At 61.7% G+C, this 54,777-nt stretch carries 59 protein-coding genes (1 of these 59 running past the window's edge); 23 read left to right on the forward strand and 36 right to left on the reverse strand.

Annotation, left to right across the window (positions count from 1 at the left end):
• A protein-coding gene (locus SynPROSU1_RS12510) for an oxidoreductase (RefSeq protein ID WP_186570780.1) crosses the window boundary here: on the reverse strand, positions 1–213 show its 5' portion. It extends 417 nt beyond the left edge of the window; the window shows 213 of its 630 coding nt (coding positions 1–213); it begins with the start codon at positions 211–213; its stop codon lies beyond the left edge, outside the window.
• Positions 210–764, reverse strand: coding sequence for a 5-(carboxyamino)imidazole ribonucleotide mutase (gene purE / locus SynPROSU1_RS12515; protein ID WP_186570781.1), 555 nt, complete (start codon positions 762–764; stop codon positions 210–212). Before purE ends, SynPROSU1_RS12510 begins: the two co-directional genes overlap by 4 nt.
• A gap of 11 nt (positions 765–775) precedes the next feature.
• Here purE and SynPROSU1_RS12520 point away from each other — a divergent pair, with 11 nt between their 5' ends.
• Together SynPROSU1_RS12520 and bchM are read left to right on the forward strand one after the other, a co-directional pair.
• Positions 776–1,951: an N-acetylglucosamine-6-phosphate deacetylase gene (locus SynPROSU1_RS12520; RefSeq protein WP_370586230.1), complete on the forward strand. Its 1,176-nt coding sequence runs from the start codon at positions 776–778 to the stop codon at positions 1,949–1,951.
• Positions 1,952–1,978: 27 nt separating this feature from the next.
• Positions 1,979–2,692, forward strand: a complete 714-nt coding sequence (bchM, locus tag SynPROSU1_RS12525; RefSeq protein ID WP_186570782.1) for a magnesium protoporphyrin IX methyltransferase — start codon at positions 1,979–1,981, stop codon at positions 2,690–2,692.
• Here bchM and SynPROSU1_RS12530 read toward each other — a convergent pair.
• Genes SynPROSU1_RS12530 through SynPROSU1_RS12540 form a run of 3 tightly spaced genes read right to left on the reverse strand, consistent with a single transcriptional unit; the run spans position 2,656 to position 4,889 of the window.
• A complete protein-coding gene (locus tag SynPROSU1_RS12530; protein ID WP_186570783.1) occupies positions 2,656–3,603 on the reverse strand; it encodes an RNA pseudouridine synthase in 948 nt (315 codons plus the stop codon). The genes bchM and SynPROSU1_RS12530 overlap by 37 nt on opposite strands.
• Positions 3,600–4,337 (reverse strand): response regulator transcription factor, encoded by a 738-nt coding sequence (locus tag SynPROSU1_RS12535; RefSeq protein WP_186570784.1) that lies wholly within the window; start codon positions 4,335–4,337, stop codon positions 3,600–3,602. Before SynPROSU1_RS12535 ends, SynPROSU1_RS12530 begins: the two co-directional genes overlap by 4 nt.
• A 39-nt stretch (positions 4,338–4,376) precedes the next feature.
• Positions 4,377–4,889 carry a hypothetical protein gene (locus SynPROSU1_RS12540; RefSeq protein WP_186570785.1) on the reverse strand — a complete coding sequence of 171 codons (513 nt, stop codon included), beginning with the start codon at positions 4,887–4,889 and terminating at the stop codon, positions 4,377–4,379.
• 122 nt (positions 4,890–5,011) lie between these two features.
• Here SynPROSU1_RS12540 and SynPROSU1_RS12545 point away from each other — a divergent pair, with 122 nt between their 5' ends.
• Together SynPROSU1_RS12545 and SynPROSU1_RS12550 are read left to right on the forward strand one after the other, a co-directional pair.
• Positions 5,012–6,076 (forward strand): cysteine desulfurase family protein, encoded by a 1,065-nt coding sequence (locus tag SynPROSU1_RS12545; protein WP_370586231.1) that lies wholly within the window; start codon positions 5,012–5,014, stop codon positions 6,074–6,076.
• A 33-nt stretch (positions 6,077–6,109) separates the two neighbouring features.
• The gene (locus SynPROSU1_RS12550; protein ID WP_186570786.1) at positions 6,110–6,919 is read left to right on the forward strand and encodes a hypothetical protein; all 810 of its coding nucleotides are present in this window, start codon (positions 6,110–6,112) and stop codon (positions 6,917–6,919) included.
• On the opposite strand, the gene rsmH is transcribed toward SynPROSU1_RS12550, so the two are convergent.
• A complete protein-coding gene (gene rsmH / locus SynPROSU1_RS12555) occupies positions 6,916–7,800 on the reverse strand; it encodes a 16S rRNA (cytosine(1402)-N(4))-methyltransferase RsmH (RefSeq protein ID WP_186570787.1) in 885 nt (294 codons plus the stop codon). The genes SynPROSU1_RS12550 and rsmH overlap by 4 nt on opposite strands.
• Before the next feature lie 54 nt (positions 7,801–7,854).
• Here rsmH and SynPROSU1_RS12560 point away from each other — a divergent pair, with 54 nt between their 5' ends.
• Positions 7,855–9,039 (forward strand): NAD(P)H-quinone oxidoreductase subunit H, encoded by a 1,185-nt coding sequence (locus tag SynPROSU1_RS12560; protein WP_186570788.1) that lies wholly within the window; start codon positions 7,855–7,857, stop codon positions 9,037–9,039.
• Positions 9,040–9,090: 51 nt separating this feature from the next.
• Positions 9,091–9,426, forward strand: coding sequence for a DUF2752 domain-containing protein (locus tag SynPROSU1_RS12565; RefSeq protein ID WP_370586284.1), 336 nt, complete (start codon positions 9,091–9,093; stop codon positions 9,424–9,426).
• 4 nt (positions 9,427–9,430) lie between these two features.
• On the opposite strand, the gene SynPROSU1_RS12570 is transcribed toward SynPROSU1_RS12565, so the two are convergent.
• Positions 9,431–10,108, reverse strand: coding sequence for a hypothetical protein (locus SynPROSU1_RS12570; protein WP_186570790.1), 678 nt, complete (start codon positions 10,106–10,108; stop codon positions 9,431–9,433).
• A gap of 60 nt (positions 10,109–10,168) precedes the next feature.
• On the opposite strand from SynPROSU1_RS12570, the gene SynPROSU1_RS12575 reads away from it, so the two are divergent.
• Complete coding sequence (locus SynPROSU1_RS12575; protein WP_186570791.1) at positions 10,169–10,618, forward strand: thioesterase family protein; 450 nt, start codon at positions 10,169–10,171, stop codon at positions 10,616–10,618.
• On the opposite strand, the gene SynPROSU1_RS12580 is transcribed toward SynPROSU1_RS12575, so the two are convergent.
• Genes SynPROSU1_RS12580 through menA form a run of 3 tightly spaced genes read right to left on the reverse strand, consistent with a single transcriptional unit; the run spans position 10,589 to position 13,661 of the window.
• Positions 10,589–11,755 carry an AMP-binding protein gene (locus SynPROSU1_RS12580; protein WP_186570792.1) on the reverse strand — a complete coding sequence of 389 codons (1,167 nt, stop codon included), beginning with the start codon at positions 11,753–11,755 and terminating at the stop codon, positions 10,589–10,591. The genes SynPROSU1_RS12575 and SynPROSU1_RS12580 overlap by 30 nt on opposite strands.
• Positions 11,752–12,720: an o-succinylbenzoate synthase gene (gene menC / locus SynPROSU1_RS12585; protein WP_186570793.1), complete on the reverse strand. Its 969-nt coding sequence runs from the start codon at positions 12,718–12,720 to the stop codon at positions 11,752–11,754. Before menC ends, SynPROSU1_RS12580 begins: the two co-directional genes overlap by 4 nt.
• The gene (gene menA, locus SynPROSU1_RS12590) at positions 12,717–13,661 is read right to left on the reverse strand and encodes a 2-carboxy-1,4-naphthoquinone phytyltransferase (protein WP_186570794.1); all 945 of its coding nucleotides are present in this window, start codon (positions 13,659–13,661) and stop codon (positions 12,717–12,719) included. The genes menC and menA overlap by 4 nt, the downstream gene beginning before the upstream one ends.
• A gap of 70 nt (positions 13,662–13,731) precedes the next feature.
• Between menA and SynPROSU1_RS12595 the strand changes: the two genes are divergently transcribed.
• Positions 13,732–15,138 (forward strand): isochorismate synthase MenF, encoded by a 1,407-nt coding sequence (locus SynPROSU1_RS12595; protein WP_186570795.1) that lies wholly within the window; start codon positions 13,732–13,734, stop codon positions 15,136–15,138.
• On the opposite strand, the gene gshB is transcribed toward SynPROSU1_RS12595, so the two are convergent.
• Together gshB and grxC are read right to left on the reverse strand one after the other, a co-directional pair.
• A complete protein-coding gene (gene gshB, locus SynPROSU1_RS12600; protein ID WP_186570796.1) occupies positions 15,105–16,028 on the reverse strand; it encodes a glutathione synthase in 924 nt (307 codons plus the stop codon). The two genes, SynPROSU1_RS12595 and gshB, sit on opposite strands and share 34 nt — an antisense overlap.
• Positions 16,029–16,031: 3 nt before the next feature.
• On the reverse strand, positions 16,032–16,289 hold the full coding sequence (grxC, locus tag SynPROSU1_RS12605; RefSeq protein ID WP_166016408.1) for a glutaredoxin 3: 258 nt from the start codon (positions 16,287–16,289) through the stop codon (positions 16,032–16,034).
• 77 nt (positions 16,290–16,366) lie between these two features.
• On the opposite strand from grxC, the gene prfB reads away from it, so the two are divergent.
• The 6 genes from prfB (at position 16,367) to SynPROSU1_RS12635 (ending at position 20,063) form a co-directional block, all read left to right on the forward strand.
• Positions 16,367–17,495, forward strand: a protein-coding gene (gene prfB / locus SynPROSU1_RS12610; RefSeq protein ID WP_222929885.1) for a peptide chain release factor 2 whose coding sequence is annotated in 2 segments (ribosomal slippage) — positions 16,367–16,441 and positions 16,443–17,495 — 1,128 coding nt in all. Because the reading frame shifts where the segments join, the coding sequence is not laid out codon by codon here.
• Between the two features lie 4 nt (positions 17,496–17,499).
• Positions 17,500–17,664 carry a DUF3285 domain-containing protein gene (locus tag SynPROSU1_RS12615; protein ID WP_186572397.1) on the forward strand — a complete coding sequence of 55 codons (165 nt, stop codon included), beginning with the start codon at positions 17,500–17,502 and terminating at the stop codon, positions 17,662–17,664.
• 2 nt (positions 17,665–17,666) lie between these two features.
• The gene (gene ybeY, locus SynPROSU1_RS12620; protein WP_186570797.1) at positions 17,667–18,167 is read left to right on the forward strand and encodes an rRNA maturation RNase YbeY; all 501 of its coding nucleotides are present in this window, start codon (positions 17,667–17,669) and stop codon (positions 18,165–18,167) included.
• A gap of 122 nt (positions 18,168–18,289) precedes the next feature.
• Positions 18,290–18,697, forward strand: a complete 408-nt coding sequence (locus tag SynPROSU1_RS12625; protein WP_255444915.1) for a diacylglycerol kinase family protein — start codon at positions 18,290–18,292, stop codon at positions 18,695–18,697.
• Between the two features lie 14 nt (positions 18,698–18,711).
• A complete protein-coding gene (locus SynPROSU1_RS12630) occupies positions 18,712–19,305 on the forward strand; it encodes an aminodeoxychorismate/anthranilate synthase component II (protein ID WP_186570798.1) in 594 nt (197 codons plus the stop codon).
• Positions 19,306–19,340: 35 nt separating this feature from the next.
• Positions 19,341–20,063 carry an MBL fold metallo-hydrolase gene (locus SynPROSU1_RS12635; RefSeq protein ID WP_186570799.1) on the forward strand — a complete coding sequence of 241 codons (723 nt, stop codon included), beginning with the start codon at positions 19,341–19,343 and terminating at the stop codon, positions 20,061–20,063.
• Here SynPROSU1_RS12635 and SynPROSU1_RS12640 read toward each other — a convergent pair.
• From SynPROSU1_RS12640 to mnmE, 5 genes are read right to left on the reverse strand one after another with little or no spacing between them, the layout of a single operon-like run.
• Positions 20,047–21,030 carry an asparaginase gene (locus SynPROSU1_RS12640; RefSeq protein ID WP_186570800.1) on the reverse strand — a complete coding sequence of 328 codons (984 nt, stop codon included), beginning with the start codon at positions 21,028–21,030 and terminating at the stop codon, positions 20,047–20,049. The genes SynPROSU1_RS12635 and SynPROSU1_RS12640 overlap by 17 nt on opposite strands.
• Complete coding sequence (locus tag SynPROSU1_RS12645; RefSeq protein ID WP_186570801.1) at positions 21,027–22,145, reverse strand: histidinol-phosphate transaminase; 1,119 nt, start codon at positions 22,143–22,145, stop codon at positions 21,027–21,029. The genes SynPROSU1_RS12640 and SynPROSU1_RS12645 overlap by 4 nt, the downstream gene beginning before the upstream one ends.
• A complete protein-coding gene (argS, locus tag SynPROSU1_RS12650) occupies positions 22,142–23,914 on the reverse strand; it encodes an arginine--tRNA ligase (RefSeq protein WP_186570802.1) in 1,773 nt (590 codons plus the stop codon). Before argS ends, SynPROSU1_RS12645 begins: the two co-directional genes overlap by 4 nt.
• A gap of 43 nt (positions 23,915–23,957) precedes the next feature.
• Complete coding sequence (gene nadC / locus SynPROSU1_RS12655) at positions 23,958–24,797, reverse strand: carboxylating nicotinate-nucleotide diphosphorylase (RefSeq protein ID WP_186570803.1); 840 nt, start codon at positions 24,795–24,797, stop codon at positions 23,958–23,960.
• Between the two features lie 23 nt (positions 24,798–24,820).
• On the reverse strand, positions 24,821–26,179 hold the full coding sequence (gene mnmE, locus SynPROSU1_RS12660) for a tRNA uridine-5-carboxymethylaminomethyl(34) synthesis GTPase MnmE (RefSeq protein ID WP_186570804.1): 1,359 nt from the start codon (positions 26,177–26,179) through the stop codon (positions 24,821–24,823).
• A 48-nt stretch (positions 26,180–26,227) separates the two neighbouring features.
• Here mnmE and SynPROSU1_RS12665 point away from each other — a divergent pair, with 48 nt between their 5' ends.
• Positions 26,228–26,701, forward strand: a complete 474-nt coding sequence (locus tag SynPROSU1_RS12665) for a DUF2062 domain-containing protein (protein ID WP_186570805.1) — start codon at positions 26,228–26,230, stop codon at positions 26,699–26,701.
• Here SynPROSU1_RS12665 and SynPROSU1_RS12670 read toward each other — a convergent pair.
• Positions 26,698–29,031: a bifunctional (p)ppGpp synthetase/guanosine-3',5'-bis(diphosphate) 3'-pyrophosphohydrolase gene (locus SynPROSU1_RS12670; RefSeq protein WP_186570806.1), complete on the reverse strand. Its 2,334-nt coding sequence runs from the start codon at positions 29,029–29,031 to the stop codon at positions 26,698–26,700. The two genes, SynPROSU1_RS12665 and SynPROSU1_RS12670, sit on opposite strands and share 4 nt — an antisense overlap.
• A 20-nt stretch (positions 29,032–29,051) precedes the next feature.
• On the opposite strand from SynPROSU1_RS12670, the gene SynPROSU1_RS12675 reads away from it, so the two are divergent.
• Complete coding sequence (locus SynPROSU1_RS12675) at positions 29,052–30,692, forward strand: ABC transporter ATP-binding protein (protein WP_186570807.1); 1,641 nt, start codon at positions 29,052–29,054, stop codon at positions 30,690–30,692.
• A gap of 2 nt (positions 30,693–30,694) precedes the next feature.
• On the opposite strand, the gene SynPROSU1_RS12680 is transcribed toward SynPROSU1_RS12675, so the two are convergent.
• The 3 genes from SynPROSU1_RS12680 to ylqF all read right to left on the reverse strand — a co-directional run bounded on the left by SynPROSU1_RS12680 (position 30,695) and on the right by ylqF (position 32,904).
• Complete coding sequence (locus tag SynPROSU1_RS12680) at positions 30,695–30,928, reverse strand: hypothetical protein (protein WP_186570808.1); 234 nt, start codon at positions 30,926–30,928, stop codon at positions 30,695–30,697.
• A 111-nt stretch (positions 30,929–31,039) separates the two neighbouring features.
• Positions 31,040–32,041, reverse strand: coding sequence for an RluA family pseudouridine synthase (locus tag SynPROSU1_RS12685; protein ID WP_186570809.1), 1,002 nt, complete (start codon positions 32,039–32,041; stop codon positions 31,040–31,042).
• Positions 32,038–32,904, reverse strand: a complete 867-nt coding sequence (ylqF, locus tag SynPROSU1_RS12690; RefSeq protein ID WP_186570810.1) for a ribosome biogenesis GTPase YlqF — start codon at positions 32,902–32,904, stop codon at positions 32,038–32,040. Before ylqF ends, SynPROSU1_RS12685 begins: the two co-directional genes overlap by 4 nt.
• A 118-nt stretch (positions 32,905–33,022) precedes the next feature.
• On the opposite strand from ylqF, the gene pgk reads away from it, so the two are divergent.
• A complete protein-coding gene (gene pgk, locus SynPROSU1_RS12695) occupies positions 33,023–34,228 on the forward strand; it encodes a phosphoglycerate kinase (protein ID WP_186570811.1) in 1,206 nt (401 codons plus the stop codon).
• 8 nt (positions 34,229–34,236) lie between these two features.
• On the opposite strand, the gene SynPROSU1_RS12700 is transcribed toward pgk, so the two are convergent.
• A complete protein-coding gene (locus SynPROSU1_RS12700) occupies positions 34,237–34,608 on the reverse strand; it encodes a hypothetical protein (protein ID WP_186570812.1) in 372 nt (123 codons plus the stop codon).
• Between the two features lie 72 nt (positions 34,609–34,680).
• On the opposite strand from SynPROSU1_RS12700, the gene SynPROSU1_RS12705 reads away from it, so the two are divergent.
• Positions 34,681–35,568, forward strand: a complete 888-nt coding sequence (locus SynPROSU1_RS12705) for an NAD(P)-dependent oxidoreductase (protein ID WP_186570813.1) — start codon at positions 34,681–34,683, stop codon at positions 35,566–35,568.
• A 10-nt stretch (positions 35,569–35,578) separates the two neighbouring features.
• Here the strand turns inward: SynPROSU1_RS12705 and SynPROSU1_RS12710 are convergent, their stop codons facing one another.
• Positions 35,579–36,316 carry a hypothetical protein gene (locus SynPROSU1_RS12710; RefSeq protein ID WP_255444681.1) on the reverse strand — a complete coding sequence of 246 codons (738 nt, stop codon included), beginning with the start codon at positions 36,314–36,316 and terminating at the stop codon, positions 35,579–35,581.
• 58 nt (positions 36,317–36,374) lie between these two features.
• On the opposite strand from SynPROSU1_RS12710, the gene SynPROSU1_RS12715 reads away from it, so the two are divergent.
• Entirely contained in the window at positions 36,375–37,451 is a 1,077-nt protein-coding gene (locus tag SynPROSU1_RS12715; protein ID WP_186572400.1) for a glycosyltransferase, read from the forward strand.
• Here the strand turns inward: SynPROSU1_RS12715 and SynPROSU1_RS12720 are convergent.
• Positions 37,433–38,500: an aminotransferase class I/II-fold pyridoxal phosphate-dependent enzyme gene (locus tag SynPROSU1_RS12720; RefSeq protein WP_186570814.1), complete on the reverse strand. Its 1,068-nt coding sequence runs from the start codon at positions 38,498–38,500 to the stop codon at positions 37,433–37,435. The genes SynPROSU1_RS12715 and SynPROSU1_RS12720 overlap by 19 nt on opposite strands.
• A gap of 49 nt (positions 38,501–38,549) precedes the next feature.
• Here SynPROSU1_RS12720 and SynPROSU1_RS12725 point away from each other — a divergent pair, with 49 nt between their 5' ends.
• Entirely contained in the window at positions 38,550–39,335 is a 786-nt protein-coding gene (locus SynPROSU1_RS12725; RefSeq protein WP_186570815.1) for a pentapeptide repeat-containing protein, read from the forward strand.
• 1 nt (position 39,336) lies between these two features.
• On the opposite strand, the gene SynPROSU1_RS12730 is transcribed toward SynPROSU1_RS12725, so the two are convergent.
• Positions 39,337–41,193, reverse strand: a complete 1,857-nt coding sequence (locus SynPROSU1_RS12730; RefSeq protein WP_255444683.1) for a type II secretion system protein GspD — start codon at positions 41,191–41,193, stop codon at positions 39,337–39,339.
• 124 nt (positions 41,194–41,317) lie between these two features.
• Here SynPROSU1_RS12730 and SynPROSU1_RS14080 point away from each other — a divergent pair, with 124 nt between their 5' ends.
• Complete coding sequence (locus SynPROSU1_RS14080; protein WP_255444684.1) at positions 41,318–41,509, forward strand: hypothetical protein; 192 nt, start codon at positions 41,318–41,320, stop codon at positions 41,507–41,509.
• Positions 41,510–41,771: 262 nt separating this feature from the next.
• Here SynPROSU1_RS14080 and SynPROSU1_RS12735 read toward each other — a convergent pair whose 3' ends face one another.
• Genes SynPROSU1_RS12735 through SynPROSU1_RS12745 form a run of 3 tightly spaced genes read right to left on the reverse strand, consistent with a single transcriptional unit; the run spans position 41,772 to position 44,097 of the window.
• Positions 41,772–42,500 (reverse strand): hypothetical protein, encoded by a 729-nt coding sequence (locus SynPROSU1_RS12735; RefSeq protein ID WP_186570817.1) that lies wholly within the window; start codon positions 42,498–42,500, stop codon positions 41,772–41,774.
• On the reverse strand, positions 42,497–43,177 hold the full coding sequence (locus SynPROSU1_RS12740) for a hypothetical protein (RefSeq protein ID WP_186570818.1): 681 nt from the start codon (positions 43,175–43,177) through the stop codon (positions 42,497–42,499). The genes SynPROSU1_RS12735 and SynPROSU1_RS12740 overlap by 4 nt, the downstream gene beginning before the upstream one ends.
• On the reverse strand, positions 43,174–44,097 hold the full coding sequence (locus tag SynPROSU1_RS12745; RefSeq protein ID WP_186570819.1) for a hypothetical protein: 924 nt from the start codon (positions 44,095–44,097) through the stop codon (positions 43,174–43,176). Before SynPROSU1_RS12745 ends, SynPROSU1_RS12740 begins: the two co-directional genes overlap by 4 nt.
• Before the next feature lie 168 nt (positions 44,098–44,265).
• Between SynPROSU1_RS12745 and SynPROSU1_RS12750 the strand changes: the two genes are divergently transcribed.
• Entirely contained in the window at positions 44,266–48,258 is a 3,993-nt protein-coding gene (locus tag SynPROSU1_RS12750; protein WP_186570820.1) for an ELWxxDGT repeat protein, read from the forward strand.
• A 7-nt stretch (positions 48,259–48,265) separates the two neighbouring features.
• Here the strand turns inward: SynPROSU1_RS12750 and SynPROSU1_RS12755 are convergent, their stop codons facing one another.
• Positions 48,266–49,447 (reverse strand): quinone-dependent dihydroorotate dehydrogenase, encoded by a 1,182-nt coding sequence (locus SynPROSU1_RS12755; protein ID WP_186570821.1) that lies wholly within the window; start codon positions 49,445–49,447, stop codon positions 48,266–48,268.
• An 8-nt stretch (positions 49,448–49,455) separates the two neighbouring features.
• On the reverse strand, positions 49,456–50,202 hold the full coding sequence (gene rnhA / locus SynPROSU1_RS12760; protein ID WP_186570822.1) for a ribonuclease HI: 747 nt from the start codon (positions 50,200–50,202) through the stop codon (positions 49,456–49,458).
• 51 nt (positions 50,203–50,253) lie between these two features.
• Here rnhA and SynPROSU1_RS12765 point away from each other — a divergent pair, with 51 nt between their 5' ends.
• A complete protein-coding gene (locus SynPROSU1_RS12765) occupies positions 50,254–50,994 on the forward strand; it encodes a DUF3747 domain-containing protein (protein WP_186570823.1) in 741 nt (246 codons plus the stop codon).
• Positions 50,995–51,268: 274 nt separating this feature from the next.
• Here SynPROSU1_RS12765 and rplL read toward each other — a convergent pair whose 3' ends face one another.
• The 6 genes from rplL to secE form a co-directional block, all read right to left on the reverse strand.
• Positions 51,269–51,661, reverse strand: coding sequence for a 50S ribosomal protein L7/L12 (rplL, locus tag SynPROSU1_RS12770; RefSeq protein ID WP_186570824.1), 393 nt, complete (start codon positions 51,659–51,661; stop codon positions 51,269–51,271).
• Between the two features lie 54 nt (positions 51,662–51,715).
• A complete protein-coding gene (gene rplJ, locus SynPROSU1_RS12775; protein WP_006851480.1) occupies positions 51,716–52,243 on the reverse strand; it encodes a 50S ribosomal protein L10 in 528 nt (175 codons plus the stop codon).
• Between the two features lie 238 nt (positions 52,244–52,481).
• The gene (rplA, locus tag SynPROSU1_RS12780; RefSeq protein WP_115024548.1) at positions 52,482–53,189 is read right to left on the reverse strand and encodes a 50S ribosomal protein L1; all 708 of its coding nucleotides are present in this window, start codon (positions 53,187–53,189) and stop codon (positions 52,482–52,484) included.
• Positions 53,190–53,260: 71 nt separating this feature from the next.
• Positions 53,261–53,686 (reverse strand): 50S ribosomal protein L11, encoded by a 426-nt coding sequence (gene rplK / locus SynPROSU1_RS12785; protein WP_006851160.1) that lies wholly within the window; start codon positions 53,684–53,686, stop codon positions 53,261–53,263.
• Positions 53,687–53,796: 110 nt separating this feature from the next.
• Positions 53,797–54,465 (reverse strand): transcription termination/antitermination protein NusG, encoded by a 669-nt coding sequence (gene nusG / locus SynPROSU1_RS12790; RefSeq protein WP_186570825.1) that lies wholly within the window; start codon positions 54,463–54,465, stop codon positions 53,797–53,799.
• Between the two features lie 21 nt (positions 54,466–54,486).
• On the reverse strand, positions 54,487–54,729 hold the full coding sequence (gene secE, locus SynPROSU1_RS12795; RefSeq protein ID WP_186570826.1) for a preprotein translocase subunit SecE: 243 nt from the start codon (positions 54,727–54,729) through the stop codon (positions 54,487–54,489).
• Between the last annotated feature and the right edge of the window lie 48 nt (positions 54,730–54,777).

Consider the following 54,777-nt stretch of genomic DNA (forward strand, 5'->3'; position numbering starts at 1 on the left):
GGCAGCTGCCGCCATCCAGAGCAAGTAGCCCACGCTGGAGAGAAAACCCTCTCCCAGAGGCGCCTTGCAGGACTGGGCCAGATCCTTCAGGACCAATTTGGCGCTGATGCCCTCTGAAGCGCTCCAGACCAACGCGACCGCATAGACAACGATCGCCGGCACCACCGCCCAAAGCAGCGTGGAACGAAGCGTGGAGCGAACGAGAACACTCATGAATCCATCTGAGAGAGGTATTCCGTGCTGCCTAGATCAACCAGGCGCGCATCCTTGGCCACCACAGCATCGTGGAGGCTGCTGCGGTAGGCCTCAAGTTTCTGGGCCAGGCCAGAATCCGCTACCGAGAGGATCTGAGCCGCCAGCAAGCCGGCATTGAGGCCCCCACCGATGGCGACGGTGGCCACCGGAATCCCGCCGGGCATCTGCACGATCGAGTGGAGGGAATCGACCCCGGAGAGCGCCCGACTTTTCACCGGCACGCCGATCACCGGCAGCGTGGTAAGGGCAGCCACCATGCCCGGGAGATGGGCCGCCCCGCCGGCACCGGCGACGATCACACCGAAACTCTGATCACGGGCAGCCTTGGCGAAGCTCACCATCTCCAACGGCGTGCGATGGGCCGACAGCACCCGAACCTCCACCTCCACCCCCAGCTCGCGCAGGATGGCGGCAGCGGGTTCCATGGTGGGCAAGTCAGAGTCACTTCCCATCACAACGGCAACTCGGGGGAGCACTGGCGGCACAACGCAGAGGGGCAAGACTGCCATCGTCTCCCCCCATGGCTGCCGAGGCCAGTGTTGCGTTGATGCACCGGATCACCAACGTTCGTTTGCCTGCCCCCCTGCCTGGTGAGGGGGACCAGCGCTATGCCATCGACCTCAACGACCAGGGGCTGATCTGCCGCATCGGCGCGATGGAGGCCGATGAGCGAACAGCGGATGCGGACTGGAACGGCAACTGGCTCAGCCCCCGGGGTGTTGACCTCCAGATCAATGGCGGATTGGGACTGGCCTTTCCGGAACTGACTCCGGCAGATCTGCCCAGGCTGGAGGAGCTCCTCGACCTGCTGTGGCGTGATGGCGTGGAGGCGATCGCGCCGACCCTGGTGACCTGCGGCATCGCGCCGTTGCGCCAGGCCCTGGCCGTGCTGCAGCAGGCGCGGCAACAGCACCCGCCCGGCCGTTGCCGGCTGCTGGGGGCCCATCTGGAGGGACCATTTCTGGCGGAGGCCCGCCGCGGTGCCCATCCCCGTGAGCACCTCGCGAACCCCAGCCTGGAGGCTCTCGAGGAACGAATCGGTGGGTTCGAAACGGAGATTGCCCTGGTCACCCTGGCCCCTGAACTGGAGGGAGCCGCTGCGGTGATCGAACGGCTGCAGGACCTGGGAATCAACGTGGCCCTCGGCCACAGCGCCGCCAATGACGAACAGGCCCGCGCCGGATTCGATCAGGGGGTGGGCATGCTCACCCATGCCTTCAACGCGATGCCGGGCTTGCACCACCGGGCACCGGGCCCCCTCGGAGAGGCCTGCCGTCGCGGCGGGATTGCCCTGGGGCTGATTGCCGATGGTGTGCACGTGCACCCCACGATGGCCGCACTGCTGCAACGGCTGGCGCCGGAGCAGATTGTGCTGGTGAGCGATGCCTTGGCCCCCTACGGCCTAACCGACGGGAAACACCGCTGGGACGAACGGGTGCTGCTGGTGGAAAAGGGCACCTGCCGTCTCAACGACGGCACCCTGGCGGGGGTGACCCTGCCGCAACTGGAGGGGGTGAAACGGCTGGCCCGCTGGAGCAATGCCCCCAGTGCTGCGATCTGGAGCGCGACAGTGGCGCCGAGACGGGTGATTGGCGATGCAACGCAGTGCATGGACGCCCTGATGGGACGACCTCTGACGCAGCTGCTGCGCTGGCGCGAAGAGGAGGATGATCTGCACTGGGCCTGCGCTGCTTAGGATCCCGCCGACGCAAACCCTTCCGCCATGGCCCCCGATCAGCTGCTGGAGCAGAAACAGGCCGAGAAGAAAGAGGTGAAGGGCTATTTCGAAACCACGGGTTTCGACCGCTGGAACCGCATCTACAGCGACAGCGATGACGTGAACAAGGTGCAGCGCAACATCCGCATCGGTCACCAGAAAACCGTTGATGAAGTGCTGGCCTGGATCCAGGAGAGCGGTGAACTGAGCCAGGCGAGCTTCTGCGACGCCGGCTGCGGCGTGGGCAGCCTGAGCCTGCCGCTGGCGGCCATGGGAGCGGGCTCGATCAGCGCCAGCGACATCTCCGAAGCCATGGCCCAGGAAGCAGAGCGCCGGGCCCGCGAAGCTGGCCTCGACATGGCCAAGCTGAACTTCTTCGCCAGCGACCTAGAAAGCCTGAGCGGCTCGTTCCACACCGTGTGCTGCCTGGATGTGTTCATCCATTACCCCCAGCAGCCGGCCGAGGAGATGGTGAAGCACCTCTGCAGCCTCACCGAGCAGCGTCTGATCGTGAGCTTTGCGCCTTACACCCCGCTGCTGGCGCTGTTGAAGGGCATCGGCCAGCTGTTCCCCGGCCCCAGCAAAACCACCCGGGCTTACACCCTCAAGGAAGACGGCATCGTCAAAGCAGCGGAAGCCTGCGGCTTCAAGCTGGTGCGCCGCAGCCTGAACAAGGCTCCCTTTTACTTCTCGCGCTTGATCGAGTTCCGCAAGGCCTGATCTCCCTCACTTGGGGGATCCACCTGCAGTGTTGTCTCCCCCAAGTGAGGGGGACCCGAAAGCCGCCAGGCATGCAACCGATAGCCCCCATCCCCGGGGGTTGCGGTTGCGGCAATCTCGCGATTGCTGAGATATAGCGGATCCCCCAGCAGCGGACTGCCCAGCTGCGCCAGGTGGATGCGGATCTGATGCGGCCGGCCGGTGCTGATCGTCACCTGCAAGCGATCGCCATCGGCCGTGCGCTCCAAAAGCTTCAGTTCGGAATGAGCTGAGAGCCGATTGCGGATTGGCACCTCCTCCAGCGGCTCCGGCCCCCAGATCCAACCCAGAAGCGGATGCGGCCGTTCCACCACATCACTGCTCACCGTCAAACACTGTCCCAACTCCAACCCCGGCACCCGCTGACTCCAGGCCTGGTACACCTTGCGGCACCCCCCATCCGGCCGGAATTGCTTCGACCAAAGGGCGCGGGTCTGCGGCGTGCGGGCACACACCTGCAGGCCGGAGGTGAAGCGCCCCAAGCGGTGCACCGGCCGCGCGCCGGTGGGTTTCAGCAAGGAGGTGAGCGTATGGCGCAGGAAGCCACCACCGGGCATCACCGGCAACCCCGAGGGCTTGTTGATCACCAGCAGGTCGCCGTCGTCGTGGATCGTCTCCCATTGATCAGGGATCGCCTCCTCCCACCAGGGCGGCCGGTGCCAGCAGAGAGTCTCCCCACCCTGCAGCGCTCGGTCCTCTCTGAGAACCACTCCGTTCCAATCCAGCTCACCCGCCACAATTCGCTGGCGCCACATCACCCCATCGGAGTGGCGGTAGCGATCGGCCAGCCAATCACTCACCAACAGACCGGCATCGGAAGTCGGCACCTGATCGCGGTAGGTCCAGCCGTCGTTCAGAGCAGCCGGCTTCAAGTGACCAGGCGATGCTCCAGGGCATAACGCACCAGTTCCGTGCGACTGGAGGTGCCGGTTTTATTGAACAGCCGGCTCACGTATTTCTCGACATTGCGAATTGACGTCTCCAGCTGGCGGGCAATTTCTTTGTTCATCAGGCCTTCGGCCACCAGCTGCAGCACGCTCGCCTCCCGCGGCGTGAAGCTGTGCACCACCGGCTCAGTGGACGGCAGCGCTTCGGCCTGGGCCAGCAGCGAGCGGATCTCAGTGATCTGCTTGGCCATCTGGCCCATATCGGTATCCGCGAAGCGCGCCGCTTCCTGCAACAGCCGTTGCTGACGCTGGGCCACGTTGCGCACCCTGGCGACCAGCTCATCGGGATCGAACGGCTTGGGAATGTAGTCATCCACCCCAGCCAGATAACCCTGGGTGCGATCGGCGGTCATTCCCTTAGCGGTGAGAAAGATCACTGGTGTACCGCCGAGCCGTTCATCCGCCCGCAGTTTCTTCAGCAGCCCATAACCATCCAGCCGCGGCATCATCACGTCGCTGATCACCACATCCGGCAGCATCTGCTGAGCCTTGGCGAACCCTTCTTCCCCATCCACGGCGGTGGTGACGTCGAAGCCCTCGTCCTCGAGGTAAGCCTGCACCGCCGTGCGCAGGCCCGGCTCATCGTCCACCAACAACAGACGCGGGGGCGGCGCCACGGCCTCGGCGGATTCAGCGGTGGGAGTGGGCGCGTCGCTCATGGCCGGAATCGCTCTGGTCGCAATGTATGGAGACCGGGCTCAACGGGCCAGTGCGGGAAACTGCTCCTGCTGTTCGGGAATCAGGGTTGAAAAGCCCAGATCCAGGGCCTTCTGCCGCAGGGTTGCAGGGTCGGTTCCCGCGACCTCGGGCACGCATGCCGCCCACCAAACAAGGTGATCCTCCCGGTTGACGTCAGTAATCGGGCCGCCGGGGTTCAAAGTGCGCACGTACACCACCAACTGTGTGCGTTTCACCCGCACGGGTTTCGCCGTAGAGCAGTTAACGCTCTCGAAATAGACATTTAGGTCCGAAGCCGACTCCTCCCACAGTTGATAACTGCGGGTATCGGGATTTGACGGTGTTGGTTTGACCCCGTAGATCCCGATCGACATGGTGCCAACGGGGGCCGGTCGTTCGATCAGCACCTGAAGATCGGCCGGCCGCGATTGCCGCATCTGCTCCAGCACCTGCTCACGATCGAAGCCGCAGACGGGCTGCGCGCAGACCAGCCACCCCAAGCCGAGCAAAGCCATCGGCAATCGCAGACTCATGCCCGTGCTGTTCGCAATGCAGCACCATGATCGCAACATCTGCATGACTCATCCTGAGCGGCTCCGCTCTCGCCTTTGACTTCCAGGCCACCACCCCCTGTGCGGCTGAGGTGGTGGAGGCAATGGCGCCCTTCTGGAGTGCGGAATGGGGCAATGCGTCCAGCCGTCAGCATCGGCTCGGCCTCAGCGCCTCTGCAGCTGTGAAGTTGGCGCGGCGGCAGCTGGCGGAGGCTCTGGGGGTGACCCCGGAACGGCTGGTGTTCACCAGCGGTGCCACGGAAGCCAACAACCTGGCCCTGCTGGGCCATGCCCGCGCCCTGGGCAGCGGCCATCTGATCAGCGTGGCCACCGAGCACCACGCTGTGCTCGATCCCCTGAAGCAACTACAGCGGGAAGGGTTCAGCGTCACCCTGCTGAACCCAGGTCCCGATGGTCTGATCACCCCTGCGCAACTGGAGGCGGCGATCACCCTCAAGACGCGGCTGGTGAGCGTGATGGCGGCCAACAACGAAATCGGCGTGCTCCAGCCGCTGGAGCAGCTGGGAGCTGTCTGCCGGGCCCATGGCATCACCCTGCACAGCGATGGGGCCCAGGCCTTCGGGACGCTGCCGCTGAACCCCGACGCCCTTGGGGTTGACCTGCTCAGCCTCAGTGCCCACAAGCTCTATGGGCCCAAGGGGATCGGCGCCCTGGTGCTGCGGGAGGGCATCGCCATCGAACCGCTGCAGTGGGGAGGCGGCCAGGAGGCGGGACTGCGTGCCGGCACCCTGCCCACCGCCTTGATCGTGGGCTTTGCCGCAGCAGCCCGCCTGGCAATGCAGGAGCAGGAGCAGCGCAACGACCGGCTTGAGCACTTACGCAATCAGCTTTGGGAGGGCCTGCAGCAGGGCCTCCCCGGCGTGCTGCTCAATGGAGCCCTTCAGCCGCGTCTGCCCCACAACCTCAATATCAGCCTGCCCGGGGTGAACGGCAGCCGCCTGCACCGGGCCCTGCGCCCACAACTGGCCTGCAGCAGTGGCTCCGCTTGCAGCAACGGAGCGCCATCCCACGTACTCCAGGCGATCGGTCGCTCGCGCGCTGAAGCCGAAGCCTCCCTGCGCCTCAGCCTGGGACGCGACACCAGAGACGCCGAGGTGGAACAGGCCATCGGCGTGATCTCCGACGCCGTTGCTGCCGCCAAGGGTTGAGCTCCCTAACGTCCGCGCAGCTGCCTTGATGCCATGGCCACCACCCCCTCACCAACAGGTATCTCCATAGGACAAGCCCTGCAGGACGGCTGGCAGGTGTTTCGGCGCACCCCCTGGCCATTTGTGAGCTTTGTGCTGCTCAGCTTCGGATGCAGCCTGGCGCTGGACTGGCTGCCCACGCCCGCCGACAACCTGGCCAGCGGTTTGGTCAATCTCTGGGTCTCGATCGGCCTGATGCGCGGGGTCTGGCTGGGCTTGCAAGGGAAACAACCGACCTTTGGCGACCTGATCAAGCTCAATCCAGGGGCCACATGGCGCTTGTTCAGCCGTCAATTTGTTTTGGGCCTGCTGCTGACGCTGATCAGCGGCGGAGCGTTCGCCTTAGCGGTGAACGCTGCGCAGGCCAGCCCCATGGTGGAGGAACTGGTCAGCCTGAGCGTGGGACCGGATGGGTCAGACCCCAGCCAACTGCCTGTGTTGCTGGCTGCGCTCCAGGCTTTGGGCTTGCAGCTGCTGAGCAGCCCCATCGCGATGCTGCTCCTGGTGCTGGGCAGTGCCTTAAGCCTGTACGTGCAGGTGAACCAGGCCTTTCTGGGTTACCTGGCGGTGCTGAAAGGCCTTGGCCCCATCCAGGCCCTGCAGGCGGGCTTCACCACGGTGCAACAGCACTGGTGGACGGTGTTTGGCCTGCTGGTGCTGCAACTGGGCATTTTGGTGCTTGGCTTTGTGGCCTGCGGCTTTGGCCTCCTGGCGGCCGTTCCCGTAGTGTCTGGCCTCACCGCTTCCGCCTACCTGCAGTTGTTCGGGGATGACGATGCCGCCGGGTTCCTCAGCGGCCGCTAAGCAGCAGCCAGGCGCTGGGCCACGCGCCATTTGGCACTGCGGCTGCGGGGATTGGCCTCTTCCTCCTGCTCGGTGGCCACCACCGGCTTGCGGGTGATCCGCTGCAGGCGCTCATCCCGCAAAAAAGCCGTTTTGACGCGGCGGTCTTCCAGCGAATGGAAGCTGATGATCCCCAGCAGGCCCTCGGGCTCCAGCCAGTCGGGGGCCTGCTGCAGCAAGCGATCCAGCACGCCCAGCTCATCGTTGACCGCAATCCTCAGGGCCTGAAAGGTGCGGGTGGCGGGGTGGATCCGTCCCCGCCGCGCCTTGGGGGGGTAACAACCGGCCACGGCGTAGGCCAAGGCCGCCGTGCCGTCATAGGCGCCTCTCTCCTTGAGGTCGGCTTTGATCCGTCGGGCGATGCGGCGGGAGAGCCGCTCCTCCCCATAGCCATAGATCAGATCCGCCAGCTCGTTCTCTTCCAGGCGGTCGATCAGCTCAGCAGCGGTCTCTCCCTCACCGCCGGAATTCATGCGCATGTCCAAGGGACCATCCAGACGAAAACTGAAGCCGCGCTCCGCCACATCCAACTGGGGGCTGCTCACCCCAAGATCGGCCAGCACCATCACAGCGGGCTCCGGCGGCACGTAGTCGGCAAAGTTGGTGGCCACGATCGAGATGCGCTCGCCAAAGGGGGCCAAACGCACCGCTGCCGCTGCCCGGGCCGTGGGGTCCTGGTCCAGACCGATCAGGCGCAGGCCGGGATGCTGTTCCAGCAACAGGGCGCTATGGCCGCCGCCACCGAGGGTGGCGTCGATCAACAGGCCCTCCGAACGCGGGATCTGCCGGGCCGCATCCAGCACCGCATCGGCCAGTACCGGCACATGGCTGAAGGGGGACACAAGCCACAGGCGAAGACTCCTTAAGATCTACTCATCGATCGGACCACCGCTCCCATGACGCAGCTGGAAACGCGCACGGAGCCCATGGTGGTGAACTTCGGGCCACACCACCCCTCGATGCACGGGGTGCTGCGGCTTGTGGTCACCCTTGATGGTGAGGATGTGGTCGACTGCGAACCGGTGATCGGTTACCTCCATCGCGGCATGGAGAAGATTGCGGAGAACCGCACGAACGTGATGTTCGTGCCCTACGTGAGCCGCATGGACTACGCGGCGGGGATGTTCTACGAGGCGATCGTGGTCAACGCCCCGGAGAAACTGGCGGACATCCCGGTGCCCAAACGGGCCAGCTACATCCGGGTGCTGATGTTGGAGCTCAACCGCATCGCCAACCATCTGCTCTGGCTTGGACCCTTCCTCGCAGACGTGGGGGCCCAGACACCGTTCTTCTACATCTTCCGCGAACGGGAGATGATTTATGACCTCTGGGAAGCCGCCACCGGCCAGCGGCTGATTAACAACAACTATTTCCGCATCGGAGGAGTTGCCGCTGACCTGCCCTGGGGCTGGCTGGAAAAATGCCGCGATTTCTGCGACTGGTTCGGCCCCAAGATCGATGAATACGAAAAGCTGATTACCAACAACCCGATTTTCCGGCGCCGGATTGAAGGCCTGGGAACGATCGAGAAGCAGGACGCTATCAACTGGAGCCTCTCCGGCCCGATGCTGCGCGCGTCCGGCGTGCCCTGGGATCTGCGTAAGGTCGATCACTACGAGTGCTACGACGACTTCGACTGGCAGGTGGCCTGGGAAAAAGAGGGCGACTGCTTTGCCCGCTACCGCGTGCGCATCGAAGAAATGCGCCAGTCGCTCAAGATCCTGCGCCAGGCCTGCGACATGATTCCAGGAGGCCCCACCGAAAACCTCGAGGCCAAGCGCCTCAACGAAGGCAAGGGAAGCGACGCCGCAGGTTTCGATTTCCAGTACGTGGCCAAGAAGGTGGCCCCCACCTTCAAGATCCCCAACGGCGAGCTCTACACCCGGCTGGAATCAGGCAAGGGCGAGATCGGCGTGTTCATCCAGGGCAACAACGACGTCACTCCCTGGCGCTTCAAGATCCGCGCTGCCGACAGCAATAACCTGCAGATCCTTCCCCACATCCTCAAGGGACACAAGGTGGCCGACATCATGGCCATCCTCGGTTCCATCGACGTGATCATGGGATCGGTCGATCGCTGATCCCTGAACCGTTTTCTGCGGCGGTTGCAACGCACGGGCTTTCTGTTGCCCGTGTCCCTGACCGGTGCGTTGTGGCTCAAGGGAGTGCATCCAGGCCTTCCTGGCCTGAGCTGCCCGCTCCGTGCCCTCACGGGCGTGCCCTGCCCCACCTGCTTTCTGACCCGAGCGACAGGAGCAGCTCTTTCGGGTGATCTGAGCGGATCACTGCAATGGCATCTCTTCGGCCCCATCACTGCCCTGGGGCTGGTGCTCTGGTGCGCTCTAGCCCTCCACCAACGCCGTCTGATCCCGAAGGGGGTGCCCCTCTGGCCCATTCCCTGGATTGGTGGAGGGTTGATCGGCTATTGGCTGTTGCGGCTGGGCACCAACAGCTGGCCCAGCGGCTGAGCCCTCAACGCAACAGACCGCGCTCATAGGCAACGTTCTGCAGGAAAAAACTGGCCATGGGAATCACCACAAAGCCACCCAAACCACAGGTGATCAGGGCCAAAAATGCCACGACGAGGCCCGTCAACACTTCAAGGCCCACAAAGCTCAGGCCGTTCTCAGAGCGGTAGACCACTTGAAACGACTGGGCGAACGCTTCACCAATGCCCATGTCGGTGACGAAGATGCGATTCACAAACACGGGCGTGACCAGAGCAATAGCAATGCCCGGAAGAATGCAAAGCAGAAAACCGATGGTCGTGGCCAGCGAAAAGAACAGTCCAGCCAGGAGATAACGCCACAAACGGCGTGTCAGCAGCTGACAGGCCGCCTCAATCGTCACGACCTCACCACCCTCGTAATACAGAGCAGGTACAGCCACCAGCAACACCGACAACAGGCTGGCGAGGAGTGTGAAGGGCAATTGAACCAGTTGGGCCAGAACAGCCCCGAGCCCCAGCGCCGCATCGCTGCTGCCGATGCCCGCGGACACCACAACGATGATCAGGGCATAAGCAAGAACACCAAGCAGCGACAGAACAATGGAGCCCACCCAGATCACCAACACCACGGGAATGTGGTGCAGAAAGGCCTGCCATGCCTTTTGGATGGACGGGGGCTCGAAGGCGATCGGCGCTGCCATGGTTCAGGCTGAACGTTCTGTCAGGGTGACAGTCGGCACCGGCTTCGACAACACAACGCCATGACCTCTGCCCCCTGGCTGGAGCTGAGCCGGACGGTGCGCTTTAGCGACACCGACGCTGCAGGCGTGATGCACTTCCAGCAGCTGCTGGGCTGGTGCCACCAGGCCTGGGAAGAAAGCCTGGAATGCTTTGGCCTCCCGGCTGGTTCGATCTTCCCCGGCGGCCGCGGGGAGCAACCCAGCGTGGCCTTGCCGGTCGTGCACTGCCATGTCGATTTCCGCGCCCCGGTGCAGGTGGGCGACAAGCTGCTGATCCGCCTGGCACCGGAACGGCTCGATCCCAGCAGTTTTGAGGTAACCAGCCAGGTGCTGCTGGAGGAGCAGCTGGTCGCCTGCGGTTGCCTGCGGCATGTGGCCATCGACGCCAACACGCGTCGCCGCTGTGCCCTCCCCGATGGCGTGGACCGTTGGCTGGAAGCGTCAAGCCTTGGCCGAATCCAACCGCTCTAACCAATTCCGCCAGCGCTGACGCTGCCATTTCCCCAGCACCGAGGGGGCCAAGGCGGGGCACAACACCCAGCGCCGGGGTGTCTCCGCCGGCGACCAGGAGCGCGTCAGGGCCATAAGGCGCGGAAGCACCGCAGCGTCAGCACTGCCCACCAGCGCTACCAGCCGCTGCCCCCACTCGGAATCATCAACACCCAGCAACAGCACGGCGCTCACCGGAACAGATACCGCCTGCGCCGCCGCCATCAAACGCTGCTCGAGCGGCTCAGGAAAAACGGTTTCACCTCCGGAATGAATCGCCCCATCCATTCGGCCCATGATCTGAAGGCCTGGGGTAAAAGCGGCCCGATCCCCGGAGCGCCACCAGCCGTCCGCATCCTTGAGCTGTTCAAACCGATCCGGCTGATCCGCACTCCAACGGCCCAGGGCCAACCGATCGGTGCGCACCTCCAGGGCCCCATCAGCCGCCAGTCGCAGCTCCACATCCACCAGCGGATCCCCACAACCCGGCTCACCTGCCAGGAACCGATCCGGCGGCATGGCCGCCACCATCGCCGCCGTCTCCGTCGACCCATAACAGGGCGCCAGCGGCAGCCGCAAGGCACGAGCCTGCTCCTCCACTGGAGACGGAAGGGCAGCGCCACCGATCCAGATCAGCTCCAACTGCTGCAGGAACGCCACCCCGTCGGGATCGGCCAGCAGACGCGCCAGCTGCGTGGGCACCAACGACAGCAGCACAGGCTTGATTCCCCACGCGGGCATGCTCCGGCAAAACGCGAGCAATTCGGTGGGGGTTTTCATCAACCCCGGCGCCAGTTGCTGATGCCCCGCGCCCCAGCAGCGGGCGCGCCACCAAGGCATCAGACCACTCACATGGGCCAGCGGCAGTGGGTTGAGCAACAGGGTGGCGGCGGGGTCAAGACCGATCCCCGTCAACCAATGGGCGGTGGCTGCTGCCGAACGGTCCAGATGAAGCGACGGCTGGGCGCAGTAACTGCTGCCGCCACTGCTGCCACCACTCCGCACGACAACCCCTGGGCCCGGCGGCAATTGAGCGATGGGGGCCGCTTCCGCCTCGGGCGACAGGGACACCCACTGCCCCGTTGCCAGCCCCTGCCCCAGCCGCTCGAACTCACTCATGCCGCCGCCGCCCAGACCTGCTCTGGATCCGTGGAGAACAAAACCCCCGATGGCGTCCAGCCGGGGGCCAAGCCCGGTGCCGCCGGCGTGGGCCCCTGGGCCTGAAGCCCGGCCAGATGCTCCAGCCAACGCCGACCAATGCCTGTTTCAAACGCTGTGCTCAGCATCCGTTGGGGCACCCCAACCTGCAGCTCCTGCAACAGCAGGCGGGGATCGCCCTCCAGCGCAGGCCGCCTGACCTGCCAGCCGCTCCAGCTGCGGCGAAGCTCCGGGCGCTGGTCGAGGGATTCATCGAGGGCCACCGGACCCAGCGCCGCCAACTGCTCCAAACCAGCTTGATCGTCCACCGCCAATGGCTGCTCCAACCAAGCCAGACGCGGGTCAGCACGCAACCGGTGCATCCAGGCCTGCGCCGTGCTGCGGTCCCAGCCGCCGTTGGCATCCAGACGCAACCGGGCCGTGGGAGGCAGCCGTTGGAGCAGCTGCTCGAGCAGCTGGCGCTCCAGGGGATCCGCCTCCGTTGCCACCTTCCACTTGAACGTGCGCCCCTCAAGGCCACCTGCCGATGCCGCCGCAGCCTCCAGGGCCGTGAGCATGGCCTCACCAGCCGGCAACAACAGTGCCGGCACAGGCGCCTTCAGCCATCCCTGGGTACCAGCAGCCCCCACCACACCCTGCAGCTCCGCCAGCGCCGCACCAAGACCAAAGCCAAGTGCCCCTGGCACATCCCGCAGCAGGGTCTCCAACTGAGCCTTGGAGACCACATCCGACAGCGAGGTGAGGGCGTCTTCACAGGAGAACCACTGCTGTTGCTCGAGTGGGGCCACTTCGCCCCAGCCCACCGCCCCTTGATCGTCGTCCAGACGCAGCAACCAGCCACAGCGCTCAGTCAGCACGCCTGCTGCCGTGCGCAGCGGCTGCAGCAGGGCAAAGCGGAAGCGGCGACGCTGCAACCGGAGCGTCATCCGCCGGTCCAGACGCGAGCCAAAGCCAAGCCCACACTCAGCCCCAGACCATTCCAGCCCTGAAAGCGCAAGGCCAGAAACTTGCTGCCGCTGATCCGCTCCGGCTGGTCGTGGTGGCGCTGGAGCAGACGCATCAACTGCACCCCCGCAGGAAGACCGAGAGCGCTCAATAAAACCGTCGGAGGCCAGTCCCCGTGCAGCACGGGCACCCACTCCAAAGCGAGCGTCAAGGCCACAAACCAGGGCACCAGTGCCGCCGCCCGGCGCGTGCCAAGACGCACCACCGGCGAGCGTTTGCCGTGGGCCGCATCCTCTTCCACCTGATGGAAATGGGAACAGAACAACACCAGGGTGGTCGCCAGGGCAGGGCCTGCCCCCAACATCCAAGCGGTACCCCATGGGATCGACTCAGCCCCCCTGGGCTGCAACACCAACAGGGCCGCAGCGGTGGCGAACGGACCAAACGCCAGCCAGCACAGGGGCTCACCCAAGCCGCGGTAGCCCAAGCGAAACGGAGGACCCTGGTACACGTAGCCCAGGCCGCAACACACCAACACCAGGCCCAACACCGCCCAGGTGCTGTTCCAGGCCAGCAACGCCATCAACAGCAACCCCACCACCAAGGCGGCGGACGCCCCCTGGGCAACGCGATCCCTGCGGCCGGTGAGGTTCACCACCGAATGGGGCTTACCGGAGGCATCAACACCCGTCGCCGCATCAAAAACATCGTTGCTGAGGTTTTCCCAGAGCAACAACAAGATGGCCGCCAGCCAAAAGCCGCCGAGCTGCAGCCATCTCAGGGACCCTTCAACACCGAAATGCCATCCAGCCGCGACCAGCACTGGCATCACAGCGACGGAATACATCGGCCACTTGATGGCTGCCTTCCACAAACGGCGCCGATCGGCGTAACGGGATGCGACAGCCTGCGGCTCAGACATGGAAAGGTTCGGTTCCCGCAGGGCGAAGACCCATACATTTGAGCAGTAACCCTGGCCAGAAACGCCGCGGATGTCGGCTGATTGTTGTTTCAGCTCCCTCCTCTCCGCAGCCCAGCGGGGATGGATGGCCTGTGACGGCGATGAAGCGCTGCTGAGCCTTGCCCTACCGATCGCAGGGGTCGACCCGCTTCTGGCCTTGCCGCAGCTGGCGGAGCAGGAAAACTTGCAGGTGCTGTGGGACAGCGCCCCTGGCCTCTGCCTGGCTGCAGCAGGGCCCTGCCAGGAACTGGAGCTGGCTGGCAGTCGTCGCTTTGAACAGGCCCAGCGCTTCGCTGACCTCTGCCTCAGCCGCCTGCACGACACCGCACCGGAGAGCCCGGCCCATGCACGCCCCCGGGTGCTGCTGCGCTTCCGCTTCTTCGATCAGGTGAGTGAACGCCGCCGAAGTGAAGCGGTGGTTCCTTCAGTGCATGCGGTGCTGCCCCGCTGGCAGCTCAGCCGTCAGGGACGCCGCGGCTGGCTGCGGCTGAACGGGATCGTGAGCAGTGCAGCGGACTGCAGGGAGCTAGCGGAACAGCTCTGGCTCAAGCAGGAACAGCTGCTCAAGACGCCAACCACGCCAACAGCGCTTAAACCCCAGGCGCTGGTGGCGGCAACGGAACCGGAAACCTGGCGGCAGCGTTACGCCGCAGCACTCACCCACGGGATTGATCTGGTCAACAACGGCGACCTGCACAAACTGGTGCTGGCCGTGCAGCACCGCATCGTTTTGGCCGAAACGTTCGACCCCTTACCGCTGTTGAAACGGCTCCGGCGACAACAGGCCGGCAGCTGCCGGTTCCTCTGGCAGCGCCATGCGGGGGATGCCTTCTTCGGTGCGTCGCCGGAGCGGCTGCTCAGCCTTCGCGCCGGTTGGCTGCGCAGTGATGCCCTGGCCGGTACGGCTGGGCAGGGGGATTCCGGCGCTCAGCTGCTGCGCTCCGACAAGGACCGCCGCGAACACGAACTCGTTGTGGAAACCATCACCGACCAACTGCGCCGCAACGGACTCTCACCACGACGCCGTTGGCAACCCCAACTGGCCCGCCACGGCAACCTGACCCATCTGCACACCCCAATCACGGCGGAAACCCACGGTCAGCCCGTGTTGTCACTTGCCGAACAACTGCACCCCACACCCGCCGTTGCCGGGTTACCCCGCCGAGACGCCATGGCCTGGTTGCGCACCCTGGAACCCTTTGAACGGGGAAGTTATGCGGCACCGATCGGTTGGATCGACAGCGCCGGTGATGCTGAACTGCGGGTGGCCATCCGCTGTGGTCATGCCAGGGGCTGCGACCTGGACCTCACGGCCGGAGCTGGCCTGGTGCGGGGATCCATTGCTGAGCGGGAGCTGCAGGAAGTGGGGCTGAAACTGGCCGTACTGGCCGACCAGCTGGAACTTCAGACCAGCGCGCGCAACCGCTCGATCGTCTGATCGGCCAAGGGCTGGTTCATCAGCCGCTCCACTTCCCGCACCCCGGTTGGGCTGGTGACGTTGATTTCGCTGAGCATGCCGCCGATTACATCGATGCCGACAAAGAAGAGCCCCTCCGCCCGCAGCGCCGGTGCCAGGGCGGCGCAGATCTGACGTTCCCTGTCGGTGAGTTCCGTAGCCTCCGCCTGGCCACCGACGGCCAGATTGCTGCGGAATTCCCCCGCTGAAGGCCGTCGATTGATCGCTCCCAGGGGATCGCCATCCACCAACAGGATGCGCTTATCGCCTTCGCTCACGGATGGAAGAAACGCCTGGGCCATGACCGGCAACCGTTCCTGCTCCGTCACCAGCTCCAGCAGGGCCTTCAAGCCTGGCGACTGCCCATTGACCCGAATCACCCCGAGGCCCGCGCGCCCCCCCAGCGGTTTGAGCACAATTTCCTGCTGTTCCTGGGCAAACGAGAGCAATTCAGACACCCGCCCCGCCACCAGCGTTGGAGCCATCCAGCGGCTGAAGCGCAACGCCCCCAGCTTTTCGTTCCAGCTGCGCAGCGCACTGGGGCGATTGAGCACACGAACCCCAGCCCGCTCGGCCACCTCCAACAGATGGGTGGCGTAGAGATACGCCTCATCCACGGGCGGATCCTTGCGCATCCAGATCACATCAAAGCCATTCAGGGCCTGACGTTCCGCCACCCCAACCGTGATCCAGGGCACTGGCGTCACCGGCAGGGCGAGCGCGAGGGGTTCATCCCCCCGGGCAATCAAATCGGAGGGCGTGCAGGCCCACACTTCATCGCCGGCACGATGGGCGGCCTGCATCAGCGCAGCGGAAGAATCCTTGGCTGGATTGATCTGCCCCAGCGGATCCAGAACAAACAGCTGGCGCATCGATCAGGCCTTCAACAGCGCATCGAGCTCACCGGAGCGATCCAGGGCGTGGAGGTCATCGCACCCGCCGATGTGGCGATCATCGATGTACACCTGCGGAACACTGCGGCGACCATCACCCCGCGCCGCCATGGCATCACGGCCGGGCTCATCCCCATCGACGCTGTGTTCGGTGTAGCTCACCCCCTTGCGATCCAAGAGTCCCTTGGCGCGGACACAGAACGGACAGGTGCGCCAGGTGTAGATCTCAACCTTGGCCATTGCGTTGTACATACCAGTGGTCGGATCCTATGCAGCAACTGCGCTGATAGCGTCAGAAGCTGATCAGGACCGAGTCCTTGCTGGATCTCACCGACTTCAAACGCGATCTCTCCGAGCTCACTGACCGCCTGGGCAATGCCCAGGACTGTCTTTGACGTTCCTGCTCTGAACGCAAGGCAACAGGATCTCGAGCAACTCGCCGCCCAGCCTGATTTCTGGGATGACCAGAAGAACGCCCAGAAGCAGATGCGGCGCCTGGACGAGGTGAAGGCACAGCTGAGTCAGCTGGCCGGATGGAGCGGCGCTGTGGACGATGCCAAGGCCACCCTTGAGCTCTACGAGCTGGAACCCGACGAAGACCTGCTGCAGGAAGCCCAGAACGGCCTGAACCAGCTGCGCCAAGGGCTGGACCGTTGGGAGCTGGAGCGCCTGCTCAGCGGCGAATACGACAAAGAGGGCGCTGTCCTCAGCATCAATGCAGGGGCCGGTGGAACGGATGCCCAGGACTGGGCGCAGATGCTGTTGCGCATGTACACCCGCTGGGCCGAAGACCACGGCATGAAGGTGACCGTGGACGAACTCTCCGAAGGGGAAGAAGCCGGGATCAAGAGCTGCACGATCGAAATCGAAGGGCGCTACGCCTACGGCTACCTGCGCAATGAGAAAGGTACCCATCGCCTGGTGCGCATCTCACCGTTCAACGCCAACGACAAGCGCCAGACCAGCTTTGCCGGTGTGGAGGTGATGCCCAAGATCGAGGAGGACGTCAAGCTCGACATTCCTGAAAAGGACCTGGAGATCACCACCAGCCGCTCGGGCGGCGCGGGTGGCCAGAACGTGAACAAGGTGGAAACGGCTGTGCGCATCCTGCACATCCCCACCGGGCTGTTTGTGCGCTGCACCCAGGAGCGATCCCAGCTTCAGAACAAGGAGAAGGCGATGGCGTTGCTGATGGCCAAATTGCTGGTGATCGCCCAGGAGCAACGGGCGGCCGAAATCGCCGACATCCGCGGCGACATTGTTGAAGCGGCCTGGGGCAACCAGATCCGCAACTATGTGTTTCAGCCATACCAAATGGTGAAAGACCTGCGCACGAATGAAGAAACCAACGATGTGCAAGCGGTGATGGATGGAGCCCTCGACCCGTTCATCGACGCCTCTTTGCGCCAGGGTGTCGACAGCCCCGGCGCCGACGCCGATTCCTGACCCCATGGCCACCGACAGCACCCCACCCCCGAGCTTCGTCAAACAGGCGATGCGCAACATGGTGCGCAAGGGCAGCAAGAGCCTGTTTCACTTCGGCCTCACCGCCATGGGATTCCTCGGCTTCATCACCCTCGTGGCATGGCTGGGGCGTCCGACCCTGCCGGGGTAGGCATGGAGCTCGACCTCGCACTGGATCGGGAGGGGGTGACGCTGCAACACTCCGACAGCACCGATCTGCTTGATGAAACGGCCTGGCTCCAGCAGTTGAAGCATTGGCTGAACAGCATCTGTGGGGATGAGAGCCTCGACTGCCCAACCCTGGTGCGCGCGGCGGAAGAGCTAAGCCTGGGGCTGCGCTTCACCGATGACGCCAACATCGCGGATTTGAACAGCTCCTGGCGCCAGAAAACAGGCCCTACGGATGTGTTGTCTTTTGCGGCTCTCGACGACGCTGGCGACTGGATGGAGGGACCCAGCATCGAACTGGGGGACATCGTGGTTTCTCTTGAAACGGCCCGGCGGCAGGCCCATGAGCAGGGCCACAGCCTGCAGCGCGAATTGGGCTGGCTGGTGAGCCATGGCCTGCTCCACCTGCTGGGCTGGGACCATCCCGATGACGACAGCCTGGCCGCGATGCTCGCTCTACAGGAGAGGCTTCTTGACGAGGAGTGATCTGGACAACCCGGGTAGGCTTCGGTGAGCGGGCATGTGCCCTGCGGATGCCGAATTCCGTTCCGATGACCACCGAATCGCCCCGGAGACCATCCGCAGACGCAGCATCGGAGGAGGTGACGATGATCCCCAACTCGATGCGACGACGGGGTAGCTGGCGCATCGCTGGTGATCTCCCAGCGAGCTTTCGCTATGCCGCCCAGGGCCTTGGCTACGCCTTCCTCACCCAGCGAAACTTCCGCATCCATGTGGTGACGGGGCTGGTGGTGTTTGGTCTCGCCGCCTGGCTTCAACTCGACCTCATCCGCCTGGCCGTGCTGGTGCTTACGGTGGCTGCCGTTCTCGTGTTGGAGCTGCTGAACACAGCGATGGAAGCGGTAGTGGATCTGGCCATTGGCCGTCGCTATCACCCATTGGCCCGCATCGCCAAAGACTGTGCTGCCGCCGCCGTGCTGACAGCGGCCATCAGCTCCTTGTTGATCGCTCTGTTTCTCCTTCTTCCGCCCTTGTTGCTCCGCCTGGGGCTCTGACTCCCGATTCGCAGATGCTGCTGGTCATCGACAACTACGACAGCTTCACCTTCAACCTGGTGCAGTATTTCGGTGAGCTCGCCGCCCAGCATCCGTTGGCGGCAGACCTGGAGGTGCATCGCAATGACGCCATCAGCCTCGAGCAGATCCGTGCCCTAAAGCCCGACGCCATTTTGTTGTCGCCAGGTCCTGGCGACCCCGATCAATCGGGCGTCTGCCTGGACATCCTCAAAGAACTCTCAGCAACGGTGCCCACGCTTGGCGTGTGTTTGGGCCATCAGGCCATCGCCCAGGTGCACGGCGGCCGGGTGGTGCGCGCCCAGCAGCAGATGCATGGCAAGACCTCGCCTGTGCTGCACAAAGGCGACGGCGTGTTTGCAGGCCTGCCCCAACCGCTGACGGCCACCCGCTATCACTCCCTGATCGCCGAACGCGACACCCTGCCGGACTGCCTCGAAGTGACCGCCTGGCTCGACGACGGCACGATCATGGGCCTGCGGCATCGCGAGCATCACCACCTGCAGGGGGTGCAGTTCCACCCTGAAAGCGTGCTCACCGATCAAGGCCATCAACTGCTGGCCAACTTCCTGCGGGAAGCTGAGGGATAACGCTGTTAGCGTCCAGAGCAAGTTCATTCCCGCCCATGTCCGTCCTGCGTTCCGCTGTGACCGCCGCTGCAGGCCTGGCACTGAGCCTGACGTCTCCGGCCTTGGCGGGGGGTGGGGTGTCGATCAGCAGCTACGGGCAACGGGCCCTGCTGATCCAAGGCGGCGGGCAGACGGTCCTGCTCAATCCCTACAAGGCAGTGGGTTGTGCCGCAGGCCTCCCGGAACCTCGGCTGACGGCCGGCGTCGTTCTGGCCAACTCCGAACTCGCCGATGAAGGGGCCCGCGGTGTTGGCGGAGGTCGCTTTCTGGCGCAACCGGGGTCTTATCGCATTGGTGGCCTAAACCTGGAGGGCTTTGCGAGCCCCCACGACCGGATGGGCGGGCGCCGCTTTGGCAACGCCACCCTCTGGCGCTGGCAGCAAGGGGGCCTCAGCTTTGCCCATCTCGGTGCCACAGCTGGAGAACTCACCGCCGCCGACAGGGTGCTGCTGGGCAACCCAGATGTGCTGATCATCGGCGTTGGCGGTGGCAGCAAGATTTACAACGCCGAGGAAGCCGCGGCAGTGGTGAATCAGTTGAATCCCAAACGCGTGATTCCGGTGCAGTACGTCAACGGCGATGCCCCTGAAGGGTGTGATCAAGAGGGTGTACAACCCTTCCTCGATGCCATGGGTGGAACCGCAGTGCGCCGTGTTGGCCGATCGCAAGCCCTGCCGGGCAACCTCGACGACACCACCGTGATCACGGTGATGCAGTGATCAGTGCAACCAGCTGATCTCTGTGCCAGCCGTCCAGCAGAGCCAACAACACCAACACCCGTGCTTTCTGGGGGTTGAGGCTTCCTGCTGGCAGCAGCCCAAGTTGTTCATCTTCAGGATGGAGGTGCACGGGTCCAGACCCACAGCGGTTGGCCCGGAGCATCAACGGCCGCGTTCCTTGGCACGCCTGAAGAGCTGAACGCTCAGCCTCCGACAATTGACCCGCTCCAGTGCCAGTGAACACGAGGCCCTCAACACCAGCGTTGATGCATGCGGTGAGCATGAGCGGCTCGGGCTCCACACACCCGTAAAGGATCGGCACCTGGGGCCATTGCTCCGGTAAAGCGAGCCCAGCGAAGGGCACCTGCCGGGATCCGCTCGCCGTTGGCAGGTGAACGCCGACGTCATCCACCCAGCCCAACGGCCCGCTGCCGGGACTGGCAAAGGCACCGACCCCCTGGGTGGCCACCTTGGTGACCCGCTCGGCGCCATGGATCTGGCCATCCATCACCACCAGCACGCCATGGCCGCGGGCTTCAAGGCTCAAGGCCACCTGCACCGCCTGCAACAGATTCAATGGCCCATCGGCGCTGAGGGCTGTGGCCGGCCGCATTGCTCCCACCAACACCACCGGCCGGGGATCGTCGATCAACAGCTGCAACAACCAGGCGGTTTCCTCCAACGTGTTGGTGCCATGGGTGATCACCACCCCGGCCAGCTCGGGGTCCGCCGCAAAGGCATCACGAATGCGCCCCACCAAAGCGCGCCAGTGCTCAAAGCGCAGGTCGGCACTGTCGACATTGGCGACCTGCTCAACGCTGATCGCCGCCAGGCCCTGCAGCTGCGGCACCGCCGCGAGCAGGGCATCTCCCTCCAGCACGCCCGCGGTGTAGTCGTTCAGCGTTGAACTGTCGTCGGCACAGCCGGCGATGGTGCCGCCGGTGGCCAGCAGCAGCAGGCGGTTCATTGCTCCAGGGGGAGGAACGCTTCCAAGAAGCGCTGCATCTGGCTGGTGGTGCCGATGCTCACCCGAAAACAACCATCAATCAGCGGCTTGCCGGCCATCGAACGCACCAGGATTCCGGCCTGCCGCAGCACCGCATCCACCTCCGCCACCGGGCGTTGGGGCCAGATCAGCAGATAGTTTCCGCCATCGCAGTGGTGGCGCACGCCAGCGTCCCGCAGCCCCTGCAAGGTCCACTCACGAGCCCGGAGCACCTCGGCCACATAGGCGTCCACATACGACTGATCCGCCAGAGCCGCGAACGCCGCGGCCACGGCCACGCTATTGACGTCGTAGGGCCCCGTGACACGGCTCACCCGATCGACCACATCGGCATGGCCAATGGCAAAGCCAATACGCAAGCCCGCCAGACCGGCCGTTTTGGCCAGGGAGCGGAACACCAGCAGGTTCGGTGTGGCCGTGAAATCAGCGCTCGGCAGCACGCTGTCCCCGGTGAAGGCCTCGTAGAGCTCATCCACCACCACCAACGTGCTTGGAGCAGCAGCCGCCAGGGCAATCACCTCTTCTGCCGCCAAGCGCGTGCCGGTGGGATTGTTCGGATTACAGATCAGCAGCAACCGCGGCGCTTGGGCCTCCAACGCTTGCTGAATGGCGGCCAGGGGAAAGTCGAACGTCTCGCCTTGGTAGGGGATCGCCTCGATCGTCATGCCCTGCATCCCAGCGCAGGGGCTGTAGTAACCAAAGGTGGGCGCTGTCGTCAGCAACGTCTCACCGGCATCGCCATAAGCCTGAAACACGGCATGAATGGCAGCATCCACACCGTTGAACAGGCCCACCTGATCAGCCTTCAACTCCGGCCGGCATCCGGTCTCCACCAGGTTCTGGAGCAGCGCCTCCCGGAGGCCGTCGTACTCCGGATAAACAGCAATCTCCTCGGTGCTGAAGTGACGCAGCGCCTGGGCCACCAGAGGGCTGGGGCCGATCGTGTTCTCGTTGAAGTCCAGCCGCAGCATCTTGCGGCGGCCCTCCAACGGAGCGCTGTAGGCCTTGAGCTGCTCAACTGGAGCGCGGGCCGATGGAGCGCCACCGGGCGTGAACGGTTGGATGTTGTCGTTCACATGCGGTCCAGGGTGGCGATGCCCAGCAGTCCGAGCCCCAGTCTGAGGGTGTCAGCTGTCAAACGGCAGAGGGCGAGGCGGGATGCCAAAGCTTCAGGATCGGCCTTAAGCACCGGCACCTGGTCGTAGAAGCGGTTGAACACCTGGCTGAGCTCGAACAGGTAGCTGCACAAACGGTTGGGCAGCAGCTCCTCCTCCACCTCAGCGATCACGGCATCGAACTTGAGCAGCTCCCGCACCAGGGACCATTCCTGAGGCTCACTGAACTGCAGCTGCGCGGTGGTGGCCGCAAGGTCTCCCCCCTTGCGGGCGATGCCGGCAATGCGCACGACGGCATACAGGAGATAGGGCGCCGTGTTGCCCTGCAACGCCAGCATCCGATCGAAGGAGAACTGGTAGTTGGTGATTCGGTTCTGGCTCAGGTCGGCGTATTTCACTGCCGCCAAGCCAACAGTCCCTGCCACATGCTGGATGAACTCCTCCGACTCGCCGCGCTCCTCCTCCTTCAGGCGTGAGCGCAGATCAGTCTCGGCGCGCTCGACGGCTTCGTCGAGCAGATCCCGCAGACGCACCGTGTCGCCCGCGCGGGTTTTGAGTTTTTTGCCATCTTCCCCCTGCACCAGACCGAAGGGCACGTGCTCGAGGCGAGCGTCTTCAGGGATCCAGCCGGCCCGCTCGGCCACCTGGAACACCCCGGCAAAATGATTGGCCTGACCGGCATCGGTGACATACACCACGCGGCGTGCACCATCCCCCTCCGGAGCCGCACCAAAGCGGTAGCGGATCGCCGCCAGATCAGTGGTGGCGTAGTTGAAGCCGCCATCACTCTTCTGCACGATCACCGGGAGGGGCTTGCCGTCCTTGCCCTGAACACCCTCAAGGAACACACACTGAGCACCGTCATCGGTGACCAGCAGCTCAGCGTCCTTCAAGCCATCAATCACCGCAGCCAAAAATGGGTTGTAGAACGATTCGCCGCGCTCGGTCAGGCGAATGTCGAGCCTGTCGTAGATCTTCTGGAACTCACGCCGCGACTGATCGCAGAGCAAGCCCCAGGCCTTGAGCGACACCGGATCGCCCCCCTGCAGCTTCACCACCTCATCGCGGGAGGTGGACTGGAAGGCTTCATCGTCATCGAAGCGCTTCTTGGCCTCTCGGTAGAAGGCCACCAGGTCTCCCAGATCCACCGCATCGGCGGTCTCCAGTGCTTCCGGCGCCACCTGCTTGAGATGGGTAATCAACATGCCGAACTGGGTGCCCCAGTCGCCCACATGATTGAGGCGCAGCACGGGATGGCCACGGAACTCCAGCACCCGCGCCAGCGAATCGCCAATGATCGTGGAGCGCAGATGCCCCACATGCATCTCCTTGGCAATGTTGGGGCTCGAGAAGTCGACCACCACCGGCGCCTTGTTCGTCACCGCCGGTACGCCGAGCCGCTCGTCCCCCAGCCGCGCCGACACCTCCGCCGCCAGCCGCTCCGGGCGAATCGTGAGGTTGATGAAGCCAGGCCCGGCGATCTGAGGCTCCAGGCACAGTTCCGTAAAGGCCGTATCAGCCTGCAGCTGATCCACAATCGCCGTAGCTATCTGCCGTGGGGCCTGCTTCAGCGGCTTGGCCAGGGGCAGCGCACCGTTGGCTTGAAAGTCGCCAAATTCCGGCTTGCTCGCCGGTGCCAGCTGGGGATCCAGCACCGCGTCTGCCTCAGGGAAGGCCCGTTGCATCGCCGCCCGCAACTGGGCATCCAGGGACTGGGACAGGCTGAGCATGGGCGGTGCGTGGCCGGGGGAATCCGGCTCTGATCATCCCTCTTCAGGTGAAACGCATGCTCAGATCCAGCCAGCGGCTGCGGGTGACCGGCGCACTGGTGGAGATCAAATCAATACCGGTGGCGGCGTAGGCCTGCAGCTGTTCGGGCTGAATGCCCGAGGCCTCAAGCACCACCACACGGGTGCTGGAATCCCGCAGGCGCGGCACCAGGGCCGCGAGCTGCTCGGGGGTGAACTCATCAAGGAGCACTCCATTGGCGCCCGCCTGCACCGCTTCCAGCGCCTGGGCCTCCGTCTCCGCTTCCACAATCACAGCCGTGGGCCAGGGAGCCTGCTCACGCACGGCCGCGATGGCCGCCGTGATGCCCCCCGCCCAAGCGATGTGGTTCTCCTTGAGCATGGCCGCGTCATCGAGCCCCATGCGGTGGTTGATGCCACCACCGCAGCGCACGGCGTATTTCTCCAGCACGCGAAGCCCAGGGGTGGTCTTGCGGGTGTCGGCAAGACGCACACCCGTGCCCTGAAGTTGGGCCACCAGCTCAGCGGTGGCCGTGGCAATGCCCGACAACCGCATGGCCAGATTCAAGGCGGTGCGTTCTCCTGCCACCAAAGCCGTTGCAGGCCCCTGCAGCTCGAGCAGGCATTCGCCCTCAGCGACGGCGGCGCCGTCCTCCCGCAGCAAACGCACCCTCACCCCAGGATCAAGGCGCTGGAACAAGCGCTGCACCAACGGGCCACCGCAGAACCGCCCCGCCTGTTTGGCGACCCAATGGGCTTGACCCTGCTGGCCCTTCAACGCAGCAGCCGTCAGATCACCGCGACCGATGTCTTCCTCCAGCCAGGTCTCCAACGCAGCGATGAGTGCCGGGGATTGCCAGTCCAAACGGTTCCTGAAGTCCGATCCGTCTATTTTCCGATGCAGAAGCGCGAAAACACCCGATCCAGCACCGCTTCGGTGAGCTCTTCCCCGGTGATTTCCCCCAGGGATCGGATCGCCTCCCGCAGGTCGATGGTCCAGAAGTCCCAGGGCAGCTGCTGCGCTGCCACCTCTTGGCTGCGGGCCAGGGCCTCAGCCGCCCGCGCTGCCAGATCACGCTGACGTTGGTTCAGCGCCACCAACATGCCGTCGGTTCCTGCAGCACCACAACGATCGAGCAGGGCCTGCACCAGGGCCGCTTCACCCGTGCCCTCCAACGCGGACAGGTGAACATCCACCGGCTGGGGGAACGACCCGGCAGAGAGATCCGCCTTGTTGGCGACAAGAATCCTGGGAATCTGCTCCGGGATGCGCGCCAGCAAGGCTGCATCTTCGGCGGTCCAGCCCGCATGGCCATCCAGCACCAACAGCACCACATCAGCCGTGGCCAACGCTTCCTCGCTGCGGGCAATCCCCAGCTGCTCCACCGCATCATCGGTGCTGCGGATGCCGGCGGTGTCGAGCAGGGTGATCGGCACCCCCTCCAGAACGATCTCGCTCTCCAGCAGATCCCGGGTGGTGCCAGGCAGATCGGTCACGATGGCCCGCTCGCGGCGGCTCAGACGGTTGAGGAGGGAACTCTTGCCCACGTTGGGGCGACCCACCAGCGCCACCCGCAGGCCCTGGCGCAGGGCATCGCCCCGCTCTCCATCGCGCACTAGCTGCTCAAGCTCGACACGCACAGCTTGCAGCTGCTGCAGCAATGCATCGCCATCCAAGGGTGGCAGGTCCTCCTCGAAATCCACCCGAGCCTCCAGCTCGGTGAGCTGGTCCAACAGCCGTTCCCGCAGACCTGTGATCTGGACTTGGATCCCGCCATCAAGGCCAGCCATCGCCAACTCGGCCGCCCGGCGGCTGCGGGCCGCCACCAGCTCACTCACCGCCTCGGCGCGGGTGAGGTCGAGCCGACCGTTGAGCACCGCCCGTTGGCTGAACTCGCCAGGCAAGGCCCGACGGACTCCCGGCTGCCCCAGCACCTGTTCGAGCACCCGCTGAACAGCGATCACCCCGCCGTGGCAATGGATCTCCACCACGTCTTCGCCGGTGAAACTGCGGGGCCCACGCATCAGCACCAGCAGCACTTCATCGAGACGTTGGCCCTCTGCATTAATCACATGGCCGTAAAGCACCCGGTGAGAGCCCCACTCCTGCCGGCCCGGGCAGTGCACAACGTTGCGCCCCGCCGTTTCCGCAGCAGGCCCGGATAGACGAATCACGGCGATGCCGCCCTGGCCTGGAGCCACTGCAGTGGCCACCGCCGCAATCGTGTCGGTGCTGGGCACAGCCATCGCTGCTGGTGATCCATACCTAGGATCCAGCCGTCTTTCGCTGGGTTCATGCGCCGGTTGTTGCGCTTCAGTCGCATCCGGATGCGCCGCGGGGTCCTCTGGTTGTGGAGACAGGAAGGAACCCCGGGGCAAAGGGCCCGTGGCCTTGCCGCCGGCATGTTCTGCGGTTGCTACCCCTTTTTCGGGCTGCAGATCTTTCTCAGCGTGGGCGTTGCAACCCTGGTGCGTGGCAATCACCTGCTCGCCGCAGCTGGCACCTTGGTGAGCAACCCCCTCACCTATCTGCCCCTCTACTGGTTCAACTACCTGGTGGGCTGTCAGCTGCTGGGCCCTGGTCAGGCAGCCACGAACCTGGCGGAGCTCAATCGCAGCACCCTGTGGGCCCAGGGATGGGACTTCACCCAGCGCATCCTGCTCGGCTCCACCGTTGTGGGGATGGTGCTGGCGATCGCCAGCGGCTGGATGGCCTATCGACTGTTTCTGCGGCGTGAGGCACTTGCAGTCGTGAACAGGGGCCGCTAGCTCGTGCCCACCCGGGCAATCCCGATCACATCCGCCATCGAGCGGATCTGGTCCATGGTGCGGCTGAGCTGATCCGCACCATCCAACTCAACCCGCAGATCAATGCGGGCTGGCCGGCCCGATGCCGTGGTCACCCTGGCATCACTGACGTTGATAGCGCCATCGGAGAGGCGCATCAGGATGTCCTTGAGGATGCCAACGCGATCGATCACCTCGATCCGCAGCTGCACCGGGAAGCGCTGTTTCTCCCGTTCGGCGTGGGTGGTGTTCCAGCGCACAGGCAGACGCCGTTCCCGAGGAATCGTCTCCACGTTGGAGCAGTCCTGCCGGTGGATGGTGATGCCGTGATTGCCGAGGGCCACCGTGCCCACGATCAACTCGCCCGGCAGCGGGCTGCAACATCCACCGAGCCGGTAGTCCAAGCCCTCCAGCCCCAGGATCGCGCCTTCGCCTCCGGAACGGTCCTGCTCCACATCCCGCGATGGCACCAGAGCCATCGCCACCTCTTCGTTGCTGGGTGGGGCCTGCTGCTGTTCCGCCAGCAGACGCATCTCCTCCCGCAAACGGTTGAGCGCCTGCTGCAGCGTGACATCACCGAACCCCAGTGATGCCAGCAGATCCTCGGTGGTGGGCACATTGCAGCGTTGCGCCACCCGCTGCATTGCCTCACTGTTCAGCAGGGCATCGAAGCCATCACGCCCTAGCTCCCGCTCCAGCAGATCCTTGCCCCGTTCGATCGTTTCATCGCGGTGGCTGCGCTTGTACCACTGGCGAATACGGTTGCGCGCCGTCGGCGTGGCCACAAAGTTCAGCCAATCCAGGCTCGGGTGAGCTGTCTTGCTGGTGAGCACCTGAACGAAATCACCGTTCTGCAGCGGTGTGGCCAGAGGGCAGAGCCGATCATTGATTCGAGCGCCATGGCAGTGGTCGCCGACCTCGGAGTGGATGCGATAAGCGAAATCGACAGCCGTTGCCCCCTTGCGCAAACCGAGCAGATCACCCTTCGGGGTGAACACAAACACCTCTTCGTCAAACAGGTCTTCCTTGATTGATGAGAGGTAGTCGTTGTGATCGTCATTCCCGCCTTCCTGTTGCCAATCCACCAGCTGACGCAGCCAGTTGAAGCGCTCCGCATCACTGCTGCTGCTGGCCGGCGATCCTCCTTCCTTGTACTTCCAATGGGCCGCAATCCCGAATTCGGCCACATGGTGCATCTCAAGGGTGCGGATCTGCACTTCGATCGGGCGATGCCGACCGATCACCGCCGTATGGAGGGATTGGTAACCGTTGGGTTTCGGCAACCCGATGTAGTCCTTGAACCGGCCTGGAATCGGACGGAACGTGTCGTGAACCACCGCAAGCGCGCGGTAACAGCTCTCGACATTGGTGGTGAGAATCCGCAACGCCGCCACGTCGAAGATCTCGTTAAACTCTTTCTGCTGACGTTGCATCTTGCTCCAGATGCCATAGAGATGCTTGGGGCGACCCGTCACCTCGCAGTGCTCTAGGCCGGCCCGTTCCAGCCGTTCATTCAGCAGCCCCACCGTGACGCCGAGCCGTTCCTCCCTCTCGCTGCGCTTGGTCGCCACCTCCTCTTGAATCTCGCGGAAGGCCTCCGGTTCCAGCAATTTGAACGCCAGGTCCTCCAGCTCCCACTTGAAGCGGCCGATGCCGAGCCGGTTGGCGAGGGATGCATAGATCTCGCGTGTTTCGCGAGCGATCCGCTGGCGCTTCTCCTCCTTCAGGGCACCAAGGGTGCGCATGTTGTGCAACCGGTCCGCCAGCTTTACCAGCACCACGCGGATGTCACTGGCCATCGCCAGGAACATCCGCCGCAGATTCTCCGCCTGGGCTTCCGTGCGGTCGTTGAAATGAATTCCGCCGAGCTTGGTGACACCTTCCACCAGTTCACGCACCTCGGAACCGAAGTACTGCTCGATCTGATCCGGGGTGACGTCGGTGTCCTCGACCACGTCATGGAGGAACCCAGCGGCGATCACGGGGGCACTGGCGCCGATATCCCGCAACAGATCCGCTACGGCCACCGGATGAACGATGTAGGGGTCACCACTGGCCCGGAACTGTCCCTCGTGGAGCTGAAAACCGAAATCGAAGGCCGACACCAACAGTGCCTCGGCATCTCTTGGGCAGCTCTGGCCAATGCCCGGCAGCACATTGGCGATGCACTCCCTCAACCAGTCGGGCAGAGAGATGTCGTAGTCATCGGGATGGCGGATGGGATGGCGCCGGACTTCTGGCAACACACAAGCCACCGCAGCCGAACCAGTGCTGGTTCGAGGCTCGTTGGGTGTTGAGGCGGCGTTGAGCATCCGACCCAGAGGATTAATCCATGGTATTCAGTGCTGGACCCCCCGTCGTTCCTGCCGCACTGTTCATGGGCCGGCCTGTTCTGGAACTCGAACAACTGCGACTGCGCTATCCCGGCAGTGAGCACTGGACGCTGGATGGGCTGAACTTGAGGCTCGAGCCTGGGGAGACGCTGGCCTTGGTGGGGTCCTCAGGCTGCGGCAAAAGCACTGTGGCCCGGGCCGTGATGCAGCTGCTGCCGCGGGGAACCGTCTGTGAAGGACGGCTGGACTTAACCGGCCAGGATCCACGCCAGCTCAGGCGACCGCAGTTACGACAGCTGCGGGGCGAGGCCGTGGGTCTGGTGTTCCAGGACCCGATGACGCGGATGAATCCGCTGATGAGCGTGGGGGGACATCTGATCGACACCCTCAGGGCCCACCGCCCTGACACCAGTAACGCCGCCCACCATGAACGGGCCCGACAACTGCTGGAGCGGGTGGGCATCAGTGCCAACCGCTTCCGGGCCTACCCCCATGAGCTCAGCGGCGGCATGCGACAACGCCTGGCGATTGCTCTGGCGATTGCCCTGGAACCGCCGCTGCTGATCGCCGATGAACCCACCACCAGCCTGGATGTGGCTGTAGCAGGGCAGGTGATGGCCCAGCTCAGCGGTCTCTGCAAAGAGCTGGGCAGTGCCTTGCTGCTGATCAGCCATGACCTGGCCATGGCCGCCCGCTGGTGCGACCGCATGGCGATGCTCGACGGCGGACGCAAGGTGGAGGACGGCCCCAGCCGTCAGCTGCTCACCCGGCCGCAGTCGTCCGTGGGGCAACGCCTGGTCGCCTCAGCTCAGGCCCGAGAAGGTGGGAGGTCGCCGGCACGTCCTGACAACAGCAGCGTGCTGCAGGTGGAGGAACTGCGCTGCTGGCATGCCGTGGGTGGCACGCCCTGGTCTCCCATCTGGCTGAAAGCGGTGGATGGGGTGAGTTTCGAGCTCAGAGCCGGGGAAAGCCTTGGGGTTGTCGGAGCATCCGGCTGTGGCAAAAGCACCCTCTGCCGGGCCCTGATGGGACTCAATCCCATCCGCGGCGGACGGGTCGACTTGCTGGGCCAGGATCTGCTGAACCTGCGCGGAGAAGCGCTGCGGTTCGCCCGTCGAGCCCTCCAGATGGTGTTTCAGGACCCTCTGGCCTGCCTGAATCCCGCTCTACAGGTGGCGGATGCGATCGCCGATCCATTGTTGATCCATCGCCTCTGCTCGAAAGCTGCCGCCCGGGAGGAAGCCAGACGCCTGTTGGAACGGGTCGGGCTCAGCCCGGCAGAGCAGTTTCAGGAGCGCCTGCCGAAGCAGCTCTCCGGCGGTCAACAGCAGCGGGTGGCCATTGCGCGCGCCCTGGCGTTGCAACCCAAGGTGCTGATCTGCGACGAGAGCGTCAGCATGCTCGATGCGGAGGTGCAGGCAGATGTTCTCGCTCTGCTGCGGGAGCTGCAGCAAGAGCTAGGCCTCGCGATCATTTTCATCACCCATGACCTCTCCGTGGCCAGTGGCTTCTGTCACCGGGTGATGGTGCTGGATCAAGGAAAGGTTGTTGAAGAAGGGCCTGGGGACCGCATCTTCAGCGCCCCTCAGGCACAGATCAGCCAAACCCTCGTTGAAGCCTGTCCGCGGCTGCCCCGTTGAGCTCAGACGCCCTTCGGAAGGTCAACCACAATCAGTCTTCGACGCAGGGCATCAGGAAGAACCTCACGGCGCACCGAACGGATCAGTGCGGACAGCCAAGTCCTGCGGCAAAGAACCCGTATGACCATCGATCGGCCCATGGATGATGAGTCATCAAAGGGCGAATTCAGGCCTTGTCCAGCAGGCCACGGATCCGGTGGCCAGAGTTCACGCCGCACACCAACAAGCTTCTCCATCACCGGTCAACGCCGAGCCCTCACATCCGTTTCAATCACTGGCCTCTCAGCGCTGACGCTGATCTCAGCCGCTGAACGACTGCCAGGGAATGCTGACCCGGATCGTTGCCATCAGCCCGATGAAGCGCGCCGCCGCAACACACCCAGCAACTTCTCCATCACGGGGGGAAGGGGTGCCTCAAACACCATCCGCTCGCGGCTGATCGGATGATCCAGCCCCAGCTGCACAGCATGCAGCGCTTGGCCGGGCAATTCGATCGGCAATTTGCGACAGCGGCTGTAAGTGGGATCCCCCACAACGGGGTGATTCATATGGGCGCAGTGGACACGAATCTGATGCGTCCGTCCGGTGTCGAGCTTGAACCGCAACAAGGAGTAGTCCCCGAGACGCTCTACAAGAGTCCAGTGGGTGCAGGCGTAACGACCGTTTTCGGTACTGACCACGGCGTATTTCTTGCGATCCACCGGATGACGACCGATGGCCCCGACGATCGAGCCGGAGTCGCCGTCGGGCACACCATGAACAACGGCGAAGTACTCGCGGGACGCGATCCGTTTCTGGATCTGAACCTGCAGTCGCACCAGGGCCTCCTGGCTCTTGGCGATCACGATGCAGCCGGTGGTGTCTTTGTCGAGACGGTGCACAATCCCCGGGCGCAGCTTGCCGCTGATCCCAGGCAGATCCGGGCAGTGATGCAGCAGACCGTTCACCAGGGTGCCGTCCTTGTTGCCCGGTGCTGGGTGAACCGTCAGACCTGCGGGCTTGTTGAGCACGATCAGATGATCGTCTTCAAACAGCACATCCAGATCCATCGGCTCCGGCTTGAGATAAGGCAGCGGCTCTGGAGGCGGCATCCACAGCTGCACTTCGTCGCCGAGACGCAGGGGTGTTTTGGCCTTGCCGGTCTTGCCGTTCACGCGCACATACCCCGCGTCGATGAACTTCTGAATCCGGGCCCGACTCTGCTCCGTGCGCTGGCTAACCAGCCAACGGTCCAGCCGCATCGGCAGCGGCTTGGGGTACGTCAGATTGACCAGCTCTCCCTCCCCCTGTCCGAAACGGTCGGTGAAGGTCTCTTCCGGCAGCGGAGGACGCTTCCACTGCGGACTCATGCCGGCAGCTCCAGGGCGATGCTGCCGAGGGCCGATTTACGGAAATCGTCCAGCAGACGCTGGGCCATGCGCCCTGTCTCACCGGATGTGTGGCGGGAGGCTGCAGCCTCCAGCCAAAGGGCGGGGTCCGCCGTTTCACCGCTCAGGGGAATGCCATACCGCTCCTGCAGGAGCGGGATCGTCACACCAGCCGCGGCCTGCGATTCGGCATCAATCAACAACTGCAAAAACGCCTGAGCCACCAATTCGCCGTCGTAGGCAGCCTGGCCGATGTCGTCACACAAGGCGAGCCGTAAGGCCGCCTGCTGGTCATCGAGTCGAGGGGGCAGGACTCCAGGTGCATCGAGGAGATCCAGGTCTTGCCCCAGCCGCACCCAGCGCAAGGTTCGCGTCACCCCGGCCCGCCGGGCACTGGCCACCACCTTCTGCCTGACCAAACGATTGATCAATGCGGACTTGCCCACGTTGGGAAATCCCAGCGTGAGAGCCCGCACCGGCCGGGGCCGCATCCCCCGGTTACGCCGTCGTTCGTTGAGCTGATCGCCGGCACGGATCGCTGCCTGCTGCACCTGCTTCACCCCGGTACCGGCCTTGGCATCACACCAAACAGTGCGCTGACCCTGGGCCTTGAACCAGGCCTCCCAGGCCTCCTTGGCGGCCGCTGTGACCATGTCACGCCGATTGATCACCAAAAGGTGCTGCTTGCCCTTCAGCCAGCGGTTGAGATGGGGATGACCTGTGGCGAGGGGAATGCGGGCATCGCGGACCTCGATCACCAGATCCACCTTGTCGAGATGGCGTTTGAGCTGTTGCTCCGCCTTCGCGATGTGGCCGGGATACCACTGAATCGTTGGGGTGCTCACAAACGCAAACGCACAGAACAGGTGGCCCGCTGAAACACATTCAGATTGAACTGGCCGGCGCTATCGCCGTTCACACGGGTTAATCTCACCCCGTTTTCTTACCGCACGAGACAACCCTATGGCGAAGCGTTCCCTGGCCAGCCTCCAAGCCGGCGACCTGAGCGGCAAACGCGTTCTCGTGCGGGTTGACTTCAACGTGCCCCTGAACGATGCCGGTGCGATCACCGACGACACCCGTATCCGTGCTGCCCTGCCCACGATCAACGACCTGATCAGCAAGGGCGCCAAGGTGATCCTCTCTGCTCACTTCGGCCGTCCCAAGGGCCAGGTCAACGACGCCATGCGCCTGACCCCTGTGGCTGCTCGCCTGAGCGAACTGCTGAGCAAGCCCGTGACCAAGACCGACAGCTGCATCGGTCCTGATGCCGAAGCCAAGGTGGGCGCCATGGCCAACGGTGACGTTGTGCTGCTGGAAAACGTTCGCTTCTTCGCTGAGGAAGAGAAGAACGAAGCAGGCTTCGCCGAGAAACTGGCAAGCCTGGCTGACGTGTACGTGAACGACGCCTTCGGCGCCGCCCACCGTGCCCACGCCTCCACCGAAGGCGTGACCAAGTTCCTCAAGCCCTCCGTCGCCGGCTTCCTGATGGAGAAGGAGCTTCAGTACCTGCAGGGTGCTGTGGATGAGCCCAAGCGTCCCTTGGCCGCCATCGTCGGTGGCTCCAAGGTGAGCTCCAAGATCGGCGTGCTCGAGGCCCTGATCGACAAGTGCGACAAGGTGCTGATCGGCGGCGGCATGATCTTCACCTTCTACAAGGCCCGCGGCCTCGCAGTGGGCAAGAGCCTGGTGGAAGAGGACAAGCTGGAACTGGCCAAGGAGCTGGAAGCCAAGGCCAAAGCCAAGGGCGTGCAGCTGCTGCTCCCCACCGATGTGATGCTGGCCGACAACTTCGCCCCCGACGCCAACAGTCAGATCGCTGACATCAACGCCATTCCTGATGGCTGGATGGGCCTCGACATCGGCCCCGACTCGATCAAGGTGTTCCAGGACGCCCTGGCCGACTGTCAAACCGTGATCTGGAACGGCCCCATGGGCGTGTTCGAGTTCGACAAATTCGCGGCCGGCACCAACGCCATCGCCACCACCCTGGCAGACCTGAGCGGCAAGGGCTGCTGCACGATCATCGGCGGCGGTGACTCCGTTGCAGCTGTTGAGAAGGCAGGCCTCGCCGAGAAGATGTCTCACATCTCCACCGGTGGCGGCGCCAGCCTTGAGCTGCTGGAAGGCAAGGTTCTGCCTGGTGTGGCTGCCCTGGACGCCGCCTGATCAACGGTTCAAGCCTGGAGCTTCCGGCGCTTTGCATCGCGCTTCTTGCCGGTGCGTTCCGGAAGCCCCAGCTGATTCCGCACCTTGTTCATGTACGCCCGGTAGTCCTGCTTGAGGGATTTCCGGGTTTTTTTCATCTGCTGACGGCACTGCTTCAGCGCGTCCGCAGATGCTGCTGCATCGATGCAGCGCTGATGGCTCTGCAGCAGATCCAGACGACGCTGGTAATTGTCTTTCGACCAGGTCTTGCGGGCCTGGAACAGAGCGTTGACCTGTTCAGGCGAACGTTCCCCCCGTCCCGCCAGTGCCGATGGGGCCATCGTCATCACCGGTGCCGCCAACACGGCAGCCAAGGCGAGGGTGGTGGTGGAGATGCGCATGGATAAGGCCTTCAAAGTGCATCCAATCTGGCGACATACATCGATCAGGATCTGAATGATTTCCCTTGAGTCATGACCAGATATGACCTGAACCTGGGCTTTGTGGGGCTGGGGGCTCTTGGCTTGCCGATGGCGATTAATTTGCACCGTGCCGGCTTTCGGCTGCGGGTGCACACCCGCAGCCGGAGAGCCGAAACCAGGCCTGAGCTCCGAAATACACAGCGGTGTTCCAGCCCCGCCGACGCCAGCGTCGGCGTTGACGTTCTACTGCTTTGCATCAGCGACGATGCAGCCGTTGAGGACGTGCTGTTCGGACCAAACGGAGCAGCATCACAACTGACCGCCGACAGCGTGGTGCTGGATTGCTCCACCATTGCTCCCGCCACTGCCCAACGTTGTGCTGAGCGCCTGGCACGCCAGAACGTCCACTACCTGGATGCCCCGGTTACCGGCGGCACGGAAGGTGCCAGCCGCGGCAGTCTCACCGTTCTGGTTGGAGGAGCCAAAGAGCCGCTGGAGCGTGTTCGGCCGATCCTCGAGGTGATCGGAACAGCCATCCACCACTTCGGCGCCGTGGGGCGGGGACAGCAGGTCAAAGCGGTGAACCAAGTCCTCGTTGCTGGCAGCTATGCCGCCGTCGCTGAGGCGGTGGCGCTGGGCCAGCGTCTGGATCTTCCGATGGCACGCGTGATCGACGCCCTCAAAAGCGGTGCAGCCGGATCATGGGCCCTCGAACATCGCAGCAACGCCATGCTCGAAGGCACGTATCCCCTCGGGTTCCGCCTCAGCCTGCATCGGAAAGATCTAGGCATCGCCCTCGATGCGGCCCGGGCCGTTCAGCTGGATCTACCCGTCACAACCCTAGTGGAACAGCTGGAACTCGATCTAATCAACGGCGGCCATGGCGATGAAGACGTGTCTGCTCTGCATCGCTGGCACGATCCGAAGGATGCGACTTAATTGCTGCTGGTCAGTTGCTGCTGACCACCCGCACCCGTTTGGTTGCCGTCACCACCCCATCGGGATGCACCAGCATCACAGCCCAAGTCTGTGAACCAGGTTGCTGCGGGGCCTGGACACTCTTGAACAACCCACCGCCACCAAGGGGGGCCAGCGGCACATTCGGCCGAATCTGAGCCGTCAGCTGCTCATCAGTGAGGTCGATCAAGCCGCCAGCGACCAGTGCTTTACCAAGCGGCTCCTCGACCACCAGATCGACGTCATAGCGACTTCCCGTAAGCACGACATCAGGGATGACGAGGTTGACCGCCAGGGGGCGTTCACCGCTGCGCAGCAACGACTGCTGCGCCAACAGCTCCTGTTCAACCAGTTGCCCGCCCTCCAGACGAATGGCGATCTGCTCGGTGGCCTGCAGGTCATAGATCAGTCCCTCTGATTCAGCGGCACCACGCACCCGCAGGGTCAAGGTCGAACGACCATCCGCTGTCGGCGCTGCAGTCTCCACTCGCCAGGTGACCTCGGGAAAATCCTGACGAAATCGCTGATAACGCTGGGCCAAAACAGGCTGCAGGTCGACGCTGGCAACGGTCTCAAAGGCTGATGCACTTCCGCTGTTCAACACCGTTTGCAGACGATGACTGAAGGTGTCCTCAGCACTGCCCACACGTCCAGGCTGCTCGATGGCATGGACCGGCGACAGCGCCAACGCCATGGCCGACACGAGCGTGGCTCCCAGAAAACGACGCACGGGCCGGAACGCAACAACCCAATTAAGTTAGGCCTGGTGATCGGAGATGGCCGACGCGATGACCCGGCTTCTGATCGCTGCCAGCGGCACCGGCGGCCATCTCTTCCCAGCTCTGGCTGTTGCAGAAGCCGTAGAAGACCAATGGCCCGTGCGTTGGGTGGGAGTTCCCGATCGACTCGAAACGCGCCTGGTGCCGGAACGCTTTGGTTTGGTGTGCGTGAACGCCGGCGGACTGCAGGGACGTGGACTCACCAAGCTGCTGCAGCTGCTGCGCCTGTTGGTCGCCAGCGTCAGCGTTCGGCGGGTGATCCGCCGGAGCGCGATCAATATCGTTTTCACCACCGGCGGCTACATCGCCGCTCCCGCGATCCTTGGGGCGCGCTGGTGCGGCATTCCTGTGGTGCTGCATGAATCCAATGCCATCCCTGGTCGCGTCACCCGATTGCTGGGTCGCTTCTGCAGCGCTGTGGCCGTTGGTCTCCCGGCTGCTGCCGCACGGATCCCCGGCAGCCAGCCAGTGCTGACGGGCACGCCGGTGCGTTCGAGCTTCCTCGCGGAGCAACCCCTGCCAACTTGGGTGCCCTCCGGCGAAGGCCCGCTGCTGGTGGTGATGGGCGGCAGTCAGGGCGCCGTCGGTCTCAACCGCATGGTGCGAGCCGTTCTACCGACCCTGCTGGGACAGGGCTGCCGGGTGGTGCACCTCACCGGCGACAACGATCCCGACATCCAGCAGCTGCAGCACCCACAGCTGGTGGAACGCTGCTTCAGCGATGAAATTCCCGGGCTGTTGCAACATGCCGACCTGGCCATCAGCCGCGCAGGAGCCGGCAGCCTCAGTGAATTGGCGGTTTGCGGAACTCCCAGCGTGCTGGTGCCGTTTCCGCAGGCGGCAGACCGGCACCAGGAGGCCAATGCCGCCTGTGCCGCATCCCTCGGTGCTGCCGTAATCGTGCATCAGCACGATCCTGATCAGCCCATGTTGTTGAACACCGTTCAACGGCTCCTGGGAGCAAAGCTGGGGCACACGACTGCTGAATCCGATCCACTCATCCAGATGCGTGAGGGCATGAATGCCTTGGCGGAGCGTGATGCAGAGGGTCAACTGGCCGCGTTGCTTCAGACCTTGGTGGACTGAAGCCGCTGCAGAGCTCCAACGATCCGACGGTTGTTGGCGCGGGTCTGCAGACCGATTCGCAACCAGGACTCACCCAGCCCCTCAAAGCTGCGGCAGTCGCGCAGCAGGATGCGATAGCTCCTTTCCAGGGCTTCCCGCAGCGGAACCAGCGAACCCACACCGGAGATCAGCAGGAAATTGGCGCTGGAGGGCATGGGGCACAGGCCGGGGACGCTGGCCAGGTGGCGTTGCATCCAGGCCCCTTCGGTCGCCGTCCAATGCTGCACCCGGCGGCACCAACGCTGATACCGCCGCCGTGGCACCAACAGCTGCTCAGTCAGCGCTGCAGCGATGCCATTCACCGGCCAGGGGTCGCGCCACCCCGACCAGCGCTTCAGGCGATCCGGGTGCGCAACGGCGTACCCAATGCGTAAACCCGCCACCCCAAACAACTTGGTAAGACTGCGAATCACCACCAGGTTGGGGTGGTGCTCAACCAGCGGAATCATCGATTGCTGCTCCCCCTCAGACACCAAAGGCAGGAAGGCCTCATCGCAGATGACCAAGTCATGGGAGGCCAGCAGAGGCTCCAACGACGCACGGCTCCACAGTTGTCCTGTGGGGTTGTGGGGATTGCAGATCCAGGCCACCGACGCCTGCAAGGGGGGATGCGCCAGAGGGCCGGGGTGATCCCAACGCAAGACCAAAGGAACGTCGATCCAGGGGGCGTTCCAGCACGCCAGAGCCCTCCTGTAGTCAGCAAACCCAGGCGCCAGCAGTCCACTGACGCCCGCAGTCGCAGCGTCGCGCGCCGCCCAAGTGAACAACTCTGCCGCCCCGTTCCCAGGCAACACCGCTTCAGGGTCGAGGCCGTGCAGGCCGGCCATCACTCGGCGCAGGGAGATCTGACCCCGATCGGGATAGTCGCGGATGGCAGAGAGGGAGATGCGGGAGCAGCGCGGACTCCAGGGGGCCAGAGAGGCACTGGCATCCAGCAGCTGGGATGGCCGACAGTTCAACCTTGCCGCGACTGCTTCGCGGTTGCCGCCATGGCGCAGGTCGACGCCCATCCCGACTCCAGATAAAACGCAGAGACATCACCAGCGTGGCCCACTGCCGATGCCAGCCCGAGTGCTGCTACTCACACTGCTCCTCGCCTCGCCTCTGGCAGCACGGGCAGACGACTTGATCTTGTTGCTGCAGCAACGGAATTGCCCGGACTGTCGCCTTGCGGATGTGGATCTTGTCCACGCCGACCTGCGGGACGCCGATCTACAGCGAGCCCAACTGCAACGCGCCAACCTCGGACAGGCGAGGCTCGATGGCGCTGACCTGCGAAAGAGCAACCTTCAATTCACCAACCTGCGGGGGGCCTCCCTGCGCGGCGCCGATCTGCGCGGCAGCACGCTCTACGGCACCGACCTGCGCCAGGCCGATCTCAGTGGCGCACGGCTCGACGACGGAGCTCTCGAACAGGCGCACTGGCAAGGAGCCCACGGCATCAACCAAGGCGTCCGCAGCCATGCTGCACTGCACAACGCCGGAGTGACAGCAGCCGAAAACGGCCAATGGAAACAGGCTGAGACCTTGTTCAGTGCCGCCATTACGGCGGAACCAAGCGAACCGCTGAGCTGGGTGGCGCGGGGGTTATGTCGGGGTGAACTGGGGAACATCAACGGCGCCTCACGGGATCTGGCCCACGCCGGAGAACTGTTCGGCAATCAGGGCGACGAAGAGAAAGCCCAACAACTTCAGGAAGCCAGCCAAAAAGCCACAGCAACCATTGACAACCCAGCATCGAAGGGTGGAAATGGTGTCGGATCACGGCTCCTCAGCGGGGCGCTCTCTACCGCTCACGCCCTGGCACCCATCGCTCTGCGGGCTTTGTCTCCGATGCTGCCCTGACCTAAAACCCGTTCTGCATCAGCTGGGTCGCTTGCTGGGTTGAGGGGCGATAGCCATAGCCAAAGACACCCCCCTGGTCGTCGTCGAGAACCCGAGGGGTGACCAGAATCACCAGCTCATCCTTGGATCGCGTCGATTCACTGCTGCGGAACATGCTGCCAATCAGAGGCAGATCGCCCAGGATCGGCCACTTCTTCACCTCCTCAATCTGCTGCTCAGAGACCACACCTGTGAGGATCAATGTCTGACCATCTCTTAGGCGGATAGATCCAGATTGCAGATCACGCTTATTGAGATTGAAGATCTGCGCACCACCAGTTTCGGTGCCAGGGGCCTGCTGGGCTGGCACAGGAACTGAGACAGAAGGATTCACATTCATAGTGATGAATCCGTTGTCGTCAATTTTATCGACATCCACCTCAAGCGTAAGCCCAGCCGTTTCCTTTTCGTAGGTATACGTCGTCGTACCGGTATCACCATTTTCATCCCTCTCAACATTCACCACCACATCTGTGCCCGTCTCTACAGTGGCCTTCTCACCCTCTTGAACCAGCAACGTTGGCTGAGCCAATGTTTTTGCATTTCTTGCAATTATTTGTGCCTCAATGTAGGCATAGAACGAATTGCCGGGTTGACGGTACTGCTCTGAACTGGGGACATACTTAACGCGCCCTTTGTTGTCATACACAGGCTTCAATGTTTGCTCCGCAGCCGGATTGGCATCAGGCACATAAATCGGCTGACCATTGCTGTCGTAGACGGGCTTAAGCGTTTGGGATGCGGCGGGATCGGAGCTGGGCACATAAATCGGACGACCCATCGAATCCAGCTTCGGCACAAAAATCGGATCCCCGCCGGGCTCTTGCGGTGGAAACACGGCTTGTTCCTGAACCACGGGATTCACGACCGACTGAGACGCAACCATGGGTTGAACGACACGCTGTTGCGGAACCTGCCCGTAGCTTGAGTAGGTTCCAGGAACACCGGAGACACCCTGACCATAGATTCCTGAGCCAGAAGGCCCTCCCGGCTTGTACTGACCGAAGTTGAGATGACCCTTGCCGCTTTCACTAACAATAAAAGTATCGCCCATCCGCGCCGAAAAGCTTGCATCCACGAAACGGTCATTCGCGAGATTCACATTCAGAATCTGCACCTTCACTGCCACCTGACGTCGACGCAGATCGAGCTGCTTGAGATAACTTTCCGCAGAGGAAATCAATTGTGGATCACCAACCAGGGTGACGGTGCCAAGTCGCGTATCGGTTGTTCCCGTTAAACCAAGCAATGGGCCAACAGATGCGCCATAGGTTTCGACCTGCGTTGATTTCTGAGTGGTCTGACTGGTCTGATTGCTGAGCTGATTGGTACCTGCAGATGAAGCCTCGCCCGTCGTCGTCGTGATCGTATTGATGACATTCATTGATGCCCCGAGGCTGGCCAAATAGTTAGCAGCCTTATCAACTTTGACCTGATTCAAACGAAACACCTTCGACATCTGCGGCCCAAATGTCTTCGATGAAATCGCTGTACCTACCATCAGCGTGCGGCCATCCAATTTGGCTTGCAGACCCGACGCCAAAAGCACACTGTTTAGAGCCCGATCAAAACGCTCATTTCGAAACGCCATCGTCACCCCGACGGGAGTCGTCTTGGTCGGGTCCGACTCAGGATCGCCGACATAAACGAAGCCATACCCACCCAATCGAGCCAAAGACATCAGGGCGTCCTTGGCTGGAGCATTGTTCAAGGTCAGGGAGACCGACGGTCCTGTGGCCTGCACATAGCTGCGGTTGTTGAGCAGCATGGAGCCGACAGCGATATCCCCCAGCGGCGGTGCAGCGGCGCGGGCTCGCATGGGGGGAACCATCACAGGCTGCTGAACCCGACCCGGCCGGCTCAGATCCAGCCGCCCGGCTTGAACTGCTGTCGAACGCATCGGCAGCGGGCGGAACGACACGATCAAGCTGGAGCCAGTGCTGTTGAGAACAGGCTGTGGCAAAACCATCCCCTCCACGGTTTTGACCGTCAATTCGAAGGACGCATCCGTTCCGGCCTTGAGTCCAACGGACAACAAGCCAAGGGACGGCATCGCAACTTCCTGCGGAACGGTCGATGCCGATGACGTCGTCCCGCGCAAACGACCGAACCAACCCGATGCCGAACTGCGCTGACTGATCAGACGTGGATTGTCTCCGAGGCCGGAGACCACCAAATCGACGCGGTCTCCTAACCGTCGCAGTTTCAAGGCCACCGTCGATCGGGCCACGGCGGGAGCAGAAGCCATGACAACGACGATCTCGGCACTGAGGCAGCCGAAACCAATCAGGAGAGCGAGGGGAAGCGAATGACGAAAAATTGATCTCCTCACTTCCGTTGTCGCACTCAGAAGACGTCCGGCCTGATGGTATCGATCAGAACAGGCAATCACCAGACTCAACTGGGCGACTCTTCCTTGGAGTTGTCTGAATCCAACTTGCCTTCCGACGGCGGGTCATAAAAGCTCAGTTGAACCGTCAACTGCGTTCGCGATTCAACCGGTGGCGTGGCGCCTTCTTGATCGTTGCCCTGCACTGCTGCCTTGATCTCAAGGTCGCTGCTTTCAACCAACAGTTCCAGAGCTTCCATCCGTTGGAGAAACTCCTGTAAACCGGCGTAGGGACCGCTGACCTCCAACGCAACCGATGACTTCTGATACCCCAACACCAGCAGAGGGTCCGTCGGTTCTGTGGGCTCGTCACCCGGCTTCGACGTCGATCGAGATGATTGCCGTTGCGATGCCGAAGACGGCGTTGGCGTCTTGATCGGCTCATAGCGCTGAATGGTCACACCCGATAACAGGGCTTGTTGGTTCAGAAGAGCCAGGAAGGTTTGCACTTTTTCCCGCCCAGCCAGCAAGCCAATCAACAACGCCTGTTGCCTCTGAGCCTGTTCGAGCGCAGAACTCTCCTTTTTCAACTGCCGCTCAACCTCTGGCAGGTTGGCTTGCAGCGTCAGCAAGGAATCACGTCGTCGCTCAAGCTCCTGGATCTCCTCCCAGGCGGGACGCAACACCAAAAGGAGCAAGGGCAAGCTGAGCAGCAGCCCAAATGCGATGGGCAAACCCACCACCACACGACCACGGGTGATCCATTGACGACGACCCGAGGGAATCAGATTGGTCACAACCCAATACCCCGGGTCTTCAACAACTCATACCGTCGTGCCAACCCCTCCGAACCCAGCTCACGAAGCCGCTCCGGTGTGGCCCTGGCCGAAGGATCAATGGCTGATTCGAGGCTGAAATCAATCAGACCAGTGTCATTCGCCGACGCCTTCACGATCAATGTTCCGTCAACGCGCAGTTCAGCCTGGGCCTCGAGATTGAGGGCTAACGCATTAATTCGCTCGAAGGCATCCATGCCTTCTGCTTCTCCTTTGATGATCAGCTTGGACGGAAGCGCTGCAACCGAGAGCAAGCGAACACCCTGCGGCGTCACCTCTCGCATCTGCTCCAACAGAGCTGATCCAGACCGCAAGGCCACCAGCTGGGAAGCAATCCGATTGGTTTGTTGATTCAGAGCAGCGCGCTGTTTAGCCATGGTGTTGAGCCTGGCCTCGGCATCCCCAACACGCGCCTCCACAGGAGCAAGCTCAACCACGTCCGCCTCGAGGCGTCCCTGCTGATTCTCCAAAAAAAGCATCAGCGCAAAGGGCGCCAAAATCAAACCAAGGCCAGGAAGACCCCCTTTCAACAGCAATCGGGGGAGGGACTGATGAACAACAGGCTCTTGAGGCAAACCAAGCTCAAGCCGACGCTCCCGCAGCCAATCCGACAAGCCCAGCTGCCCCGAAGACTTCACCAGGACTCCTCCTCGTGAAGTGCCATCAAAGCAAGATGCGCCAGTGGACACAAAGCATTCTCCTCAGCTGAATCAGCCCAGGGATCAGGAGTCCATGGCAGTGGTTTGTTCACAACCTGCTCACCGGCAGCAGCATCAACAATCTGATTCCAATCACAGTCATGGGCATCGTCCAGGGTTAACCACCAGCCCAGGGGGGTGGGGGCGTCCAGCGTTTGTTGCCACGCCAGAAGACAAGCGCGGGCCTCAGCGCGACAGGCGTCGAAATCAATTGTGGCAAAAGTGTGATCGATCTCTGGAGTGCGATCCCGCATGAGAACCAAACGGACCCTTCTGTCGTGAACCAGAAGCCAGGCAAGGTCACCGCTCCAATCCTGAGTGAGCGTTGCCAATGCCCGTAGAGCATCGGTCAATGACCAACTGATCCGACGCAAAGGCAGGTCCGCGATCTCAGCCACTTCAATCCAAGCCTGCAACGATGAACGCGGTATTCCGGCAACAGCAATGCTGTCTTGAATTGATGTGGTCAACAGATAGCTCTGCTCGAGATCGAACGGGAGATCCACGGAACCAAGGCAGTCGCGACGCAAACCTTCGGTGGTGAAAGCATCTGCACTCAAACCGTCAATGACACGCCAATGGGCCGCTGCAGGAGGAAGGCAAAGCACCAGTTCAGCACCGGGAAGATCCAGATCAAATAGAAGATCAGCGATCAACTCACCAATTGCTTCTCGGTTTTGAGGTGAACCATCACGACAGGCACCATTGGGCCAGGAAGCAGAACGGAAATTCCAACGGCGACCATGTCTCCAACAGAAGGTCGCTCCCGCATCAGAGATCGTCACCAGCACCGGACGGGGATGAATCAAGCGGGACCACGCCAAGCGGCTGGCTTGCCACTGCGGCAGTGTGGAAAACATGAATGGCGGCACTGGACTCGTGACCAGTCACCAAAAACTATCAAAACTTGGTAGTAATTAGTAGGAAAGACAGACAACTAAGCAAACCATGAGGAGCGCATGAGAATCTGCAAAAAAAACGACAGCCTGAACGGCTAACACTAAAGTGAAAGGATCTAAAGGCTAGTCATGGCAGGACTGATCGTTAAGGATATCAACCCCAATGGGAGCTCGTCCCCAAATGAGCTCATTGATATTGAAGGAATTCTATATTTTGTGGCTGATTCTGGATCAGCGGATGACAGCTCTACACCACCCAGTGACGGCGACAACAATGATGAAAGCGAAGAAGGCAACGAAGAAGGCAGCCAAAACACAGGCGCTAACACTGGAATTGGTCTTTGGAAAAGCGATGGGAGTGATGGCGGAACACGGCTGATACGGTCATTTGATGGCATCAGCAATCTGACGGAAGCAAATGGAAAGCTTTATTTCATAGCCCAAGATTCTGATCAATATGAAATCTGGAGCAGTGATGGAACATCAGCCGGAACAACAAAAGTCGACACTCTCTATCCAGGATCAGATAATTTTGCAGCATACAATTTATTTGCAGAAGATGACACACTCTTTTTCAGCTCAAGTGGCCCGCAAGGAAGCCGCAATGGCTATGAGTTATGGCGCTGGGAAGGAGATGATGTAGGGACCAAGCTGTTTAAAAACTTATTTCCTGATCGATACATTACAAATCAATCGATCGAAGTCGACGATACAACAGGCGAACAGACATTAACAATTGAAACAGCTGAATTCAGCACCAATAACCCTGAGTTTTCCACAGATTCTTTCCCAGGAAGTTTCACAAGTGCCGGTGGGGGAAACTTTTTCTTTACCGCTTATTCAACGCAAACTGTTGACGCCGTCATTGACGGCTTTGCCGATACCATTCAACTTGGGGGAATCGAACTCTGGTTCAGCAACGGCACCGAAAATGGCACATATCCCATACCAATCAATAATGAAAGCTACAGAATATACAACCCAATCGATGGCACGGCTTCGCCACCTAACCTCTACGACGAATATTACACTGCAACAGGCAGTTCATTTCCCAAAAGCTTAACGGCATTCAAAAAAAATCTCTACTTCACTGCCAATGACGGGAGCAATGGATTTGAACTCTGGTCGATCAGCAACCAAGGGGTTGGTGAAAAACTTGTCAAGGATATCCATCCAGATGGGAGTTCAACACCAGAAGAGCTCACCGTTGTTGGCAATCGGCTGTTTTTCACAGCAGATGACGGAAGCGGAAGGCAGCTTTGGGTCATAACCGAGAAGAACAAAGTTCAAAAGATTGAAAAGAGTGGAGAAGATCCGCGCCATCTCACAGAAATCGACGGCAAGCTTTACTACTCCGCAAAATCAAGCAAAGGGCGAGAGCCGTGGGTGATCAAGAATGGAAAATCTGCGCAACAATTGCAGGATATCAATCCAGGAATCAGATCTTCCAATCCTCAGAACTTCCAGCTGATTGAAACTAAAACAAAAAAAGGCAATCAAAAATTTCTTTATTTTTCTGCTAACGGCGGAGAACGAGGGATTGAGCTTTGGAGCCAAAATATCAGCAAAAATAATAGTGATGTCGAGCTATTTGCGGATATTTATAGTGGCCCTTCCAGCAGCGATCCTCGTCAACTTATCAATACTGACCAGCAACTTTTATTCACAGCAAATGATGGTAAGCGTGGCCGAGAACTCTGGACAATTGGACCAAGCATTGAAGGACCAAGTGGAAATATCGGCGCAAAAGAGTCGACCATAGAAGTCTATGAAAATCAAACTTTTGTCTACACCTTCTCCAGCACCATTGAAGATCCAGATTCAGTAATTTGGAGCATCAATGGCGGTGTTGACAGCAAGCGGTTCAAGATTGATAAAAAAACAGGCGCACTGAATTTCAAGTCGTCTCCAAATTACGAAAAACCCAACGACTTCAGCCGCGACAACAACTATGAGGTCGTTATCAGAGCTACAGATGATGATTTGGGGCTGAAGGCCGATCAATTCGTCACCGTGACGGTTCTCGATGTAGCCACATCAGCTGGATGCACAGATGATGATCAAGACAATTGCGAGTCAAATCCTCCAGTCACAGTCGAAAGTAGCCTCGTCAAAAACATAAGGGCAAGTGCGCAAAGCTCAAATCCGGAAGAACTCTATAATCATCGCGGACAATTATTTTTTAGTGCAAATAACGGTCGTAATGGTCAGGAGCCTTGGGTCAGCCAGGGATCCACAGAATCGACAAAACTGTTTCTAGATATCAATAAAGGCAAAAAAAATTCTTCCCCAGCATCATTCACAAGCTACAAGCAATCACTTTTCTTTGCGGCAAATGATGGTCGCAACGGCGCCGAACTATGGATCACCGATGGAAAGCAAAAAGGGACAGAATTGGTAGCTGATATCCAGCCTGGAGAAGGCAGCTCGTCTCCATCTGATTTGTTGGTTCAGAACAACAGCCTTTATATGGCAGCCGATGACGGTTTACGCGGACGCGAACTCTGGCGCTACGACTTGAAAACAGACCAAGCTGCATTAGTGCATGACATCCGCTCAGGCTCAAGAATAGGATCCAATCCCAGCGAGCTGACGGCACTGAACGGCAATATCATTTTTGCCGCTGAAGGCAATAGCTATGGCCGTGAATTATGGAGCAGTGATGGTACCAAAAGCGGCACCAAGATGATGCTGGATATTAATCCGGGCACATTGGATTCTGATCCAGAAGATTTTAGCCTTCTCCAAGGCGATCTTTATTTTACTGGAAACACCTACCTCTACGGACGTCAAATCTTAAAACTGGACGGCAGTGGTCTGAACGTCACTGAAATACGAGGAAGCCTGGGAGAGGCAAAAGCAACTGAGCCAGATGATTTGCACGCTTCCCGCGATCAACTTTTCTTTAGTGCCGTCACAAGGATTGATCCTTCGGACGACAGCGACAACACAACACCGTCCACAGGGGGAACATCCGATTCGGGATCAGATCCCGGTGGATTCATGGTTGCTGCTGACGGGATCGAAACAAAAGCACTTGATTATATAGAAGATTACAACAGGAATATTGACTCCTACAGAGAGTTCGACAACCCTGAGTTTCTTAATTTCGCAAGATTTTGGGCAGATGCACTGGCAACCTCAATCCTTGTCGAAAACAATGATGCTTCACTCGCTGAAGACTGGAATCAATACTATCAACCTCTCTCCGATCAATCCTTATCTACATCTCTACCCATTCGGATCCCCGAAGGAATCCCCTCCACTGCTGCATCTCGAAGCACAGACTCCTCCCCTGATGGAAGCACCAGCATTCCCAGCGAGGACGACAACCAAAACAGCCTTGGCCGAGAGCTCTGGATTTCCAATGGCAAAGCAAAAGGCAACACACTGCTGAAAGACATCAATCCAGGGGAAGGCAGCTCAGATCCGAAGGGATTCGTAACGGTGGGCACGAAAACTTACTTCAGTGCCAATGATGGAGAATTTGGAGAAGAGCTGTGGATCAGCGATGGAACCCAGAGCGGAACATATATGCTCAGCGACATCAATAAAGGATCCAAAGATTCATCCCCCAGATCAATCACTGAAGTGGATGGCGTGGTTTATTTCTCCGCCAAAAGCGAAAATCATGGTCGCGAACTCTGGAGAATCGGCACACCGAATCTCAGCACACAGTCATCCAAAAGGTCCAAACAAAATAATCTCAGCGCAAAAGAGCTGAACTTAACAAGATTGGTTAATGACAAACGTGGCAGAGGACGACTTGTCGGCAAAAAAAACACTGCCGATGAATTCATCTTCTCAAAAGACAATCAATTTGGAACCAAGAAGGCAGATCAGATCACGCGATTCTCAAGGAATGAAGGAGACACCATTCAGCTGAACCCGAATTCATTCGCGGGGATCAAAAAGCGACACTTCAAGACCACCAATACATTGCAGAAGTTCAACCGTGAGCTTGAACGCAAGAGCAACATTATCTATTTCGAGCCCACTGGAGAACTCTATTTCGATCAGAACGGACGCAAAGCCGGCTTCGGAGATCCCAACGAGTCAGGGCTGTTTGCCATTCTCAAGGGTGCTCCAGATCTCAACCCGACAGACATTGGCCTGATTTGATCTGATTTCAGTCCTGCCAGGGCAAACCAGTGCCGGACGCCTCAGCAATCGTGCGGAGACCATGGCGATCCAGCTGGAGCAGCAGACCCTCCAAGATCCGCGGCACCAGATCCGGCCCTTGAAAAATCCAACCGGTGTAGAGCTGCACCAGCGATGCACCCGCCGTAATCCGCTCCCAGGCGGCTTCCGCAGAATCAATGCCACCCACTCCGATCAAAGGCAACGCAGGGCCAGCACTGGCCCGTAGCCGACGAATCACCTCCTGAGCCCTGTGGCGCAGCGGCGCACCGCTGAGCCCACCGGCCTCCTCCGCGAGGGTGCGCCCGGTCTGAGTCAGACGCCGTTGCTCCAGGCCAAGCCGATTGAGACTGGTGTTGACCGCGATCACACCGGCCAAGCCCTCCTCAAAGGCCAGACGAGCAATGGCATCGATCGACTCATCGTCCAAATCCGGTGCGATTTTCACGAGCAGTGGCGGGCAGGCCGCCAAGCGTCGCAGCCGCTCCACAAGTCGCCGCAACTGGGTGGTGTCTTGCAGATCCCGCAGTCCGGGTGTGTTGGGAGAGCTGACGTTGATCACTGCGTAGTCCGCCATCGGAGACAACAACTCCAGGGAGGCCGCGTAGTCATCTGGGGCCTGCTCCAGGGCCGTGATTTTGGATTTGCCGACATTGATCCCGAGCACAGCAGACCGCCGGCCCGGTGGATCCAAGCGTTGCCGCTCCAGCGTTTTCAACAGCGCCTGGGCGCCGTCATTGTTGAATCCCATCCGGTTCAACGCTGCCTGTTCTTCCGCCAAACGAAACAGCCGCGGTTTTGGGTTACCCGGCTGGCCATGCCAAGTCACCGTGCCCACTTCGGCAAAGCCAAAGCCGAAGCAATCCCAGATACCAGCCGCTACTCCGTTTTTGTCAAACCCCGCCGCCAAACCCACCGGGTTGGGGAAACGGCAACCAAACAAGACCTGCTCCAGGCGCAGATCACGCCGTTGAAGATCTGCCGCCACGCCACCGAGCACCGTGGTCACCCCTGGCCAACGCCGCCGCAGGCTGGCCTGACCCAGCGCCGTCAGCGCTGTACGCGACAGCTGTTCAGCGTCCAGGCCGTCGTCTCGCGCCAGTGCCGGACCAAGCCAACGTTGATAGAAGGCACCGCTGCTGAGCGGTCCGGCCGAAGAGGACGGCGACATGCTCGGGCTCAGGACTGTCCTGATCCTGCCTCGCGGCGTTGCAGGGTCCAGCGGCCATCCCCCTGGGGTTGCACAGTCCAATCCCTCCAGATCCAGCTCTCCCGCTTGGTTTCCAGCTGTTTGAACGGCTGTTCCACCAACTGCGCCAGCTCCGTCAACGACAGGCTGTATCCGCCCTGCGCCAACCGATCCGCCACCTCCAAACGTGACAACAACAACAGCAGAGGCTTGGGAGCAGCCTCTGGCACGGCCTCCGAAGAAGGCCGCTTGGACGCTCCCTGCTGCAGGACCAAGCCCGGCTGCGCAGCATGGGAGAACGCCACAGCAATGCGGTCCACCCGTTCGTTGTCTGGATCACCGCTGTGGCCTTTGACGTACCGCAGGGGGACGTCGTCCAGGCGGGCGGTATCGAGGGCCTTCCAGAGATCCTGATTGAGCACTGGCTTGCCGGCAGCCGTCTTCCAGCCTTTGCGCTTCCAGCCTTTGATCCAGGACCCCAGACCATCAATCAGGTATTTACTGTCGGTGCGCAGGGTGAGATCGGGATGACGGGGCAGTTGCTCAAGGCGTTGCAACACCTCCAACGCCGCCTGCAATTCCATGCGGTTGTTGGTGGTGTCGGGCGCATGGCCCCCGAATTCCTCAACACTGCCGTCTTCAAAACGCAATAAGGCACCCCAACCTCCCGGACCAGGGTTGCCGCTGCAGGCACCGTCGGTCGCTGCAGCCACAACACGTCCCCGTCCTTCGGCCATTGATCTGTCCCAACACTGTTCGGTACAACACGGTTTCTGGGGTCACCGTGCATGAGCCGAACCTACCTGCGGGCTGCCGGGCTGACTGCCGTGGGGCTGATGGGCGCTGGCCTACCGCAGGAGGGCGCGGCGCGGCCCCTGTTTGAGAGCACAGCAGTTCCTCAGGAGCGCTTCGCTGTCCTCGCACAACCCGTTGGGAGGGCCCAGTGGAAATTGCTGGTTCTGGAACAAATCAAGCCCCAACCGCGCTGCTGGACGCCACGCCAGGACGGACTGGTGGAGCCCAGCCTGAATCGCTTCGACTTCACCAGAATCTGCAAGCGCTACCTGGACAGCAATGGCTACTCGTTGCGCAGCGGTGACCAAGATCTCGGAACCCGCTTCCGCTTCCGTCTCAAACAATCCGGCGCATCACTGAAACTCGAAGCCCTCGACCCCCAGCAAAGGGCACCACTCCTGGTCGGGCAGGCCCCTGTCCACCGTCGTGATCCCAACGGATTCGTCCCCCTGCAACTGGCACCTGGCTGGGCACTGGAACGGCGCGTTTACCAAGGGCGCAAGCTGAACCATCTGTACTTTGCCCACAAGGCACCGGTGAACCTGCTGCTCGCACGGGCCAGCAGCCAAGGCCAACGTTCCGGATTCAGGCGATTGGGAACGCCGATGCCACCGGTCGCACCACCTCCCCTCCCTGCCGCAGGACCAACGCGCAGAAGAGCAGGTCGAACAACAGCCAGCCGCATAGTTAGCAGTGGCCCGATTCGATTGCAGGTGATTCCCTACGGCCGTTGACGGCAAACCGGCACAGTGCCAGTCGAGAGAGCGACCAGACAGGGGCTGACAATCAAATCCTCGCTCTTAGTTTGCATTTGTGTGAGGAGTGCAGAACGCCTCTTCAGGGTCGAAACAAGGACAGACTCCTGAACGTGTTCCTCTCGACGAAAGCTCCGCCTTTGGCGGGGCTTTTTTGTTGGCAGCCGAACAACATAAAAAAAACCGGCCCACGAGGGACCGGTGGCTGGGCAACAACAAGCAGGGAAGAGGGGCATGCCCTCTCCCGAGCCGATCACTTGAGGGTGACCTTGCCGCCTGCTTCTTCGATCTCTTTCTTGAGAGCTTCGGCGTCGGCCTTGGAGATGCCTTCCTTGACGGGCTTGGGGGCAGCTTCCACCAGAGCCTTGGCATCGCCGAGGCCGAGGCCGGTGGCGTTGCGGACGGCCTTGAGGACCTTGATCTTGGCTGCAGCGTCGAAGCTTTCGAGGATGACGTCGAATTCAGACTTCTCCTCAGCGGCTTCGCCACCGCCACCAGCAGCAGCGCCGGGGGCAGCCATCACAACACCAGCAGATGCTGCGGCAGACACACCGAAAGCCTCTTCGATCTGCTTGACAAGCTCGGAAGCTTCAAGCAGGGAGAGGGATTTCAGCGATTCGAGAATTTCGTCGGTTTTTGCAGACATGGTTTTGAAAGGGGAAGCAACAGATCAATGAACAGTGGTCTCGGCAGAGCCGAATCAGCCTTCGCCGCCTTCGGCGTGCTGCTTGAGCGCCCTGGCCATACCAGAGGGAACCTCGTTGATGCCCACAGCGACCTTCGTGGCCACGGCGTTGATGGCACCGGCGATCTGAGCCATGAGCTGCTCCTTGGAGGGGAGATCAGCAATGGCTTTGATCTCGTCCTGCGACAGAAGCTTGCCTTCGAAAAGGCCGCCCTTGGTCTCGGACTTTTTGAGTTCCTTCTGGAAGGTCTGAACGGCCTTCACACCAGCACCAACATCGCCCTTCACCAGGACGAAGGCGTTGGTACCGGTCAGCAGGGAGTCGAGGCTGGCCCAGTTGCTGTCGCCATCAATGGCACGGCGCATCAAGGTGTTTTTGGTCACCTTGCAAACGCTGTCGCTGGCCCGCAGACGATCCCGCAGGTCAGACATCTCCTTGATGGACAGGCCCTTGAAATCAAGGACAAGTGCCAGTTCGGCGTCGGCGAGGAGCTCCTTGAGCTCTCCGACGATCTGCTGCTTGTTCTCCAGCGTGCGGCCCATAGGGATTGGATCGGATCAAAGGAACAAGCCGGGCACACGGCCGATCGAGTCTTCTGAACGAAGACGAGGCCGCGTGCCGATCCAACCCCGAATGGGACAAAACCGTGTCGCGTCTGCCTCGGCAGGGATTACATCAATGGGAATGACTGACGTCATGCCCAGGGACATCCTGCTGTCTCTGGCCGGGCGCGTGCCCGATTTGGCTTTCGCCAAAGGTTGAGTGTAGAGGAGAGCCTGATCAGCTCCCCTGTTCAATGTCCTGCAGGGCAGAGAAATCGACCTCAACGGAGGGCCCCATGGTGGAGGTCACATACAGGGACTTCCAGTAACGGCCTTTGGCACCACTGGGCTTGTTGCGGTCAATGGTCTCTTGCAACGTCTTGAGGTTCTCAAGCAGGGCCTCAGGACTGAAGCTGGCCTTGCCGAAACGGACATGGACGATGCCGGTGCGATCGGCACGGAATTCAAGTTTGCCGGCCTTGAATTCCTTGATCGCAGCCGCAAGATCCGTGGTGACGGTGCCGGCCTTAGGGTTGGGCATCAAGCCGCGGGGGCCGAGGACTCGGCCCAACTTGGCCACCTTGGGCATCATGTCTGGGGTGGCGATCAGCAGGTCGAAATCCATTTCGCCCTTGCTGATGGTTTCCACCAGTTCTTCTTCACCGGCGAGTTCAGCGCCCGCGGCCTTGGCTTCAGCCACCTTCTCACCACGGGTCACCACAGCGATGCGCACGCTCTGGCCGGTGCCATTGGGCAGGGCCACGGTGGTGCGCAGCTGCTGGTCGGTGTACTTCGGATCGATGCCGAGGCGCACATGGGCCTCCATCGTCTCGTCGAATTTCGCGTTGGCGTTGTCCTTCACCAGGGCAATCGCCTCGAGGGGGGCGTAGGCACGGTCCTCGATCTTGCCGGCCAGGCTGGCCAGGCGCTTAGAGATTTTGGGCATGTTCAGAGGTGGGGTTCAGGCGACATCAGCGATGTCTCCCCCGAATGGGTTGGAGAAGAGATGCAGCGACGTCAGTCGCTGATGGAAACGCCCATGTTGCGGGCGGTGCCTTCGATGATCCGCATAGCGGACTCAACGCTGGTGCAGTTGAGGTCAGGGAGCTTGGTCTTAGCGATTTCCTCGAGCTGAGCCCGACTGATCGATCCAACACTGCCCTTGGCAGACTCACCGGATCCCTTTTGGATCTTCGCGGCCTTGGTGATCAACACCGACGCCGGAGGCGTCTTGGTGATGAAGGTGAAGCTGCGGTCTTCAAAGACCGAAATCTCCACCGGAATCACATAACCGGCCTTGTCCTGCGTCCGAGCGTTGTACTCCTTGCAGAACATCATGATGTTCACACCGTGCTGACCGAGGGCAGGGCCCACCGGCGGCGCGGGGTTTGCTTTGCCGGCATCTAGGGCCAGCTTGATCACAGCTACGACTTTCTTGGCCATCGGCTGGGTGGTTTGGACAGCTGCGGATCACCAGACCCTCGGGTCGGGTGCGGCGGAATGGTTGCCCACTCCTGAGGCCGCCCTCCGCAGGGAGACGGCCGCCGCATGGATCAGTTCTGCTTGCTGATCTGAGAAAACTCCAGTTCAACCGGCGTCTCTCGACCAAAGATGGAGAGCAGGGCCTTGAGCTTGTTGCGCTCGCCGGACACCTCGATCACCTCTCCCTGGAAATCCTTGAACGGACCCGCCGTCACCAAAATGTGATCGCCTTCGGTCAGATCCACCTTGACGACGGTCTTCTTCTCAGCCGCCCGCTTGAAGATGCGATCAACCTCAGACCGACTAAGGGGACGTGGCTTGATGTGACCACGGGCCTTACCAGTGGCACGGCGGTCCTCAGCACCCACGAAATTGATCACGTTCGGGGTGCTTCTCACCGCCATCATCGTGTCCTCATCCAGCACCATCCGGACGAGCACATAGCCGGGAAACACCTTTTCCTCAGTGGACTGACGGGTGCCGTCCTTCTTCAACTTGACGGCAGGCGTCTGGGGAATCTCAATTTCAAGAATCCGATTGCTCACCCCCAGGGTGACGGCGCGCTGCTCGAGGGTCGCCTTGACCTTTTTCTCGCAGCTGGAGGCCACCTGAACGGCATACCAGCGGGCAATGGCCGTGTTGGCGACAGCTTCCAAAGGCAAGGTGCCATCTTCCCCCTCATTCGGGGCTGGCAGATCAAGCACCTCAGGGGCGTCCGGTGTGGTCAGGTCGTCGGGCACGGCGAGAAAGGTGATATCGAGTCAGCGGAACACCTGGGACGAAGCCCACCCAAAGAAGCGACTGACAGCCGCAATGGTGGCCGCCGAAAGGCTGACCATCAGGATCACAGCGATGGATTCGCTGAACAATTGCTGGCGGCTGGGCCAAACCACGAGTTTCAGCTCATCAACCGTGTCCGCCAAAAATCCACCGGATTGGGTGGGATCGGCGGCGGCCTTTGAGCCGTCAGATGTGGTGGTGTCCTCAGAGATGGGGCTGGTCACGGTGATGGGACCGGAAGTTGACAACGGTGCCGGCTGGCACTTCGCCAA

The sequence above is a fragment of the Synechococcus sp. PROS-U-1 genome (assembly GCF_014279755.1).
In the GTDB taxonomy this organism is placed as follows: domain Bacteria; phylum Cyanobacteriota; class Cyanobacteriia; order PCC-6307; family Cyanobiaceae; genus Parasynechococcus.

Excerpts from the sequence above, each read along its gene's own strand:
- SynPROSU1_RS12580 (WP_186570792.1), bottom strand. The coding sequence starts at position 11,755 with ATGAGTGAGTTCGAGCGGCTGGGGCAGGGGCTGGCAACGGGGCAGTGG.
- rplL (WP_186570824.1), bottom strand. The coding sequence starts at position 51,661 with ATGTCTGCAAAAACCGACGAAATTCTCGAATCGCTGAAATCCCTCTCC.
- SynPROSU1_RS12750 (WP_186570820.1), top strand. The coding sequence starts at position 44,266 with ATGGCAGGACTGATCGTTAAGGATATCAACCCCAATGGGAGCTCGTCC.
- rnhA (WP_186570822.1), bottom strand. The coding sequence starts at position 50,202 with ATGGCCGAAGGACGGGGACGTGTTGTGGCTGCAGCGACCGACGGTGCC.
- SynPROSU1_RS12520 (WP_370586230.1), top strand. The coding sequence starts at position 776 with ATGGCTGCCGAGGCCAGTGTTGCGTTGATGCACCGGATCACCAACGTT.
- SynPROSU1_RS12615 (WP_186572397.1), top strand. The coding sequence starts at position 17,500 with ATGGCCACCGACAGCACCCCACCCCCGAGCTTCGTCAAACAGGCGATG.
- purE (WP_186570781.1), bottom strand. The coding sequence starts at position 764 with ATGGCAGTCTTGCCCCTCTGCGTTGTGCCGCCAGTGCTCCCCCGAGTT.
- argS (WP_186570802.1), bottom strand. The coding sequence starts at position 23,914 with ATGCTCAGCCTGTCCCAGTCCCTGGATGCCCAGTTGCGGGCGGCGATG.
- ybeY (WP_186570797.1), top strand. The coding sequence starts at position 17,667 with ATGGAGCTCGACCTCGCACTGGATCGGGAGGGGGTGACGCTGCAACAC.
- SynPROSU1_RS12635 (WP_186570799.1), top strand. The coding sequence starts at position 19,341 with ATGTCCGTCCTGCGTTCCGCTGTGACCGCCGCTGCAGGCCTGGCACTG.
- SynPROSU1_RS12550 (WP_186570786.1), top strand. The coding sequence starts at position 6,110 with ATGGCCACCACCCCCTCACCAACAGGTATCTCCATAGGACAAGCCCTG.
- pgk (WP_186570811.1), top strand. The coding sequence starts at position 33,023 with ATGGCGAAGCGTTCCCTGGCCAGCCTCCAAGCCGGCGACCTGAGCGGC.
- SynPROSU1_RS12570 (WP_186570790.1), bottom strand. The coding sequence starts at position 10,108 with ATGGCAGCGCCGATCGCCTTCGAGCCCCCGTCCATCCAAAAGGCATGG.
- SynPROSU1_RS12745 (WP_186570819.1), bottom strand. The coding sequence starts at position 44,097 with ATGTTTTCCACACTGCCGCAGTGGCAAGCCAGCCGCTTGGCGTGGTCC.
- SynPROSU1_RS12715 (WP_186572400.1), top strand. The coding sequence starts at position 36,375 with ATGACCCGGCTTCTGATCGCTGCCAGCGGCACCGGCGGCCATCTCTTC.
- SynPROSU1_RS12755 (WP_186570821.1), bottom strand. The coding sequence starts at position 49,447 with ATGTCGCCGTCCTCTTCGGCCGGACCGCTCAGCAGCGGTGCCTTCTAT.
- bchM (WP_186570782.1), top strand. The coding sequence starts at position 1,979 with ATGGCCCCCGATCAGCTGCTGGAGCAGAAACAGGCCGAGAAGAAAGAG.
- SynPROSU1_RS12730 (WP_255444683.1), bottom strand. The coding sequence starts at position 41,193 with ATGCGAGCCCGCGCCGCTGCACCGCCGCTGGGGGATATCGCTGTCGGC.
- SynPROSU1_RS12560 (WP_186570788.1), top strand. The coding sequence starts at position 7,855 with ATGACGCAGCTGGAAACGCGCACGGAGCCCATGGTGGTGAACTTCGGG.
- SynPROSU1_RS12540 (WP_186570785.1), bottom strand. The coding sequence starts at position 4,889 with ATGAGTCTGCGATTGCCGATGGCTTTGCTCGGCTTGGGGTGGCTGGTC.
- mnmE (WP_186570804.1), bottom strand. The coding sequence starts at position 26,179 with ATGGCTGTGCCCAGCACCGACACGATTGCGGCGGTGGCCACTGCAGTG.
- SynPROSU1_RS12595 (WP_186570795.1), top strand. The coding sequence starts at position 13,732 with ATGTCGGCTGATTGTTGTTTCAGCTCCCTCCTCTCCGCAGCCCAGCGG.
- SynPROSU1_RS12765 (WP_186570823.1), top strand. The coding sequence starts at position 50,254 with ATGAGCCGAACCTACCTGCGGGCTGCCGGGCTGACTGCCGTGGGGCTG.
- SynPROSU1_RS12725 (WP_186570815.1), top strand. The coding sequence starts at position 38,550 with ATGCCAGCCCGAGTGCTGCTACTCACACTGCTCCTCGCCTCGCCTCTG.
- SynPROSU1_RS12545 (WP_370586231.1), top strand. The coding sequence starts at position 5,012 with ATGGCGCCCTTCTGGAGTGCGGAATGGGGCAATGCGTCCAGCCGTCAG.
- SynPROSU1_RS12665 (WP_186570805.1), top strand. The coding sequence starts at position 26,228 with ATGCGCCGGTTGTTGCGCTTCAGTCGCATCCGGATGCGCCGCGGGGTC.
- rplK (WP_006851160.1), bottom strand. The coding sequence starts at position 53,686 with ATGGCCAAGAAAGTCGTAGCTGTGATCAAGCTGGCCCTAGATGCCGGC.
- SynPROSU1_RS12575 (WP_186570791.1), top strand. The coding sequence starts at position 10,169 with ATGACCTCTGCCCCCTGGCTGGAGCTGAGCCGGACGGTGCGCTTTAGC.
- SynPROSU1_RS12675 (WP_186570807.1), top strand. The coding sequence starts at position 29,052 with ATGGTATTCAGTGCTGGACCCCCCGTCGTTCCTGCCGCACTGTTCATG.
- SynPROSU1_RS12670 (WP_186570806.1), bottom strand. The coding sequence starts at position 29,031 with ATGCTCAACGCCGCCTCAACACCCAACGAGCCTCGAACCAGCACTGGT.
- gshB (WP_186570796.1), bottom strand. The coding sequence starts at position 16,028 with ATGCGCCAGCTGTTTGTTCTGGATCCGCTGGGGCAGATCAATCCAGCC.
- SynPROSU1_RS12625 (WP_255444915.1), top strand. The coding sequence starts at position 18,290 with ATGATCCCCAACTCGATGCGACGACGGGGTAGCTGGCGCATCGCTGGT.
- SynPROSU1_RS12640 (WP_186570800.1), bottom strand. The coding sequence starts at position 21,030 with ATGAACCGCCTGCTGCTGCTGGCCACCGGCGGCACCATCGCCGGCTGT.
- SynPROSU1_RS12680 (WP_186570808.1), bottom strand. The coding sequence starts at position 30,928 with ATGGAGAAGCTTGTTGGTGTGCGGCGTGAACTCTGGCCACCGGATCCG.
- rplJ (WP_006851480.1), bottom strand. The coding sequence starts at position 52,243 with ATGGGCCGCACGCTGGAGAACAAGCAGCAGATCGTCGGAGAGCTCAAG.
- SynPROSU1_RS12705 (WP_186570813.1), top strand. The coding sequence starts at position 34,681 with ATGACCAGATATGACCTGAACCTGGGCTTTGTGGGGCTGGGGGCTCTT.
- menC (WP_186570793.1), bottom strand. The coding sequence starts at position 12,720 with ATGACGCTCCGGTTGCAGCGTCGCCGCTTCCGCTTTGCCCTGCTGCAG.
- SynPROSU1_RS12535 (WP_186570784.1), bottom strand. The coding sequence starts at position 4,337 with ATGAGCGACGCGCCCACTCCCACCGCTGAATCCGCCGAGGCCGTGGCG.
- SynPROSU1_RS12630 (WP_186570798.1), top strand. The coding sequence starts at position 18,712 with ATGCTGCTGGTCATCGACAACTACGACAGCTTCACCTTCAACCTGGTG.
- SynPROSU1_RS12720 (WP_186570814.1), bottom strand. The coding sequence starts at position 38,500 with ATGGGCGTCGACCTGCGCCATGGCGGCAACCGCGAAGCAGTCGCGGCA.
- menA (WP_186570794.1), bottom strand. The coding sequence starts at position 13,661 with ATGTCTGAGCCGCAGGCTGTCGCATCCCGTTACGCCGATCGGCGCCGT.
- SynPROSU1_RS12685 (WP_186570809.1), bottom strand. The coding sequence starts at position 32,041 with ATGAGTCCGCAGTGGAAGCGTCCTCCGCTGCCGGAAGAGACCTTCACC.
- SynPROSU1_RS12700 (WP_186570812.1), bottom strand. The coding sequence starts at position 34,608 with ATGCGCATCTCCACCACCACCCTCGCCTTGGCTGCCGTGTTGGCGGCA.
- grxC (WP_166016408.1), bottom strand. The coding sequence starts at position 16,289 with ATGGCCAAGGTTGAGATCTACACCTGGCGCACCTGTCCGTTCTGTGTC.
- rplA (WP_115024548.1), bottom strand. The coding sequence starts at position 53,189 with ATGCCCAAAATCTCTAAGCGCCTGGCCAGCCTGGCCGGCAAGATCGAG.